Here is a 52429-nt window from a genome sequence, read left to right as displayed (position 1 = left end):
GCCAAGGAATTCGAGGCGTTCGTAGGTGGTTCGGCTGGCGCTGCCGTGAGTCAGCGCTTGCTCGTAGAGCGCGATATTGACCGGTGCATGGCCGAGTGCTTTGGTCAGGAAGGGTCGAAGATCACTCATGGCTGGTAGCTGGTCCCGATCCGGTCGAAGCGCAAGGCGCTGATCCATGTCCACGGCTGCCAATAGGATGCGCTGCCATCGGTCGACCAGAAGGCGAAGGCGGCGCGACCGACCAGTCGATCGACCGGAACCAGCCCGATTCCGCCTTCATCGAGCGTGAAGCGGCTGTCGAGGCTGTCGTCGCGATTGTCGCCCATCAGGAACAACTGACCTTTGGGGACGATGATTGTTGCGCGATCGTCGCCGGGGCCGCCGCTGACCTGGTCGAAAGTGAGATAGGAGCGGCCACCGGGCAGTGTCTCGCGAACAGCGGGATAGTCGCAGGTGCCGCGCGATTGCTGCAGATAGGCGCCGGGGGCGGATCGGCACGGACTGTTGGGGCTGATGCGCAACGCCACCTTGCCAAGCGACTGGCGGGCAAGCGCCTTACCGTTAAGGAAGACCTTGCCGCCACTGACTGAGACGCTGTCGCCGGGCAAGCCGATGACCCGCTTGACCCAATCGGCCCCGACCGCGTCGGGGCGCTTGAAGATCACCACATCGCCACGATCGGGCAGGCGGCCCAGCACGCGGCCGTCGAACGCCGGGATTTGCAGCGGGAAGCTGTAACGCGAAAAGCCGTAGGGCCATTTGGAAACGAACAGATAGTCGCCGATCGCCATCGACGGCAGCATCGACCCCGAGGGAATGCTGAACGGCGCGACGACGAAGCTGCGCAACGCCCAGGCGAGGATGGCAAGCATCAGCAGTGCGCGAATCGGTCCGCCACGGCGCGCGCGGGGAAGCATTTCGGGGTCGGAAAGGGGGGTATCGGGCATCGGCGGCCTTCTTTCGGGCCATGCGCGCAAGGTCAAGAAGGGATAGTATTTGCGCCGCGCCGTTCTAAGAGGGCGGCGATGACCTCCGCACCTTCAAGTAGCGACCCGTGGGCCGCGATCGACGGCCATGACGTGGCCCGGCTCAATGATTTGTTCGACGGCGATTCCGAGCGGCTGAAACGCCTGTCGTTCGACGTCGGCGGAATTCATTTCGACTGGTCGAAGACGCATCTCGACCCCGATCTGATCGCCAAATTCGACGCGCTGGCGGAGGCGAAGGGGTTCGCCGCCAAACGCGATGCCTTATTCTCGGGCGCCATCGTCAATGTCAGCGAGGGCCGGCCCGCAACGCATGTCGCCGAGCGCGGGCAGGGCTCGCCGGAGGACGTCGCCAAGGCCGCCGCGCTCCACCAGCGGATGCGATCGATGGTCGATGCGATCGAGGCCGGGGCGTTCGGTGACGTGCATGGCCTGATCCACATCGGCATCGGCGGATCGGCGCTCGGACCGGAATTATTGCTCGATGCCTTGGGCCGCGACGTCGGCAATTACGGGGTCAGCGTGCTGAGCAACATCGACGGCCAGGCGGTCGATGACGCGACCGACCCGCACGATCCAGAATCGACGATCATCGTCGCGGTGTCGAAGACCTTCACCACTGCCGAGACTTTGATGAACACCCGCGCGGCAATTGCGTGGATGCAGGAAGCGGGGGTCGAGGATCCCTATGGCCGGGTGATTGCGGTCACCGCCAATCCCGAGGAAGCGATCAAGTTCGGGATCGACGAAACCCGCATCCTGCCGTTCAGCGAGGGCGTCGGCGGGCGCTATTCGATGTGGTCATCGGTCGGATTTTCGGTCGCGCTGGCATTGGGCTGGGAGGCGTTCGAGCAATTGCTCGAAGGTGCGGGCGAGATGGACCGCCACTTCCGCCTGACCGAACCCGCCGCCAACGTGCCGATGATCGCGGCGTTTGCCGACCTGACCTACAGCCAGCGGCTCAAGTGCAAGACGCGCGCCGTGTTCGCTTATGACGAGCGGCTGCGGTTGCTGCCGTCGTACTTGCAGCAGCTGGAGATGGAATCGAACGGCAAGTCGGTTACCGCCGAAGGCGAGCCGCTCGACCGGCCGAGCGCGATGATCGCGTGGGGCGGAACGGGGACCGACGCGCAGCATGCGGTGTTCCAGTTGCTCCACCAGGGGACGCATTTGCTGCCGGTCGAATTTGTCGGTGTGATCGAGGCGGAGGATAGCCAGGACCCGGCGCATCACCGCGCGCTGCTGCTCAATGCGTTCGCGCAGGGTGCGGCACTGATGGCAGGCGACAAATCCGAAGATCCATACAAGAATTTCCCCGGCAACCGGCCGTCGTCAACGATCCTGCTGGAGTGGCTCGACCCGCGAACATTAGGGGCACTAATCGCATTTTACGAGCATCGGACATTCGTTCAGGGAATTTTGCTGGGCATCAATTCGTTCGACCAGTTCGGGGTCGAGCTGGGCAAGAGGCTGGCGCGAGAGCTGGATGATCCCGAGCATCGCGAGAAATTCGATGTCTCGACCCGCGCCTTGATCGAGAAAGCTGGATTATGAAGCACGACTTTGACTTGATCGTGATCGGCGCCGGATCGGGCGGGGTGCGCGCGGCGCGGGTGGCGGCCGCGCATGGCGCGAAAGTGGCAATCATCGAGGAATATAAGGTCGGCGGGACCTGCGTGATCCGTGGCTGCGTGCCCAAGAAATTGCTGATCTATGGCGCGCATTTCGCCGAGGACCTCAACGACGCGGCGATGTTCGGGTGGGACATTCCGGGATGCACCTTCAACTGGCCGGTGCTGCGCGACAATGTGCTGGCCGAGGTTGGTCGGTTGGAGGCGATTTATACCCAGACTTTGGCCAATCATGAAGTGACGATCTTCCACGAGCGCGGGGAATTGGCGGGGCCGAACGAGGTGCGGTTGGCGTCGGGCGAAGTGCGCAGCGCGCGGATCATCCTCGTCGCGACGGGCGCGCGGCCGATGTTGCCGCCTGTATCCGGAGTGGAGCATGCGATCACCTCGAACGAAGTGTTCCACCTCGAGCGGCTGCCCAAGCGGATCGTGATTGCCGGCGGCGGTTATATCGCCAATGAGTTCGCTGGCATTTTCCACCAGTTCGGAAGCCATGTGACGGTCGTCAATCGTAGCGACACCATCCTGCGCGGTTATGACGAGCAATTGCGCGACCGCTTGCTGCAGATCAGCCTGGCAAAGGGGATCGACTTCAAGTTCAATTCGACCTTCAATTCGATTGAAAAAGCCGAGGACGGAACGCTCAAGATCGACATGGGGGGATGCGACGACCTGGAGGCGGACGAAGTTTTGTTCGCGATCGGGCGCAAGCCGAATGTCGACGGGCTCGGGCTCGACGCGGCCGGCGTTGCACTGGGCGACAAGGGCCAGATCAAGGTCGACGACGACAATCGCACCAACGTGCCGTCAATCTATGCGGTGGGCGATGTCACCGACCGAATCCAGCTGACCCCGGTTGCGATCCGCGAGGGGCAGGCATTTGCCGACAGCGTGTTCGGGGACAAGCCGACGCGGGTCGATTATGCCAATGTGCCGCACGCGGTATTCAGCCACCCGCCGATCGCCAGCGTCGGCCTGACCGAGGGTCAAGCAAAGAATAAATTGGGGTCGGTACGGACGTTTACCTCGGACTTCCGGCCGATGAAGAATGTTCTCGCCGGGCGCAACGAAAGGTCGCTCTACAAGATCATCGTCGACGAGACGACCGATGTTATCGTCGGGTTGCACATGATCGGCCCCGATGCGCCCGAAATTCTCCAGGCGGCGGCGATTGCGGTCAAGGCCAAGCTGACCAAGGCGGACTTTGACGCAACCTTCGCGCTGCACCCGACGATGGCCGAAGAACTGGTGTTGATGAAATGACCGACGCGATCATCATCGGCGGCGGTCATAATGGGCTGACCTGCGCTTATTACCTCGCCAAGCGCGGCCTGAAGGTCACCATCCTCGAGGCAGCCGACAAGGTCGGCGGGGCGGCGGTGACCGACGAATTCCACCCGGGATTCCGCAATTCGGCAGCGAGCTACACCGTGTCGCTGCTCCAGCCCAAGGTGATCCGCGAGATGGAACTTGAGCGGCACGGCCTGAAGGTGGTGCTGCGCAAGAAGGACAATTTCCTGCCCGGGCCGAACGGGACCTATTTGCTGACCGGGCGCGATGGGCGGACCCGGGCTGACATTGCGCGGCATGTCGCGGCCGATGGCGCGGGCTATGATCGTTACAATGCCGAGCTTGAGACGGTCGTCCGGCTGGTCAAGAAATGGATTTTGAAGGCACCTCCCGGCGCAGGCGCTGGAGTCCGCGGGCTTCCGGCGCTGGCAGCGCTGGGCAAGGATCTGATCGGGCTCAAGACGTCCGAAGTGCGCACGTTGCACGAGTTTGCGACCAAGAGCGAAGGCGATATCCTCGACCGCTTTTTCGAAGGCGACATGGCCAAGGCCTTGTTCGCGTTCGACGGCATCGTCGGTAATTTCGCCAGTCCGTACACGCCGGGCACGGCCTACGTCCTGCTCCACCATTTGTTCGGCGAGGCGGCGGGGGTGGCCGGCGCGTGGGGCCATGCCATCGGCGGGATGGGGGCGATCACGCAGGCGATGGCCAAAGCCTGCCGCGAGGCCGGGGTGGACATTGTCCTCAATTCCCCAGTGACCGAAGTGATCGTCGAGAAAGGCCGCGCGGTCGGGGTGGCGGCGGCGGGCAAGACGTGGCGCGCGCCGCAGATCGTCGCCAACGTCAACCCGAAATTGTTGTTCGACAAGCTGGTGCCGGCAGGTGCCGTGACCCGCGACATCGAGCAGCATTTCGCCCATTGGGGCTGCGAAAGCGCGACCTTCCGGATGAACGTGGCGCTCGACGCCTTGCCCAATTTCACGGCGCGGCCAGGGCGCGGCGAGCATCTGACTGCGGGGATCATCTTTGCTCCGTCGATGGATTATATGCACCGGGCCTATGCCGATGCGGCGCTCAACGGCTGGTCGGAAAAGCCGGTGGTCGAGATGCTGATCCCATCGACGCTCGACCCGACGCTGGCGCCCAAAGGCAAGCATGTCGCGAGCCTGTTCTGCCAGCATTTCCGCTTCAAATTGCCCGATGGCCGCCAGTGGGATGACGAGCGCGAAGCGGCAGCGGATGCGATTATCGCGACGGTCGACGCGCAGGCACCGGGGTTCGCCAAGTCGATCATTGCGCGACAGATTCACTCGCCGCTCGATCTCGAACGGCGGTTCGGGCTGATCGGCGGCGACATTTTCCACGGCAAGATGGGTAATGACCAATTGTTCAGTGCGCGGCCGATGATCGGCCATGCCGATTATCGAATGCCGCTGCCCGGACTGTATCTGTGCGGATCAGGTGCGCATCCGGGCGGCGGGGTGACCGGCGCGCCGGGGCATAATGCTGCGGCAGCGATCTTGGCGGATGCCAAGGGCTGGGCGCCGTGGCGGAAACGGGCGTGAAGCCACTCGCCGGGATCCGGGTGCTCGATCTTTCGCGCGTCCTTGCCGGGCCGTGGGCGACGCAGACGCTGGCCGATCTTGGCGCCGAAGTGATCAAGGTCGAACAGCCGGGATCGGGCGATGACACGCGGCATTGGGGGCCGCCGTGGCATGAGGCTGGCGATGAGCGCGTGGCGGCATATTATGTGGCGGCCAATCGCGGGAAGCGGTCGGTCGCGGTTGATTTTTCGACGCCCGAGGGCGCGGCTCTGGTGCGCAAGATGGCGGGCGATGCCGATGTGCTGGTCGAGAATTTTCGCGTCGGGGGGCTAAAGAAGTTCGGGCTCGATTCGGTGACGCTTCGTGCTGCCAATCCGCGGCTGATCTACGCGTCGATCACCGGGTTCGGGCAGGACGGGCCATATGCGGCGCGCGCGGGATACGATTACATCATCCAGGCGATGGGTGGGCTGATGAGCCTGACCGGCTTGCCCGATGGCGAACCCGGCGGCGGACCAATGCGGGTCGGGGTGGCGGTCGCTGACCTGTTCACGGGGATGTACACCGCCAACGCGATCCTCGCAGCGCTTCACCGGCGGGCGACGACCGGCGAGGGAGCAACGATCGACATGGCGTTGTTCGACACGCAATTGGCGATGCTCGCGAACCAGGCGTCGAACGCGATCGTCAGCGGCAAGGACCCCGGCCGGCAAGGTGCGGGGCATCCCAATATCGTGCCGTACCAGCCGTTCGAAGCGGCGGATCAGCCGATCATCATCGCGGTCGGCAACGACCGCCAGTTTGCCAAGCTGGCGGCGCTGCTAGGGCGCGGGCAATGGGCCGAAGATGCGGACTATGCGACCAATGCGGCGCGGGTGGCGAACCGCGAGCTGCTGGTGCCGATGATCGCCGCAATCATCGTCGCGCGGCCCGCCGCCGACTGGCTGGCGATGCTCGACGAAGCGGGGATTCCGGCGGGGCCGATCAATGGGGTGACAAAGGCGCTGGCCGACCCGCAGGCGGTGCATCGCGGAGTGCGGATTCGTGCGGGCGGCGGACAGTTGGGCAATGTCGAGATGGTCGGGTCGCCTATCCGGATCGACGGCGAGCGGCAGGATGCTGCCTTACCGCCGCCGGGGCTGGGCGAGCATCGCGAGGCGTTGCTCGAATGGGTGAGCGCCGACGAACTGGCGCGACTGCGCGGGACCGGGGTGATCGGTTGAGTTAATTTCTTGTTCCTCGCATTGCTTTGTCGCATACCGCCCGGGCTTCGGGGGGAACCGGTTGGCCAAAATATTCCTCAGTTACGCGCGTGAAGATGCCGCCGCGGCCAAGCAACTGGCCGAAGCGATCACGCACGCCGGGCACCAGGTGTGGTGGGACCGACAGATCGAAGGCGGATCGCGCTTCTCGACTGAGATTGACCGCGAGCTCAAGGCCAGTGACGCGGTGGTCGTGATCTGGTCGAAGGCGTCGATCGAATCGCCTTGGGTGCAGGATGAGGCAGCGGAAGGGCGCGACAGCGGTCGGCTGGTGCCGGTGATCTATGGCGCGGACAAGCCGCCGCTCGGCTTTCGCCAGTTCCAGTCGATCGACTTCAACGGCTGGGACGGGGAGAGCACGCCGCCAGCGCTGGGCGCCTTGATGCGCGCCATTGCCCAGAAGGGCGGGGAACCGGAAGCGGCGGCGGAAGACAAGACCGAGGAGCCAGCAGCGGCCAAGCGCCAGTCAATCTGCGTCCTGCCGTTCCAAAACATGAGCGGCGATCCCGAGCAGGAATATTTCAGCGACGGCATCACCGAGGATATTATCACCGATTTGTCCAAGGTTTCGGCGCTGTCGGTGGTGGCGCGCAACACCGCTTTTACCTTCAAGGGCCAGTCGATCGACGTAAAGGAGGTCGCGCAACGGCTCGGCGTCGACCATGTCCTCGAAGGCAGCGTGCGCAAGGCCGGTAACCGGGTGCGGATCACGGCGCAGCTGATCGACGGCAAGGCGGGGGACCATCATTGGGCGGATCGATATGATCGCGACCTGACTGACATTTTCGCCATCCAGGACGAAATTTCGAAGGCAATCGTCGCGGCGCTGCGGGTCAAGCTGCTCCCGGCCGAGAAAAAGGCGATCGAACATCGCGGGACGTCGAGCGTCGAGGCCTATAACCTTTATCTGCTGGCGCGGCAGCAACTGGTCGGCGGGTCGTTCGGTAATCCGCGGCGCGAGGAGACGATCGTCCGCATCTGCCAGCAGGCGACGGTGATCGATCCCGAATATGCCGAGGCATGGGCGCTGATGGCGTTCGCGCAGTCGGAGCTGCGCTTCTGGCACGGCAAGGACGCTGACCCGCTGCTGGCGATCGAGAAGGCGTCGGCGCTCCGCCCCGATATGCCCGAAGTACGCTGCGTTCGGGCGCGCTATCTAGAGAATGAGGGCAAGCAGGAGGAAGCCGACCGCGAGATCGGGCTGGCGCTGAAGGCCAATCCCGAATCATGGGAGGTCAACCGCGAGGCAGCGCGGATGAATTTCCGGGCAGGGCGGATCGCGGAGGCGGTGCCCTATTTCGAAAAAGCCGGCTCGCTGATGGAAAGCGACTGGCACAATCCATCGATGCTGACGACTTGCTACTCCGCGCTTGGTGACGAGACGCGGCTGCGCGAGGTGTCGCAACTGGTGCTGGATCGGGTGCAATTGGCGTTGGCGCATGATCCGACCAACGGCGCGGCGATTTCGGTCGGGGTCGGGGCACTTGCGGTCCTTGGCGAACCCGAGCGGGCGAAGGAGTGGATAGAGCGCGGTTTGTTGCTCGATCCGGACAATTTGTCGATGCGCTACAATCTGGCGTGTGCGCTGATCACGGGGTTCGGCGAACCGGATAAGGCGCTGGATATCCTCGAACCGTTTTTCCAACGGGTCACCAGCAGCACGCACGTCCGCCATCTTGGGGCCGATCCCGATCTAAACCAGCTGAGGGAGATGCCGCGCTTTCTGGAAATGCTGGCGCAGACCAAGCAAAGGCTCGGCATCGCCGACGCCTAGAGCGCGTCGTCCTTGTAGCGGCTCTGGATGAAGCGGCCCTGCGTCTCGAACGCGGCGACATCGCCGCGCGCCAGCGATTGCGAGATGTCGCCGAGCGCTTCGCGGCCGGCGGCAAGCGCTTCGGTCAGTCGTTGGTCGACGGTCTTGCCCTCGCCATCGGCCTCTGTCCGGTATGCGGTGGGAACGTGGAGGTAGCGGTCGATCAGGCCGGGTAAATGGATGCTGAGCAAGCGCCGCGCATCCTGCGCCTCGGGCATCGTATCGCCGAGCCGGACGAGCGATTCGCGCAGCGGCGGGAGCGCCTGGCCGATGCGGTCGATTTCGGCCTGCGCGGGGGCGGGCAGGCCGCGGCGGGCGCGGAACATATAGCTGTCGAACTTGTCGACCATCTCGCCATTGGACGCATCGGTCGGGATCTTGGGTGCGGTCGCGGTTCCGACCACGCCGCCGAAGAAGATCAATCCGAATGCGGCGATCGCGATGCCGACCGCAACGACGAAGCCGATAATCCCGATCGGACTGATCAGGCCGAGCGCGAGTGCGCCGATGATGATTGCCAGCGCGACAATGGTGGCCCTGGTGAAGGCCCGGCCATAACCGCCGAGACGCCGCTCGCGCTCACGCTTGCGGGCATCGCCGCTCGCACCCTGACGTTCGTCGACCCGGGCCATCACCCGATCGGCGCGCGCCATGGTCGCATCGAACTTGTCGAGGTTCATTTGCTGTCGAGCGCCTCGAACGGCGACGAAGTATTCTCGAGCCGGCCCTGGGCGACACCCTCGGCGCGCGCGATATAGCCCTTTGACTTGGCGACTTCGCTGCCGAGCGTTTCGACCGTCTGCTTCATATTGGCCAATGCGGTGAGCTTGAACGCGTCAATCGAATCCATCGTGTCATAGATATTCTGGAACGCGCGCTGGAGGGTTTCGAGCGGGATGGTCGAGCTTGACGCCTGCTCGTGGATCGCGCCCGACTGGGTCTTCAATAGCTCGCCGGTGGTGTCGATCATGTTGGCGGTCGTCGTGTTGAGCGCGCCAATCTGTTCGAGCACGAGCCGCTGGTTGGACATGGCCGAGGCGACGGTGACGGCAGTGCGCAGCGCCGAGACGGTGGTGGTCGAGGCGCGGTCGACGCCCTTCACCAGCTCGACATTATTCTTTTTGACCAGGTCGAGCGCGAGATAGCCCTGCACGGTGACCGCCATCTGGGTGAGCAGATCGGTGGTCCGCTGGCGGGTGTAGAACAATGCCGTCTCGCGGATCGCCTTGGCCTTGGCCGGATCGGTCGCGTCGAGCTGGTTGGCCTTGTCCTCCAGCGTGCGGTCGAGCGTCTTCGAGATGTGGATCATCTGCTCGAGCTTGTGCATCGTCTTCCACAACCCGCCGCGCTCGGTATCGATCGCGGCATTGTCCATCAGCAATTCGTCCTTGCCGTTGGCCAGCCGCCCGAGGATCGCCGAGATATGCGTCTGCGAGCTGCGGTACTTGTCGAAGTAATTGTTCACCTTGTTGCCGAACGGGATGATGCCGAGGAACTTGCGGGTGGTCATGCCCTTGCCGGCTTCCTTGGGGTCGAGCCCCTCGACCGTGCGGCGCAGCTCGGTCAGGTCGGCGCCGATCCCGGTATCGCTGTCGATCGCCTTCACCGGACGGTCGAGGAAGCGGTTTGATGCGCCGGCGGCCTCGGCGATTTCCTTGCGACCCATCGCGGTCAGTTGATCGACCTTCTTGCCGAAGTCGGGGCTGTTGCTGTCGAGCGCGGCGAGTTCGTCGACGAACTTGGCGACCTTGTCGTCGAGCTGGCTGGTCTCGTCGGCCTTCAGCGGCACCAGCCCGGATGCTTCGTGGACCGGGATGGCCTGCAACGCGTCGGGCGCTTCAAGCTTGATCTTGGTCGCGGTCGGGATGTCGACCGTTGTTTCAGTGGTGGGCTCAAGTGCCATGATAGTGCCTTTCGTGACCTTGTGATTTGCGCCCAGCCTGAACGTGGCTGGACCTGCACGCAAGATGTTCCGCTGTATTATAGTAGCAATACGCAGTGGCATCAAGATGGGACGATCGCGTGGTTAACCCGCCGTCCACCATTTCAACGAACGCTTTGCTCACCCTGTATTGGCTAGATGGCCGCCTGGTTCGCTCCACAGAACGAGGAATTCATGCGCAATTCGCTGACGAAAATCTGGCAAGACAAGCGCGGCAACGCGATGATCATTGCGGCTGCGGCACTGCCGCTGCTGATCGGATCGGCCGGATTGGCGACCGACACCATCCAATGGGCATTGTGGAAGCGCCAGTTGCAGCGCGCGGCGGATTCGGCAGCGATTGCCGGGGTTTACGAGCGCGCCGCAGCGGAAAGCGCAACCAGCGGTGTGCCTGATGCAGTAACCAAGGATCTGGGCTTTAACCAGCATACCGGGATGACCCTGCAATCCGGTTATCCGGCAATCACCTATCCGGCTGATTCGGGGAGCAGCAAAAATCAGGTCAGGGTCGTGCTCGCGGTCAAGCGGCCACTGGCGTTCAGCGCGATGTTCATGGCCAACGCACCGCTGATCAGGACCACCGCGCAGGCCGCGACGGTCGGATCGGTTGGCGAATTCTGCGTGCTCAGCCTGCAGAACAATAGCAAGACGGGGATCCAGGCGACGGGCAATGCCTCGATCACCATGGATTGCGGGATGATGACCAATTCGACCTCGACCAACGCGGCCGCAGGTCAGGGTAGCTCAAGCGTCACCGCCACGACACTGGCTGCTGCGGGCGGGATCCAGCAATCGTCGAACTGGCGCGTTGACAGCTACCAGCCTTATTCGCCCAAGCTGGAGGATCCGTACGCGAGTCTGGCCCCCGATTCGAGCGACTTCGCAAGCTGTGCGAGTTCACCACCGTCGTTGTCGATCAACGGCGGCAATAGCGGTCTCGTGGTGGCCGGCGGCGCTTGTTATTCCTCGCTCAGCATCGGGTCTAACCGGACGCTGACGCTCAAAGACGGGACGTACATCATCAGCGGCGGCAGCGTGAATATCCAAGGTACGCTCAACCTCACCAATGCGGTGCTTTTGCTGACCAACAAGGATAGCGGGACGACCCAGACGATCGGCTCACTTGACATGAATGCGAGCGGGCAGATCAACGCGACGGCGCCGACCACGGGCAAATGGAAGGGGATGGCGATTTATCAGGATCGCCGTGCGGTCGACAATGCGCCGACCGGCAACATCACTTCGAGCAGCCCCAACAAGATCAACGGCAATTCGACCAACAAGATCACCGGCGTGATCTACTTTCCCAACCAGCAGCTGACCTATGACGGCAATGGTACCGGCTCTGCCACCTGCACCCAGTTCGTCGCCAAGCGGATTTACTGGTCGGGCAATAGCGGCCTGAACAATTTCACCGCCAATTGCGATCTGGCCGGGATCACCGCCATCACCACGACGCTCCGCGTTCGGCTGGTGTCGTAATGAAGCGCCTTATTACCCTCATCCGCGACCAACGTGGCGCGGCGATGATCGAACTGGCGTTCGTAGCGCCGGTGATCGCGCTGATGACGGTCGGCGTGGTCGATCTGTCGAACGGCTTCGGCACCAAATTGCGGGTCGAACAAGCCGCCCAGCGATCGATCGAGAAGGTCATGCAGACCACCGGCGTGCTGACCGTCGAGAACACCATCGCGGCCGAAGCGGTTTGCCAGTATAATGGCACCAATGCCGATGGCAGCTGCAAGACATCACCGCTGACCACCGCCAACGTCACCGTGACCCACCGGCTGGAATGTGACAATGTCGTCAGCGCAGCTGCCGATTGCACGGGAACGCAGAAAGAATCGCGCTGGATACAGGTGGTCGTCGCGACCACCTACACACCGATGTTTCCGCTGCATTTTTCCGGGATCGATGCCAACGGCAAATATAATATTCAGTCGACCGCCGGGATGAGGACTCAATGATGCGCCTGCTTGCCAATCTTCGGCGCGACAAACGCGGTGCCGCCGTCATCGAAATGGCGTTCGCCTTGCCGGCGCTGATCATCATGATGTGGGTGATCATCCAGCTCGGCCTGGTATTTCGCGCAATGTCGGGCATTCAGCATGGGCTGGGCGAAGGCGCTCGCTATGCGACGCTGTTCCCCAAGCCGAGCGATGCATCGATCAAGACCAAGATTTCGGACACGGTATACGGCATCGGACCAGGCAGCTTCACCATTCCAACTCCGACCTCGGGCGTTGCCGATGGCGCCAATTACCTCGATTTGAAGGTCACCTACACGCAGCAGACCGACTTGCTGCTGCTGCGCGGACCGAGGATCACGGTGAGTCGTTCCAAGCGCGTGTGGGTCGCCACCAGCTAGACTGGTTCAGGCGGTAGCTTGCGCCTTGGCGGCGAAGAATGCGGCAATCGCCTGCTTGACCTCGTCGGAGGCCAGCCGCTCGCCAAAGTGGCCATTTTCAAGCTCCATCTGGTCGAGGATTTCGCTTGTGTCTTCGCGGCGCAGCAGCGCCTGAGTCTGGCGTAGCGCTTCGGCGGGCTTGGCGAGCAGATTGGCGACGATTTTGTCGAACGTGGCGGTAAGCTGGCCGGTTGGCGCAATGTGGCTGACCAGCCCGAATTCGGCGGCGTCCTCGGCCGAAAACGGCTCTCCCAGCAGGATATAGCGCGCGGCGCGGCGGCGACCGGCCATCCGCGGCAGGATCAGCGAGCTCGCCGCCTCCGGCACCAATCCGAGATCGACGAATGGCATTTTGAAACGCGAGCCCTGCTCGGCGATCACCAAGTCGCAGTGGAACAGCATCGTCGTGCCAATCCCGACCGCATTGCCATGCACTGCAGCGACGATCGGTACCCGGTTATTGGCCAAGGCGCGAAGGAAGCGCCAGACGGGGATGTCGGTTGTTCCCGGCGCAGGCATTTCCTTGAGGAAGTCATAGAGATCGTTGCCGGCGGTAAAGTCCTCGCCTTCGCCCTCGATCGTGATGACGCGGATGGCGGGATCATTCGCCGCGCCCTCAACCGCATCGGCCAGCGCGGCATACATGGCGACGGTGATCGCGTTGCGCTGTTTGGGGCGGGACAGGGTGATCGCCAGCTGGCCAGTGGCGCGACGGTCGACAGTCACGGTCATTATTCGCGTTCCTTTGGCCCGAATCGGATGACCTTATTGGGCGCAACCGCTATCAAGTGGCAAATCCCCCAAAAACCGTAAGGACGCGCCCGATGAAATTCTTCGCCGACACTGCCGAGATCGCCGATATCCGCGAACTGGCCGACGCGGGCCTGCTCGACGGGGTTACTACCAATCCGTCGCTGATCAAGAAATCGGGCCGCGATTTCATCGAGGTAGTGACCGAGATTGCCGGCGTGGTGTCGGGCCCGGTGTCGGCCGAGGTCGTCGCCACCGAGCATAAGGCGATGATGAAGGAAGCCGAAAAGCTGCGGAAAATCGCCACCAATATCGTCATCAAGGTGCCGCTGACTCCCGACGGCCTCAAGACCTGCAAGGCGCTGACCGGCGAGGGGACGATGGTCAACGTGACGCTGTGCTTTTCCGCCAACCAGGCGTTGCTCGCGGGCAAGGCGGGGGCGAGCTTCATTTCGCCATTCGTTGGCCGGCTCGATGACATCGGGCAGAGCGGGATGGAGCTGATTTCCGACATTCGCCAAATCTATGACAATTATGATTTCCCGACCGAAATCCTGGTCGCCAGCGTGCGCAACCCGATCCACGTGCTCGACGCGGCGAAATTGGGCGCCGATGTGATGACCGCGCCGCCGGCAGTGATCTGGTCGTTGTTCAAGCATCCGCTGACCGACGCCGGGCTGGAAAGCTTCCTCAAGGATTGGGCGGCGACCGGGCAAAAGATCGCGTAGGACGGAATCTTAACCCTGTTGGCCTAGGCAATGACCGATGGGCAGGGTGATTTCGTTCGAGGATCGCGCGGTTGCAAAGCTCCGCGACCGGCTGGGGGAGGCCGAGAGCGCGCGCGCTGACCTGCTCGCCTTTGCGCGCGGCCATTCGGGGGCGGTGGCGTCGATCCATCGCGCCGTGATGGCTGGACTTGAAGCAGGCAGCCTCGACGATTTGCTGACCGTAGTGACTGACGACTGGCCGGCGATGCTTGGGCTCGACTCGGTGGTGCTTGCGCTGGTGGTGGGCAACCAGGCGTTTCGCGCCGACCGCAATGGCGTGCAGGTGCTGGCACGGCCAATCGTCAATCGCGCGCTTGCCCCGCTGGGGGCGGTCGAAATGCGCAATGTCGCGCGGGGCCATCAGTTATTCGGGAACGACGCGGACGCGGTCCGTTCCGAGGCGCTGGTGCGGATCGATTCGCCCGCGCCTCTGCCGTATGGGCTGCTCATTCTGGGCCAGCATGGCGCGCAGTCGCTCGATACACCGCACGGTGGCGATCTATTGCTGTTCCTTGGCCAGAGCCTCGCCGCTATGATCCGGCGATGGACGATGGCGGACTAGCAGAACATCCCGCGCGTGGCCTTGCCGCGCGGTGGGATTCATACCTCGCGCACGACCGCCGCCGATCGCCGCACACGGTGCGCGCCTATGTCGCCACCGCGCATCGCTTCATCGATTTCCTTGGGACCTATCGCGGCGAAGAGATTGGCCGGTTCGGGCTGCTCAATATCGCTGCGGCGGATTTGCGCGCGTTTCTCGCGGATCGGCGCGGCAGTGGTTTAGGGCCGAGCAGTGCGGCACGCGAAATGTCGGCGGTGCGCGCGTTTTTGACCTTTGCGGCCGAGGACCAGGGCAATATCCCGCAACTCCCCCGCACCCGCGCCCCCAAGCGCCCGCGAACACTGCCGCGCCCGGCCAGCCCGGACGATGCAGTCGCGTTGGCCGAGGATGCCGGGGCGGCGAGCGACGATTGGGTCGGCAAACGCGATCTTGCGATCCTGCTGTTGCTCTACGGATCCGGGCTGCGGATTGCCGAGGCGATGGCGCTGACCGCCAACGTGCTGCCGATCGGGCGGACGCTCAGGGTGCTCGGCAAGCGCGGCAAGACCCGTGTCGTCCCGGTGGTCGAGGCGGTGCGCGAGGCGATTGCCGTTTATGCGCTGGAGTGCCCGTGGCCGTTGGTCGGGGTGGCGCCATTGTTCGTCGGGGTACGCGGCGGGCCGCTCAATCCCGACCTGGTGCGGCGCGCGGTAAGGAATGCGCGGCATCGGCTCGGGCTGCCCGACACGCTTACCCCGCACGCTTTGCGCCACAGCTTTGCGACTCATTTGCTCGCTGGCGGGGCGGATCTGCGCTCGCTCCAGGAATTGCTCGGACACGCAAGCTTGTCGTCGACCCAAATCTACACCCAAGTCGATGCCGCGCAATTGCTCGACATTTACCGCAACGCGCATCCCAGGGCTTGAGAGCAGGGCCTGATCAGTCGCGTTCGACGGTGCCGGTGGCGGGATCGATGTTGCGGTGGGTCCACAGCCGGTGGACATAGCCAATGGCGAGCACAGCGAGGATTGCATTCGAAGCCGGGCCGATGACCTGATCGATATCGCGATAGCTTTCGCCGAGCTTATAGCCCGCGCCGGCGAGGAGTGCGGTCCAGCCCGCAGTGCCCAGTGTCGAGGCCAGGACGAAGGTGGCGAAGCGCATCTTGAGCAGCCCGGCGGGCACCGAGACGAGACTTCGAACGGTTGGCAGCAGCCGGCCGAGGAAGACAAAGAAGGTACCATTCTTGCGGAACCAAAGCTCGGCGCGCATCAATTCGGGCCAGGTGATCGTCAGCCAGCGGCCCCAACGGCACACGATCGGTCGTAACCGATCGACACCAAGCGCGCGGGCGGCCAGATACCAGACAATATTGCCGAGCATTGCCCCGGCGGTGCCGCTGGCGACAACTAGCCCATAACTGAGCTTGCCCTGGCCCGCGGCGACCCCCGCGACGGGCATGATCACTTCGGACGGGATTGGCGGAAAGATGGTCTCGAGGAACATCAGGAAGCCGACGCCCAAATAGCCCGATTGTTCGATCAGGCGGATGACCCAGTCGCTCATTGCTTAGCCTTGGCGCGCATGGAGGCGGGCTTCGATGGCATCCCAGATCAGCGCAGCAGTATCGCTGCCGTTGAAACGGTCGAGCGCGACTATCCCGGTGGGGGAGGTGACGTTGATCTCGGTCAGCATGCCGCCGATCACGTCGATCCCGACGAAGATCAAGCCGCGCTTGGCGAGTTCAGGCCCGAGGGCGGCACAAATCTCAGCCTCGCGCGGACTCAGCACGGTCGCTTCAGCGGTTCCACCAGCAGCGAGGTTGGATCGGATTTCGCCCTTGCCTGGGCGGCGATTGATCGCGCCCGCAACCTTGCCGTCAACCAGGATGATGCGCTTGTCGCCCTCGGCGACCGCGGGAAGGAAGGCCTGCGCGATATAAGGCTCGCGCCACACGTCGCCGAACAATTCGGCCAGCGCGGCAAGGTTCGATCCGTCGCGGCCGATGCGGAACACGGCGGCACCGGCATTGCCGTGGAGCGGCTTCATCACGATTTCGCCGTGGCAGACATGGAACGTCTTTAATTCGTCAAGCGAGCGGGTGATCAAGGTCGGCGGCATGAACCGCGCGAAGTCGAGCACGAACAATTTCTCGGGCGCATCGCGGACCGAGCGCGGGTCGTTGACGATGAGTGTCTCGCCCGCGATCCGTTCGAGCAAATAAGTAGCGGTGATGTAGCCGATGTCGAACGGCGGATCCTGGCGCATCAGGATGACGTCGATGTCGCCCGCGAGATCGAGCGTCACCGGATCGCCAGCAGTGAAGTGATTGCCCTGTTCGCCGCGAACGGTGACTTCGTGGGCCAGCGCGCGGACCTTGCCGTCTTCGTAGGAAAGCGCCTCAGGGGGATAGTGAAACAAGCGGTGCCCGCGCGCCTGCGCCGACAGCATCAGCGCGAAGCTCGAATCGCCGGCGATCGCGATCGATTCCATGGGATCCATTTGCACGGCGACGGTCAGGGTCATGGGCGCAGCGCCTATCACCCCAACCACACATTGGCGAGATGCTGCGGCAGGCGGCGCGGGACGATGAAGATCGCGTCGATGCGGATGTCGTCGCCGGGGCGGGCATAGCGCGGTTCGAGCTGGCGGGCGGCAACCGCGACCCGGCGCAGGCGATGCTCGTCGAGCGACTGGGCGGCGGCGTCAGCGGTGGCGCGCTGCTTAACCTCGATGAAGGCCAGTATCTTGCCGCGCCGCGCCACAAGATCGACTTCACCGCCGCGCATTTTTACGCGGGTGGCGAGGATCCGCCAGCCGTGAAGCCGGAGCCACCACGCCGCGATCGTCTCGGCACGGCGGCCGCGCTGCTCGGCGTGACGGCGGTTCAGTCGGACGATCCGAGCGCCAGCGCGCGGGCGTAGGCGCGCTTGCGGGGGATGTTGAGCGCGGCGGCAACTTCGGCGGCTGCGCGCGACGGGGTTAGCGTTTCAAGCGCCTCGCGCAATGCCGCGTCGAGTGCGTCATCGCTCGCTGCATCGGCCTCGCCCGGTGGGCCGATGACGATCACGATCTCGCCTCTGGGTGGCGCGTCGGCATAGCGCTCGGCAAGCTCGGCCAGCGTCCCGGTCACGGTTTCTTCATGCAGCTTGCTGATCTCGCGGATCACCGCGCCGTCGCGTTTCCCCAATCCACTCGCCAATGCGGCCAACGCCTCGCCGAGCCGCGGGCCGCTCTCGTAAAACACCAGGCTCGCCCGGATCGCGCCCACCTCGGCAATCGTATCCGCCCGCGCCTTGGCCTTGCTCGGCAGGAAGCCCGTGAACAGGAAGCGGTCGGTCGGCAATCCCGCCAGGGTCAGCGCCGCAATCGCCGCGCAGGCGCCGGGGATCGTATGCACCGCATGCCCCGCAACCCGCGCCGCGCGCACCAGCTTGTATCCGGGGTCGCTGATCAACGGCGTCCCCGCGTCGCTCACCAAAGCGACCACCTCGCTCCCCAGCCGCGTCAAAATCCGCTCGCGCTCGGCCTCGCTACTATGATCGTGATAGACCGCCATCGGCGCGGTCGCTTCGACATGCGCGAGCAGTTTCGCGGTCACGCGCTTGTCCTCGGCGAGGATCAGGCTCGCCTCGCGCAGGGTCGCCGCCGCGCGCGCGCTCAAATCGGAAAGATTGCCGATCGGGGTCGCAACGATATACAGACCGGGGGATAGGGCATCGGACATCATCAGGAACAGTCATGGCACTTTCCCCCAAAACTCGGCAAGCGCGGCGCGCGATACTAGCGATCATCGGCTCTGGCGTGTTGCTGCTCGCGGGCTGCCAGACCAATGCGCCAATGCGTCCGGCCGGCCCGAATCCGGTTGGTCCCAACGACGGTCCTGACGCTCCGCGCCACCGGGTCGCAATAATCATTCCGTTGAGCGGACAGGATGCCGGGGTCGGTACGTCGATCGCCAATGCCGCCAGCCTGGCGTTGATGGACAGCGGCGACCGAACTATCCGGCTACTGACCTATGACAGTGCAAGCGGCGCAGCGGCGGCCGCGGAGCGCGCGATCGGCGAAGGTGCAGAGCTGATTCTCGGGCCGTTGCTCGCCGAGGATGTGCGCGCGGTGACCCCCGTTGCCCGACGCTCAAATGTGCCGGTGGTTGCGTTCTCCAACGACGCGAGCGTTGCCGGCGGTGGCATTTACATCATGGGCGCGACCCCCGGACAGGCGATCGACCGCGTGATACGTTATTCGCGCAGCAAGGGCGCAACGCGATTTGGGGCGCTGGTCCCGACCGGCCTTTATGGCCAGCGCGCGGCGCAGGCGATGCTCGGGTCGGTGCGATCGTCGGGTGGGAGCATCACCGGGCTTCAGACCTTCAATCGCTCGGTCGCCGCGGTGCGGTCGGCAGCGCAGATCCTGTCCAATAAAGGCGAGATGGACGCGGTGCTGATCGCCGACAGCGGCAAGATGGCGGCGATTGCAGGATCGGCGCTTCGTCCAGGGGCGCGATTAATGGGGACCGAATTATGGGCCGGGGACCGGACGCTTGGTCAGACCGCGCGGCTTCGCGGAGCCTTGTTTGCAGCGGCACCCGATGCGCGCTTCACCCAGCTGGTTGGCCGCTACAAGGCGCGGTACGGCAAGACCCCGTATCGCCTGGGCAGCCTGGGTTATGACGCGATGTTGCTGACCGTGCGGTCGGCGCGAAGCTGGCCGGTGGGGCGCCCGTTCCCGATGCGCAGCCTGGCCGACCGCGATGGATTTGCCGGAGTCGACGGGATTTTCCGCTTTGGTCGCGATGGCGTTGCCGAACGATCGCTCGAGGTGCGGCAGGTCACCGCCACCGGCGCAATCACCGTCTCCCCGGCGGCGACTTCCTTCGCCAAGTAAGCCGCTTGTAACAAAGCTGAAATGGAGTCATTCTCCCGCCACAGAGTGGATCGGAGGAGAGGTTCGATGATTTCATTCCTGATTGGCTCGGCGCTCGGCCTGACCGTAATGCAAGCCGGGATCGACATGCCGCGCAAGAATTTCGTGGCCTGCCTGCGCACAGCATTCGATACCGCGCTGACCCAACGCGTGGCGACCGGCGATTATGGTGCGTTTGCGCTCAAGGCCTGCGACAGTGAGGCCAATAGCTTGCGATCGGGCCTGATCGGGTTCGACGTCAAAAATGGTATCCGGCGGACCCAGGCATCGGCCGATGCCGCCGCCCAGATCGACGATTATGTCGCCATGTCGACCGAAAAATATGAAACCAAGGTCGGACCATCGAAGGGCAATGTCGCGGCGAGTGCGGCGCCAATAACGACGCCGACCCCTACGCCAGTGGCGGCTCCCAAACCTTAAGCCGCGATTTCGGCGAGGATCGAATCGAGTAATAAGCGGCCAGCCTCGGTCGTGGCGAGATGCGCGCCATCGCGGTGGAGCAAGCCGTGGCCGATGAGGCGGCCGACGGCGGCCTGATCGACGATCGCTCGGTCGAAGCGGGCTTCGAGCGCGGCAAGGTCGATGCCTTCGGCAAGGCGCAGTCCCATGACCAGCGCTTCCTTGGCGGCATCGACGGCGGGCAGGATGTCCTCCTCGACCAAGCCGTGGCCGTTACGGGCGACGGCGGCGAGGAAATTCTCGGGCTTCTTGTGGCGGACGGTGCGCATCCCCGTGCGCCGACCGTGCGCGCCAGGTCCGACCCCGGCATAATCGCCGTAGCGCCAATAGGTCAGATTGTGGCGGCTCTCGGCGCCGGGGCGGGCGTGGTTGGAGATTTCGTAGGCGGGAAGGCCGGCGGTGGCGGTGCGCGCTTGGGTATGCTCGAACAGCCGCGCCGCCATTTCGGAGTCGAGCGGCTCGAAATCGTGACGGGCGACCATCGATGCGAAGCGGGTGCCGGGCTCGATCGTGAGTTCATAGAGTGAGAGATGATCGGTGCCGAGCGATAGAGCGCGATCAAGGCTTGCTGCCCAGCTGTGCTCGGTGTCGCCGGGCAAAGCATAGATCAGGTCGAAGCTGACCCGATCCACCGCTGATTGAGCTGCAGCCAGCGCACGCTGGCCCTCGTCGGCGCTGTGCGCGCGACCAAGGAAGGCGAGGGACGCATCGTCGAAGCTCTGCAGCCCGAGGCTGATGCGGTTGACCCCGGCGCGGGCAAGGTCGGCGAAGCGCGCGGCCTCGGCGCTGTTGGGATTGGCTTCCAGCGTGATTTCGACATCGTCGGCGGCGGGCCAATGCGTCGTTGCGGCTGCAATCACCGCTTCGACCGTTGCAGGGTCCATCAGCGATGGCGTGCCGCCACCGAAGAAGATCGAGCTTAGCCGTCGATCGGGGAGTAAAGCGGCTTCATGCGCGAGATCCGCGAGCAGAGCAGCGCGCCACCGGTCCTGATCGACAGACTCGCGGACATGGCTGTTGAAGTCGCAATAGGGGCATTTGGAAACGCAGAACGGCCAGTGGACGTAGAGGGCTAGGGCGTTCACTTGGTCAGCGCGGCGACCAGCAGTTTGAACGCTTCCGCCCGATGGCTGATGGCATGTTTCTCGGCCGGGTCGATTTCCCCGAAGGTGCGGTCCATGCCAGTGGCGACGAACATGGCGTCATAGCCGAAGCCGTTTCCCCCACGCGGCGGCCAGACAAGCATGCCGTGGACCTTGCCTTCGAAACTCTCGATCGCGCCGTCGGGCCAGGCGAGCGACAAGGCGCAAACGAAATGCGCGTCGTGGCCGGCGTCGGGGCCAGCGGCCTCGACCGCGGTCCACACCTTGTCCATTGCCCGGCCGAAGTCGCGATTGCCCGATTCGTCTTCCGCCCAACGCGCGGAAAATATTCCCGGCTCACCATGGAGTGCATCGACGCTCAGCCCGCTATCGTCGGCGAGCGCGGGCAGGCCGCTAAGATCAGCGGCTTCACGCGCTTTCAGTTCGGCATTGTCGACGAAGGTATTGCCGATCTCCTCTGGCTCGGGAAGGTCGAGCTCCGCCGCGCCGACGCACTCGATCCCGAACGGCTCCATCAACGCCCGAATTTCGCGCAATTTGCCCGCATTATGCGTGGCGATGACCAGCTTGGGACCAATCGCCTTCATCGGCCAGTCGCCGCGAGTTGCGCTTTGAAGATTTCGGTGCAGCCGATCTTGGCGAGGCGGAGCAAGCGGAGCAGGGCTTCCTCGTCGAAGGTCGCGCCCTCGGCGGAGATTTGCGCCTCGACGATCGCGCCGTCGCCGGTCAGCACGAAATTGCCATCGGACCCGGCCGAGCTATCCTCAACATAGTCGAGGTCGAGCACCGGATTGCCATCGTGAATGCCGCACGACACGGCGGCGACCTGAGTGGTGATCGGGTCAACCGCGAGGTTCAATTTATCGACCGCAATCCGCAGCGCGACCCACGCGCCCGAGATGGATGCGGTGCGGGTACCGCCATCGGCCTGGATGACATCGCAATCGATCACGATCTGGCGTTCGCCCAGTGCCTTCAAGTCGACCACCGCGCGAAGCGAGCGCCCGATCAGGCGCTGGATTTCCTGGGTGCGGCCCGACTGCTTGCCCTTGGCTGCCTCGCGATTGCCGCGCGTGTGGGTGGCGCGGGGCAGCATTCCATATTCGGCGGTGACCCAGCCCTGGCCCTTGCCGCGCAGGAATGGCGGGACCTTCTCCTCGATGCTGGCGGTGACCAGCACGCGAGTGTCACCGAAGCTGACCAGGCACGAGCCTTCGGCATGCTTGGTGAAGCCCGGCTCGAAGGTAAGCGTTCGCATCTGGTCGGGGGCGCGGCCGCTGGGACGCATGGATAATCTCCTGATAAGTGGTTGGCGGCTCCCTAGACCGAGCGGCGCCGTAATCCTAGACGGGGCGCACCATGACCACCCCGCTTCCCGAACTCACCGACCGCATGCGCCAAATCTTCGGACTGGTGGTCGATGCGTATATCGAGCGCGGGGTGCCGGTCGGGTCGAAGATGCTGGTGGGCAATGTCAGCCTGTCCCCGGCCTCGATCCGCGGGGTGATGCAGGAGCTGGAGGAGCGCGGGCTGCTGACCCATCCGCATACCAGCGCCGGGCGCGTGCCGACCGAGACCGGGCTGCGCCTGTTCGTCGATGGAATCATGCAGGCGACGCTCCCTGCCGCCGCCGAGCGCGCGGCGATCGAGGCGCAGATGGAGGGGCGAGGATCGATCGAGGATGCCTTGTCCGGGGCGACTTCTGCGCTGTCGGGCCTGTCCGCCTGCGCCGGCGTCGTGCTGACCCCGAAGCGCGAGATGCGGCTCAAGCAATTGAGCTTCGTGCCCTTGAGTGCAACCCGCGCTTTGGCGGTGATTGTCGGGATGGACGGCACGGTCGAGAATCGGATGGTCGAGCTGGTGCCGGGGACGAGCGCGGTGTCGCTGGCCGAGGTCGCCAATTATGTCAGCGCGCGATTGTCGGGGCTGACCCTGAGCGAAGCCGAGGTGCGGCTGCGGATCGAGATTAAGGAGCGGCGCGACGCGATCGACGGGGCGGCGGCGGAGCTGGTTGCGCTGGGGCTCGCCAGCTGGAGCAAGGATGCGACCCAGCGCCCGGTGCTGATCGTGCGGGGCCAGGCCAATCTCATCGACCAATCGACGGCTGAGGATCTGGAGCGGGTGCGGCGGTTGCTCGACGAGCTCGAGGATCGGCAGGAGATAGCCCGTTTGCTCGAGGGTGCGCGCGATGGCGACGGGTGCCGGATTTTCATCGGCGCCGAGAATCGCATGTTCGCACTGTCGGGTTCCAGCGTGATCGCCGCGCCCTATCGCGACAGCGACGACAAGGTGGTCGGGGTGGTCGGCGTAATCGGCCCGACGCGGTTGAACTATGCCCGGGTGGTCCCCATGGTAGATTTTACAGCGCAAGCACTGACGAGATGGATGGCATGAACGACAACGAACACGATTATCACGACGAAGCCGAGGAGATTCGCGCCGAGACTGCGGCGGGCGCCCCCGAGCTGGCCGAGCATGACCGCGTGGGTGAGCTGGAAAAGGCGCTGGAGGAGGCCAATTCCAAGGCGCTCTATGCCGCCGCCGAGCAACAGAACACGCGCCGCCGCCTCGAAAAGGAAATGGCCGATGCCAAGACCTACGCGTCGGCCGGGTTCGCGCGCGATATGCTGGCGATCAAGGACAATATCGAGCGCGCGCTGGCGGCGGTGACCGACGAACTGCGTGCCGATCAGACCGCAGCCAATTTCCTCGCCGGGATCGAGGCGACGGCGCGCGAACTCGAGTCGGTGTTTGCTCGCAACGGGGTGGAGCGGGTCGCGTCGAAGGGCCTGCCGCTCGATCCGCACCGGCACCAGGCGATGATCGAAATTCCGAGCGACGAGGAACCGGGGACGATCATCGAGGAAATGCAGGCGGGCTATGTGTTGAAGGATCGTCTGCTTCGCCCGGCGTTGGTCGGAGTGGCGAAGAAGCCCTAGTGAACTTCGCGTGCTTGCTTCGTCGCCTTGGTGGCGAGGGTGAAGCGGGGTTCGGTCTGCGGGCCGCTTGATAGGACGATCGCGGCGGCAAGGCGGCCGACTTCGGGGCCATGTTTGAAGCCGTGGCCTGATCCGCCGCCGACCAGGATGACGTTGGACATGGTTGGATGGCGGTCGATCAGGAAGTCGCCGTTCGAGCTATTTTCATATTGGCAGACTTCGCTGCCGATCAGCGGCGCGCCGCGAAGTCCGGGGAAGCGGCGGTCGCGAAACGCCACGACATTGGCCAGCGCGGCGGCGCTATATTGGCGCGAGTGGGTGTCGGGATCGACCTCGATACCATGCGTGTCATGGGCGAATTTGACGCCTTTGCCCTCCAGGTCGGGGAAGCCGTAATAGACGTCGCCGCCGTTGAAATCGGCCCAGCCGGGCATCATTCCCGGCTGGAACATTAGGTCGCCAGCCGGGGTGCCGAAGTAGAACACCTCCTGCCGGGTGGCGACGATCCGACCGCCTAGTAGCTCAGGAAACAGTTTCGGCAACCATGGGCCAAGCGCGAATACAAACAGGTCGGCCTGAATGGTCTCGCCAAGCTTGCTGATCACGGCGTCGGCCGTACGCCCATTCGTGCGGATCGAGGCGGCGGCCATCGTTCGCCGGATAACGCCCTTGTCTGTCAATTGTCTGGCCAGCGTCTGCACCGCGCGCCGTGCCATAAGCGCGCCGAAGCCCGGCTCGAGGAAGCCGGTCTCAACCCCCGCAAAGTCGATCATCTGGAATCGCTGCGCCATGGTCGCGCGGGTCATTTCGACAATCGGAAGGCCGATCTTGCGGCTCACCGCAACCGAGTCGGCGAAATAGGAATCGGGCTTCGAGGTGAAGAACAGCACCCCATGCTCGACGAAAATGGGCAGGCCGGAGCGGGACGATAGCGCCTTCCATTCGACCAGGCTGTCACGGGCCATGCGCGAATAGATTTCGTCTTTGCCATAGCCGGCGCGGGTCATCCGGCTCTCGCCGCCCGATGAGGCGCGGCTGTGGGCCGGCGAAAATGCGTCGATCAGGGTCACGGCATGTCCGGCGCGGCGAAGATGCTCGGCGGTCCAGGTGCCAAACACGCCAGCGCCGATCACGGCGACGCGGCGCTTCGACAATCCTTGCGCTCGGACGATCGCCGGGGCCGCAACGACGACGCCGCCCGCTCCGGTGAGGAGCGAGCGGCGCGTCAGGGCGGAGAGCGGCGGGCCAGAAGCTGCACCGCTACTCCCTTTCATGGTTACCCGCGCTCCGGTTCCGGCGGGGGCGGGGGCGGCGGTGGTGGTGGTGGGCAGGTGTCCGTCGCCAGGATCACCGATCCATCACCGCAGGTCTGCGTCGCAGGCGGTGGTGGAGGCGGCGGCGGTGGTGGCGGCGGCGGCGGTGGCGGAGGTGCCGCAACCGCTTGGCCAAACGACTTGCGGAGCGTCAAACCGACGATTCGCGGTTGCCCGACGATGTAGCCGAAGCGAGCGCGCAGGCCGCGTTCGCGATCGATCGCCAGTTTCGGGCTGCTGTCGAACAGATTCTTCACATAAAGCGAGATGTCGAGGCCGTTGGCGAAGTGCAGTCCGGCGTCGGCATTGAACAAGGTGTAAGCCGGGAGGTTAAGCGATCCGATGTTGTTGACGCCCGAGCCATAAGCGCCGGTCGCCGGATCGTAGAACAGGGCGTTGGTAATGTTGCCCGCACCAGCTTCCTGGTCGCCCGGCTCGCCGAAGCGATTGCCAATCCGCTGAACGCTCGCGCCAATCCTCCAGTCGATGCTGTCGCTGAGCGCATGCTCATAATTGGCAGCAGCCGCGAACTGGAACTTAGGTACGGTCGCAAGGCGGTTGCCGTCACGAATGCCGCCAAGCACGGCGCCGGTCCCATCGACGATCGTCGAATCGAATTTGGCGCTCTGAATATTGCCCGACAGCGACAGTTCGAGCCCCCGGATCGGACGCGCCGAAAATTCGGCTTCGATGCCGGTCGAATGCGCCTTGGGCACGTTATAGACCAGCCGCGATGAGCAGCTGCCCGCCGTCAGCGTGACCTGCAAGTCGCGGATTTCATTATGGAACACCGCCGAGTTGAACGTGATTCCGTTCCTCGAATATTTCACGCCGGCTTCGTAATTCCACAACGTCTCGTCTTGGTAGGTCGTCGCGCCGCCGAACGTGATCAAATCTTGCGGCGTGCACAGCGGCCGGTTGATCGGATCGTTGATGCCGCCCAGGCGGAAGCCCTTGGCCGCTTGCACATTAAAGCTCAACGACCGGCTCGGCTCGAAGCTGATGATGAAGCGCGGCGAGATACCGTTGGACTTGGTCTTGTCACCGAGGTTGGTGTTAACATCGGAGAAGACGCCGCCGGAGACGAAATCACGTTTCTCCCGGAAATTATAATAACGCGCGCCGGCGGTCAGTTTGAACTGGCCAATCTTGTAGCTTCCCTCGCCAAACAACGCGGCCTGCTTGATCTTGTAATTGATGTCGGCGTTGTACGGGCTGTCCGTCGGGAAACCATTGCGGAGTTGAGCAATCAGTACCCCCGGGGCAGCGACATTGAGGAAAATTTGGCCGAACGGATCAGAGCCCGGGGTGGGAAGTCGCTGGGCATAGTCACGAGCGACATCACTATAAAAGCCGCCAAATACCCATTGGAAAGGGCCAGATCCAGTCGATGCGAGACGCAGTTCCTGGGTCCATTGCTTCACCTTGGTGGTGTCGACCAAATTGGAGTTTAGCGCCGCGCCGCCAACCGCACCGGGGGTCAGTCCAGCAAACGACACATACACCGACCCAGTTAGCGCTGACGCATCGCGACTGACAAGGATGTCGCGATCAACATAGGACGTGACCGAGGTGAGTTCCGCCCCACCAAAATCATAGCTTGCGACGAGATCGGCAAGCAACGTCTTGTCGCGAAATTCCTCGCGCAGGCGCAGATATTGCTCTCGTCGCTCGAGGGTGTTGCCGCCGGTCGTAAACTGGTTGTTGAACAGAATGTAACGATCTTCGCGGTTGAAGCCGCCCGCCTTGACGTCCTGGTAAACGACGCGCGGCGTGATCTTCAGTTCGGGCGTGGGCTGGAACAGCACCGACAAGCGGCCGCCGACGCGGCTGCCGTCGTTGACGTTCTTCTTTGAGTAAGGCCCGACCGCGTCGATGAAGCCACCAAAGTGCGTCCCATAGCCAACGGCACGGATTGCAATGGTGTCGGACACCGGGAGATTGATCGCGCCCTTCATCGAATAACCGATGTCGCCACCCTTGAGGATGTTGATCCCGCCTTCGATCGAGCCTTCAAGGCGATCAACGTTGGGCTGATTGGTGATATAGCGAATGGTGCCGCCAACGCTGCCCGATCCGAACAGGGTCCCCTGCGGTCCGCGCAAGGTTTCAACACGGTTGAGATCGTACAGGTCGAAGTCGGGGGTGAACAAAGAAACCGAGGTCACGCTTTCGTCGAGATAAGCGCCGACCTGTTCCTTCACACCCGGTTGATCTCGGGCAATCTGCCCGGCGGACACGCCGCGCACCGAAACCTGGCTCTGGCCCGGCCCGAGGTTCTGGACGGTAAGCCCGGCAATATTGCGGCTGAGGTCTTCAAGCGACTGCGCGTGCGCGCGCTCAATATCCTTTTGCGTCTGCGCGTTGATCGAGAATGGCACTTCCTGAATGCGGCTCGACCGTTTGGTTGCGGTGACGATAATTTCCTGCTCGTCCGCCGGATCAGCCTGGGCCTGAGCCTCGGCCGCTGTCTGTGCGTGAGATGGCGAGATAATGCCAAGAGAGGCGACGCCAACCAACAAGTGACTCATTGCGATCGATCGAGTGCGCATTCGAACCTCCCCTTTAAGGTCGTTTATTGTGGAGAGTGTATGCAGTTGTGCGTTGCAGCGAAACCGGGTGGGCCATTAATCGGATCAATGTTGCGATTATGTAACAATAGCTTCGAATGGCAGTAACCTGCGGTCGGCGAGTTGGGGAACGGCGAACCCGCGATCGGCCAGGAAGCGGTGGCGCACGATCTCGGCCTGTTGTTCGAGGCCATAACGATCGAAGCGCTGACCGTCGCGGAGCTGGTAGCTGTAGCGGCAGAACGGATGGCGCATCAGTGGTAAATAGAAACGCCCGCGTTTTTGCGACTGCCAGACGTGGGTCATTTCGTGGATGAACAGCCCCTGGAGCGATAGCGCGGCGGTCGCGAAATCGTCCGACCAATTGGGGTCGGCGGGATGGAAGTGGATGTTGCCGGTCGGGGCCATGACGATTCCGCGCGGCTGAAACGGCCACCAGCGGCCGCGGATGATCCTGACCCGGTCATAATCGATTGCCGCGCCAAAGATCGATCGGGCAAGGGCAACTTCGCCGGCGGTTAGTGGTCGGACATGGCGCATCGGAACCGGCGATAAGCCCGCGGGGTTGAGCCGTCGAGCGTGACTTGTCCCACTTGCGGGGCGGGCGCGGCGCGGCTAGGGCTTCGTCAAAGCTAAACAGGAAGGAAAGTCCACATGAGCGAGACCGCTGATCGGGTGAAGAAAATCGTCGTCGAGCATCTTGGAGTCGACGCCGAAAAGGTCACCGAAGAAGCGAGCTTCATCGACGATCTTGGCGCAGACAGCCTCGACATTGTCGAGCTGGTGATGGCGTTCGAGGAAGAATTTGGGGTCGAAATCCCCGATGACGCCGCGGAGAAGATCGCGACCGTCAAGGATGCGATCGATTTCATCGACCAGAACAAGGGCTGATCGGGACCGATCGGCTGCCGGCTCGCCGATGAGGCGGCACGAACGGCTTCCCGCGTCACAACGGGAGGCCGTTTGCATGTCGGTCAGGAAGCAGGGGGATTAAGATGCGGCGTGTGGTGGTGACGGGACTGGGGCTGGTGACTCCGCTCGGCGGAGACGTCGAGACGACGTGGGCCAATATCCTGGCCGGCAAGTCTGGCGCTGGGCCAATCACGCGCTTCGATGCAAGCGACCAGAAATGCACCATCGCCTGCGAGGTAAAGCCGGCCGATCATGAATATGGCTTCGATCCGGGCAAGCGGGTCGATCACAAGGTCCAGCGCCAGGTCGATCCGTTCATCATCTATGGCATCGACGCCGCAGGCCAGGCACTCGAGGACGCCGGGCTGACCGAGATGGACGAGGAAACCAAGCTTCGGACCGGCTGCTCGATCGGCTCGGGGATCGGCGGGCTTCCGGGGATTGAAAGCGAATCGCTGGTGCTCGCGGAGAAAGGCCCGGGACGGGTCAGCCCGCATTTCGTCCATGGTCGCCTGATCAATCTGATCAGCGGTCAGGTGAGCATCAAATATGGCCTGATGGGCCCCAATCATTCGGTCGTTACGGCCTGCTCGACCGGGGCGCATTCGATCGGTGATGCGGCGCGGATGATCAAGGATGATGATGCCGATATCATGCTCGCCGGTGGGGCCGAGGGCACGATCAATCCGCTCGGCGTGGCCGGATTTGCTGCGGCACGAGCGCTCAACTCGAGCTTTAACGACCGCCCGCAGCAGGCCAGCCGCCCCTACGACAAGGGCCGCGACGGCTTTGTCATGGGCGAAGGCGCGGGCGTCGTGGTGCTCGAGGAATATGAACATGCCAAGGCGCGCGGCGCGAAAATCTATGCCGAAGTCGTCGGTTATGGCCTGTCGGGCGATGCCTATCACGTGACCGCGCCGCATCCCGAAGGACGGGGCGCCGAGATCGCGATGCGGATGGCGCTGAAAAAGGCCGGGATGGAGCCGTGCGACATCGACTATATCAATGCCCACGGCACCTCGACGATGGCCGACACGATCGAGCTGGCCGCCGCCAAACGCGTGTTCGGCGACGATCTGTGCGGCGCATCGATGAGCAGCACCAAGTCGGCGATCGGGCATTTGCTGGGTGGCGCGGGCGCAGTCGAGAGCATCTTCTGCATTCTCGCAATCCGCGACCAGATCGTCCCGCCGACGCTCAACCTTGATGATCCCGATGACGGCACCGAGGGGGTCGATCTGGTTCCGCACATTGCCAAAAAGCGGGAAGTAAAAGCGGTGCTCAACAACAGCTTCGGGTTTGGCGGGACCAACGCCAGCCTGGTGATGAAGGCAGTGTGAAGACGCTGATTGGCAGGATCGGCTTTGGCCTCGCCTTCCTGGCGATGGCGGTCGTCGCTTATTCGTGGTGGGGACCTGGTCCGGCCAAACAGGGGACGGTGGTCATCATTCCGCCGGGTGCCCGGTTGCAGAGCGCGACCGATTATCTGCACTATGCCGGAGCGATCGATGGGTCGCGCAATAAATTTTATTATCTGGCCAGGCTGCTGGGTGAAGGTGATCCTATCCAGGCCGGGGAATTTGAAATTCCCGAACATGCCAGTCCGGCAACGATCCTGTATCTGCTCCAGCATGGCCGTCCGCGGCAGCGATTGCTGACCGTGCCGGAAGGGATGCCGTCGATCAGTGTCCAGGAACGGCTTGAGGCGTTGCCGTCGGCAACCGGGGCGACGCCGGTGCTGGGCGAGGGGACGGTGCTGCCCGATAGCTACACGTACGAGACGGGTGAAGCGCGATCGGCGATTGCGGCGCGGATGGTCCAGGCGATGGACAAGGAGCTTGCCGCGCTGTGGGCCAAGCGCAAGCCAGGTTGCCCGGTCAATTCGCCGCAGCAGGCGCTGACGCTAGCGTCGATCGTCGAGAAGGAAACCGGCAAAGCGTCCGAACGGCGGACGGTCGCCGGGGTCTATTGCAACCGCCTGCGGATCGGGATGAAGCTCGATGCCGACCCGACGGTGATTTACCCGATCACCAAGGGCAAGCCGCTCGGGCGGCGGATCAAGCGGTCGGAACTTGATGCTATCACCGGTTATAACACCTACCGCGAAGTCGGCCTGCCGATGGGGCCGATCGCCAATCCGGGCAAGCTGAGCATCGCCGCCGTGCTCGATCCGCAGCCGACCAAGGCGCTCTACTTCGTCGCCGATGGCACTGGCGGGCACGTCTTTGCCGAGACGCTGGACGAGCATAATGCCAATGTGGCCAAATGGTTCGCCATCCGCCGCAAGCGCGGTGAGATGTGATCAGGCGGTGAGTGCCGCGGAGCGAACGTAGCCGACCCGGCCATCGGGGCCATAACCCCAGGCCCAGCCCCGGCTATTGTCGAGCATTCGCAATTCGTCACCGGGATTGAGCGTTCCGAACATTTCCGCCTGATCGTCGGCGGCGGCGAGGAATGGCGCGGCGGACAGGATCTTGCGGATCAGCGGCTCGGCATAATGCGAGGCGACCACCCGCCCGGCGAGCGCGACGTCGGCCAGATCCTGGCGATAGGCGTGGGTCCCGGGGTCGGGATGCTCAGACGTTCCGGCGAGCGGAAAACCGCCCTCAGCGATCGGCGAAGGCGGGTTCGCGCGACTGCCCGCTGCGGTTGCCGCCAATTGCCGACCGGCTGGAGGGACCATCGCTTGCCCGGAGGTAGCGCGTGAAGTTTTCAAGAAACTGGGTCCCATCCTTGGTGCGGACGACAAAGATGTTTCGCCGGTCGTCCTGATCGCGTTCGCGCCGCAGATAGCCGAGGCTGCCAAGCGTGTTCAAGGCGCGAGTGACAACGGGCTTCGAAACCCCGAGCGTGGAGGCGATCCCGCGCACCGTATGCGGCCCGGGCGTGAGGTAAATAAGCATCAGAAGCGCCATCTGACGATTCGTCAGATCGGGTTCCCCAGACCGGACGTAATTGATCAAAGTGCGCATCCAGCCGGACAATTGCCCGTCGGTCATTAATCACTCCTCACCGCCGCGTAGACTTAGATAACGGCAAGCGGGCGCTTTTGTTGCGTCGCTGCGACGCGCTATGTGCTGGAGACAAGTTGGTCAGGCTGGCCGAAAACGCCGGTGGAGCATTTCGAAGACGGCGCGAAGGCCGAGCGCAGCTCCGCCCTTGGGTCGGCCGGGCTTGGCCGAGGGTTGCCAGGCAAAGGTGTCAAAGTGCGCCCAAGGGGTCTCCGCCGAGACGAAGCGACGGAGGAACAAGGCGGCCGTGATCGACCCGGCCATCGGCGAATCCGCGCTATTGGCGAGATCGGCGAGATCGCTTTTGAGCATGTCGTCATATTCGTCCCACAGCGGCATCCGCCACAGCGGATCATGCGCAGCGCCCGATGCGGCGATCAGATCGGCGGCGAGATCCTCGTCATTGGCGAACATCGCCGGCAAGTCGGGGCCGAGCGCGATCCGCGCCGCGCCGGTGAGCGTTGCAAAGTCGATCATCAACTCTGGATCGCTCTCAACCGCCTTGGTCAGCGCATCGCCGAGTACCAGCCGCCCTTCGGCATCGGTATTGTCAATCTCGACATTGAGGCCCTTGCGGCTGGCGATGATATCGCCAGGGCGGAACGCGGTCGCCGAAATGCTGTTCTCGACCGCCGGGATGAGCAGATGTAGCCGCACCGGCAGCCGTGCGCCGATGATCAGCTTGGCAAGCGCAATAGCGTGGGCCGCGCCGCCCATGTCCTTTTTCATCAGCCGCATCCCGCTCGATGGCTTGATGTCGAGCCCGCCGCTGTCGAAGCACACCCCCTTGCCGATTATCGCAATGCGCGGGGCATTCTCCTTGCCCCAGCGAAGCTCGATCAATCGCGGCGCGCGATCACGCGACGCGCCATTGCCAACTGCGGCGATCATCGGAAAGCCGGTGTTCAGCGCGTCGCCGTGGGTGACCTCGATTGTGGCATTGGCGGCTTTCGCAAGATAGCGGACGACGCCTTCGAGATTGGCCGGCCCCATGTCGGAAGCTGGCGTGTCGACCATGTCGCGGACCATGGCTGTGGCCTCCGCCAGCCGGATCATTGGGTCGATGTCGGCCACATCGCCCGTCAGCAGGACGCGCGCGCCGATTGGCTGGGGCGGATCGGATTTGTACCGGTCGAAGCGGTGTTGCGACAACATCCAGCCCAGCGCCGCCAGGCCGGGCTCGCCGTCGTCGATGCGGTATTTGCCGGCCGGGAGGGACTGTCCGAGGCGCGCCATGCACCAGGGCCCAAGATCACCAGCCTGGTCGACGCAGGTGACAACATCGAATTCGCCATCCTTCTTGCCTTGCAGGATGGCGAACTGAAACGCGCTCTTGGCGTCAAACTGGATCGCTTCGAGCATCGACTGGCGGGCGGGCGACTGCTTCTTGGCCCAGACTGAGAAATTATCCTTGTCGACGACGTGGATCAGGCGTGCAGGCTCGCCGCGGTCTGGCTGAAGCAAAGTGGTGAAATCGGTCATTGCGGGGCTGTAGCGCAAGGCTCGGGTGGGGGACAGGTCGGGGAGGGGCTAAGCGCCGCCGTCGTCAAATTCGCTGCCGCCTCCTCCAACAAGCGAGGGCGGGGCAGGACTGCGCAGCGGGTCGCCCCTGCGTCGAACGCTATTGCCCGCTTGCCGGAATCAGCTTCGAATACGTGTTTGTGATGTTGCGCGCGGCGAGCTGATTATCGTCAAACATTTGTTGCCATTCGCGCTGCGTCAGACAGACTCTCGACGATTGGACGCGAGATCCGGTCAAGGACACCATGCGGCAAACGATCCGCTTGTCCTCATTCTGAAGTAACGCCGCATATTTGAGTCGCATCGCCGCTTTTTCGGCCGGGGTGCAATATCGAGTGGCACCCTGGCAGGAATCCCAGTCGGCCCATGCCGCCTTGGTCTTGCAGACGCTGATGTCGCTCGACCGCGATACGCCGATGACCATGTTGCGGCAGTACAGAGTCGGCAGCCCTTTGCGGGAGACTGCCTGGATCGGTGTGGCGCCAATCGCAGCTTGGGCAAGGACGGCTAACAGGACGGACATGGCTTACTCCCCCGAATTGAGAATCAGGCAATTATCACATTGTGGACGTGAAAACGATATTTTGCGCGGGGGCGGCCTGAAGGCAGCCTAGAGCGCGACCCCGAACAAATCATGTTCATCGCTATCCTCGATCGTGACCGGGACGATGTCGCCCGGGGTAAGGTGGGCGGCGTCGCGCAGGTGGACCTGACCGTCAATCTCCGGCGCGTCGGCCTTCGAGCGGCCACTCGCACCGCCGTCAGCATCGACCGCGTCGATGATCACGTCGAGCGTGCGGCCGACCTTGGCGGCTAGTTTTTCGGCCGAAATGCGCGCGGTGAGGTCCATCAGGCGGGCGTAGCGCTCCTCCTTGAGTTCCTCGGGCACCTGGTCGGGGAGGGCGTTGGCGGCGGCGCCTTCGACCGGCTCGAAGCGGAACGCGCCGACGCGATCGAGTTGGGCTTCCTCGAGCCACCGCATCAGATAGGCGAAATCTTCCTCGGTCTCGCCGGGGAAACCGACGACGAAGGTCGAGCGGATGGCGATGTCGGGGCAAATGTCGCGCCAGCCCTTGAGGCGCTCAAGCACGCGGGCCTCATTGGCCGGGCGCTTCATCGAGCGGAGAATCTTGGGGCTGGCGTGCTGGAACGGGATGTCGAGATAGGGGAGCACCAGCCCTTCGGCCATCAGCGGGATAACGCGATCGACGTGAGGGTAGGGATAGACGTAGTGGAGGCGGACCCAAGCACCCAATTTGCCCATTTCGCGCGCGAGGTCGGTCATGTGGGCGCGGACCGGCTCACCCTTCCACGGCCATTCCGCATGTTTCAGATCGAGCCCGTAGGCACTGGTGTCCTGCGAAATTACTAGCAATTCCTTGGTCCCTGCGGCGACCAATTTCTCGGCTTCGCGCAGGATCGCGTCGGGGCGGCGGCTGACGAGGTCGCCGCGGATCGACGGGATGATGCAAAAGGCGCAGCGGTGATTGCAGCCCTCGGAGATCTTCACATAGCTGTAGTGGCGCGGGGTCAGCTTGAGGTCGGCACCGAGCTCCGCCTGCGGGACGAGGTCGAGGTAAGCGTTGGGGATCGGCGGGGCGGCCTGATGCACCGCGGCGACGACTTCCTCATATTGCTGCGGCCCGGTGATCGCGAGCACCTTGGGGAAGCGGGCGCGGATGACGTCGGCCTCACGCCCCATGCAGCCGGTGACGATGACGCGGCCATTCTCCGCAATCGCTTCGCCGATCGCCTCAAGGCTTTCCTCCTTGGCCGAATCGAGGAAGCCGCAGGTGTTGACCAGCACGACGTCGGCGCCGGCATAATCGGGCGACATCTGATAGCCGTCGGCGCGGAGCCGCGTGAGGATGCGCTCGCTGTCGACCAATGCCTTGGGACAGCCGAGCGAGACCATGCCGACGCGCGGCGGGGTGGGGAGGATAGTAGCCATGGGAAGCGGCGCCTTTAACCGAGATTCGCGGCAAAAGCGAGGCGGGTGGTGGGAGTCGGCTTTCATTGCTTTGTGGACGATGTTCCCCGGCGAAGGCCGGGATCCAGGCCGGCGAATGCCGGAGTGCAGGGGTGTGTAGCCAAGCCCTTGCGGGCTCTTGGGTCCCGGCCTTCGCCGGGGAACGAGGGAGGCGTTTAGACCCGCCTTCACCCTTGGCGGACATTCCACTTTCGACCCATTGCGGCCATTAGACATTAGAGCGTGGCGACGAACGTTACCCTTAGCGACCGCGATTCGATCGGGTGGAAATGAATGTCCTCCTGTCCGTCGGGGCCTTCATCGGGCAATCGGGACTGATAATAATAGTCGATCGCCGAGCTCTTCGAGTTCAACAGGTTGAAGGCTTCGAGTTCAACACTCAGGGTCGGCTTGAAACGATAGCCGACGCGGCCGTTAAGCGTCGTGGTCGCTTTCGATCGTACTGAATTGTCCTCGATCAGCGGGCGCGGGCCGAAGTAGCGAAATTGCAAGGCACCGAAATAAGGGCCGAGATTGTCGACCGCCAACGCAAGCGAGGCGACACCTTCGATCGCCCCCGGGATGCGTTGCCCCTCGGGCTCCGAGCCGCGGAAGCGGGCCCGTGCGAAGGCAATGTCGGCATCGATCGTCAACCAGTCGGTCGGCTTGTAATAATTGCTCAATTCGAACCCGACACGGCGACTTGGGCGTCCGGCGCTGGTGGTCCCGGCATCGCCGGCAAAGGTCAATTCGGAATCGAAGTCGAGACCGTAAACTGAGAGCGTGGTTTGCAAACGCGGGACGATTTCGGTGCGGACGCCGAGTTCGGCGCCCTTGGCCCGGACGAGACCCGGCACCCGGTCGGCGGGATCGCCGCTCTTGGGGTCGATCCTGATCGTGGTGCCGCGCGCATCGTTGCTGTGGAAACCGGTCCCCAGATTGAGATAAAATTCGGTCTTGCTCCAAGGGCCAAAGATCAGGCTCAGCTTGGGGCTGGCAATGAAGTCGTTGCTGGTGCCAGAGTTTACATCGAGCGAGCTGCGGACGTCGAAGTCGTAATAGTCCCCCCTCAGGCCAAGAACGGTTCGAAACTTGTCCGTCCAGCGGGTGAGGTTCTCGATGTACCCGCCGACGCTCGTCTCCTTGATCCGGTCGCGGCGCGTCACCGACAAGGTTTGCCTCGCCTTGGTATTGAGCAGGCCATTGCGAATGGAGTCACGCTGGAGTTGCAAGCCGATGCTGGTTTCACTCGGGCGTCCGAATAAGGAACCCTTCCACAACTGGCTGGCGTTGAGCGCCATGCTCGTGCGGTCATCGGGTTGCGCGAACTGATCGCCGTTGATCGGATCGTCGAGGAAGTAGGTGAAGTTCGAATAAATCCGCAGCCGGTTGTCGATGATGTAGGCATTGATCCTGGTCGCGCTGCTCTCGGTAGTGCGGTGCCATGCTGCGGACAGACTGTACCGATGCACCTTGCCGCCGTCGGTCGGATCGATCGAGCTGAAGCGGTCGAGTGTGCCAGCATCGACCGCGCGCTTCGGGATTTGATCGGTCGCATTGTATGACGCTTTGTAGGCCATGGCGGTGACATTGAAGCCCGATCGATCATCGCCTTGCGAATAGCGCAGGACGGCATTGAACTTGCGAAAATCGTCGCCCTTGTTGAACGGGCCATCGTTATGGAACAGCTCGAGCGCATAGAGCAGATTGCCGGCCCCGACCGCTGGCGATCCGGCGATCAGGCCGCGACGATAGCCATTCTCGCCCACGCCCAGACTAACCAAGGTCCTGGGTAGCTTGTTGACGTAGCTGACGCCGACCGATCCGGCGGCGGCAAAGTCGCCATCCTCCGCAGAATAGGTGCCCTTGCGATAAGTCAGGCGGTCGGCGAGTTCGGGGATCAGGAAGTTGACGTCGGTCCAGCCCTGGCCGTGGCCGTGGCTGCGCTGATTGACCAGCATGCCATCGATCGTCGTCCGCAAATCCGTGCCATGATCGAGGTTGAAGCCGCGCAGGTAGAATTGGTTGGCCTTGCCCTCGCCGCTGTGCTGGCTGACGATCAGACCCGGCGTTGCCTCGAGCAATTCGCCCGGACGATACACCGTTCGCGCGTTGAGTTGCTCGCCGGTGACGATTCCCTCATTGGCAGAATCTGCCACGCCGAGCTGGCTGATCCGCGACGCAGTGATGTAAATCGTGTCCGAACTGGCCGATTCCTGCTCGTTCCTGACGGGCTTGGTCGAGTTGCCCACATCAGTCGCAGGCGCAGCCGCCGCTTCGGGTCCGGGCGCAGCCGATTGCGCGATTGCAGTCCCCGACACGCCCAACGCAATTGTGATTGCAGGAGCGAGCTGGCGGAATATCAGTCGCATCGAATAGTGCATTTGCTTGGCTTCCCTCACGGTTCGGGGAAAGCCCTAAGCAGGACCGTGCGCGGCCAAATCACCTATGTTAGTTTCTGAAGCCTCGATTGCTGCTTGAGCTTTGGCGGAATGTCCGCTTTCCACCCAAAGCAGACATTCAAACTACCTCGGCGTGATCGCCGCTTGAGCCGGAACCCCGTGGGCGGCTAAGGGGCTGACTTCACCCAAGCCAGAGGCAGCTTCCATGCGTATTGCGATGATCGGAACCGGCTATGTCGGGCTAGTCTCGGGTGCTTGCTTTGCCGATTTCGGGCATCATGTGACCTGCATCGACAAGGATCCGGCGAAGATCGCGATGATCCGGGGCGGCAAGATGCCGATCTGGGAGCCGGGGCTGGATGCGTTGGTCAAGGCCAATGTCGATCATGGGCGCCTGACGTTCACGACCGACCTTGCTGAGGGGATCGATGGCGCGGATGCGGTGTTCATCGCGGTCGGCACGCCATCGCGACGTGGCGACGGGCATGCCGATTTGACCTTCGTGTTCGAGGCGGTGCGCGAACTTGCGCGGGCGCTGACCGGCCCAGTGGTGGTAGTGACCAAATCGACGGTGCCGGTCGGCACAGGCGATGAAATTGCGCGAATTTTGGCGGTAGAGAAAGCGCCGGTCGGCACCAGCGTCGCGTCCAACCCCGAATTCCTGCGCGAGGGCGCGGCGATCCGCGATTTCAAGATTCCCGACCGCATCGTGGTCGGCACCGACGACGAGTCGGCACGCGAAACGCTGCGGGAGATTTATCGCCCGTTATTCCTCAACCAGTCGCCGATCGTGTTCACATCACGGCGAACGGCAGAGCTGACCAAATATGCCGCCAATGCCTTTCTGGCGATGAAGATCAGCTTCATCAACGAGATGGCCGATCTGTGCGAGGCGGTCGGCGCGGATGTGCAGGAAGTGGCGCGTGGGATCGGTCTCGACAATCGCATCGGCGCGAAATTCCTCCATGCCGGGCCGGGCTATGGCGGGAGCTGCTTTCCCAAGGACACGTTGGCGCTGTTGCGGACGGCGGAGGAAGCCGGGGTCGAGCAACGCATCATCTCGACCGTGGTCAAGGTCAATGACGACCGCAAGGCGGCGATGGCGGACCGCGTGCGTGAAGCGGTCGGCGGGGACCTGGCGGGCAAGAAGATTGGCGTACTCGGGCTGACGTTCAAGCCGAACACCGACGACATGCGCGATGCGCCGTCGCTGGCGCTGATCGCGGGACTGCTTGATGGCGGGGCGACCGTAGTGGCGTTCGACCCGGTCGGGCGCGAGCATGCCGAACCTTTGCTGCCCGGAATCGCGTTTGCCGAAGATGCCTATGCGGTGGCCGATGGCGCCGATGCATTGGTGGTGGTGACCGAGTGGGACGAATTTCGCGGCATCGACCTGGCCGACATTGCCAAAAGGATGCGCGGCGATGCTCTGATCGACTTGCGCAACATTTTCGATGGGGCCGAAGTGGTCCGGGCGGGGTTAAGTTATCGCGGGATTGGCCGCCCCGCCTGAGCGTGACGGAGTTGCGGTGATTATTGACGGCAAGATGAAAATCGCAGTGATCGGGCTCGGCTATGTCGGGCTGCCGCTGGCGGTTGCGTTGGCGCGCAAGTTCGACGTGGTCGGGATCGATATCGACCAGCGCAGGATCGACGAATTGCGTGACGGGCATGACCGCACCGGCGAGATCGAGCGCGATCAGCTTGCGGAGTCGCGGCTGGCGGTGTCGGCCGATCCGGAAGCGGCGCGTGCGGCGGCGATGTATATCGTCACCGTGCCGACCCCGGTCGATGCCGATAATCAGCCCGATTTGAGCGCGGTCGAGGCGGCGACGCGGACCGTGGCGGCGCTGGTCGATCCCGCCATATGCTCAATCATCGTCTACGAAAGCACCGTCTATCCGGGAGTCACTGAGGATCTTTGCGGCGGGCTGCTCGAGGCGGCGGGGCTCCGGCGGGGTCGCGATTTCAAGCTTGGCTACAGCCCCGAGCGGATCAACCCGGGCGACAAGGTCCACAGTGTCGACAAGATCATCAAGGTCATCGCCGGTGAGGATGAGGAAGTCGTCGAGACATTGGCGCAGGTGTATGGCGCGATCACCTCCGCCGGGGTGTTCCGCGCCGCCTCGATCCGCGCGGCGGAAGCGGCCAAGGTCATCGAAAATGCCCAGCGCGACATCAACGTCGCCTTCATGAACGAAGTCACCCAGATCATGGCCGGGATCGGCGTGTCGGCGTGGGACGTGCTCGACGCGGCCAAGACCAAGTGGAATTTCCTCGGCTTCGAGCCGGGGCTGGTCGGCGGCCACTGCATCGGGGTCGATCCGTTTTACCTCAGCCACCTGGCGCAAAGCCTGGGCCATCATCCGCAGGTAATTTTGGCGGGGCGCGAGACCAATGATGCGATGGGCGAGTGGATCGCGGATCAGCTGCATGCGCACCGCGGCGGGAAGCCGGGCAGGGCGCTGCTGATGGGGCTGACGTTCAAGGAGAATGTCCCCGACATGCGCAACAGCCGGTCGATCGACCTGTTCCGGCGACTGACCGAGCTTGGCCACCAGGTCGACATTGCCGATCCGCACGTCGGCAAGGCGGAAGCGCAGGCGACTTACGGCCGCGGCCTGAGCGCACCGGGCGAGGCGCGATATGATCTGGTGGTCGGGGCGGTGCGGCACGAGGATTATCGCGCGATGGATGGCGCGGCGCTTGGTGAAATGCTCACGCCGGGTGGAACATTGGCCGATATCAAGGGCATGTGGCGCAGCAACGCGCTTGCAACATCGCTCGATTACTGGACACTCTGAATGATGCTCCAGAACGTCCCCTTGAAGTCGACCGGCCAATTACCGTTCGTGCTTCGGCGACGGTTCGAGTTCGCCGGGGCGTTGGCGCTCGCCGCACTGGTGCCGTGGGCCGGAAGCCGCTGGCTGATCAGCGACACCAGCTTCGACCCGTCGGTGTTCCACAATGCGTTGATCGCTAATGTGCTGGCGATCTGCCTGGCGCTGTGGATCCGGATTTCGGTCAGCACCTATCCCGGCATTCGCGCCGGCCAGGTAGTGATCCCCGCCGTGTTCGTCGCCCATGCCACGATGCTGGCGCTGCTCGTGCTGTCGCGCGTGCCCTATCACCGGCCGTCGCTGGCGCTGGGCTTCGGGCTGCACCTGGTATGGGCGTTTGCGATCTATTTTTTCGTCTCGCGGCGGCTCAGACCGAGGATCGCGATCGTGCCGGTCGGCGCGGTCGACCTGCTCAAGCCGATCGATACGGTCGACTGGCGAGTGCTTCGCGCGCCCGAGCTTCACCGGGTGCGCGATTGCCATGCGATCGTCGCCGACTTCGCCGATCTGCCCGACGAATGGGAAGCCTTCCTGGCCGACGCCGCGATCGAGGGGCGGATGGTCTACCAGGTCCAGCAATTGTTCGAATCGCTGACCGGGCGAGTGCAGGTCCGCCACATTTCGGAGAATAGCTTCGGCAGCCTGGTCCCGGCGCGGGCCTATTCGGCGATCAAGCATTTGGTCGACTGGCTGGCGGTGGTCGCGCTGCTGCCGGTGCTGGTGCCGCTGCTTGGCGCAACCGCGCTGGCGATCAAGCTGTTCGATGGCGGCCCCGTGCTGTTCCGCCAGCGCCGCACCGGACGCGGGGGAAAGCAATTCTGGGTGACGAAGTTTCGTACCATGAAGGTCGCGGGCGAGATTGAGGACCATCGACTGGCGGCGATGACCGATGCGGATGATGTGCGGATCACCCGGCTTGGCGCGCTGCTCCGCCGATCGCGGATCGATGAACTGCCGCAGGTGTGGAACATCTTGCGCGGCGAAATGAGCTGGATCGGCCCGCGTCCCGAGGCGCAAGTGCTGTCGACGTGGTACACCGGGGATATCCCGTTCTACCGTTATCGCCACGTCGTTCGGCCGGGGATTTCGGGCTGGGCGCAGGTCAACCAGGGTCATGTGGCGGAGGTCGACGATATCCACCTCAAGCTGCAATATGACTTCTTCTACATCAAATATTTCTCGCCCTGGCTCGACATCTTGATCGTGTTCCGCACGGTGCGGACGATGCTGACCGGGTTCGGGTCGAAGTAGCCATAAAGCCGCAAAGGTCGCAAAAGACCCATGGTCAGCGACCATTTGTCCTATTTTTCCCAGAAATCTTTCGATGTCGTGTAGGATATGCTGCAATTTCGCCTAAAAACTGCTCCGAAAAGCGCGTGAATTGCACCAAATTGCGGTTTCGCGATACATTCGGTGCTTGAACCAACAATATGAAAGCATGTCCTGAGCCTGTCGAAGGGAGCCGGCGCATCTGAGCCGTGCGCGCACCACGCTGGCAGACGAAATCCTACATTGGAAGCGGCTTTCCGGGAGTGGCGCTGCGCGCGTCTGGGCCCCTGCCTGCGCAGGGGTGCTGGAGAGCAAGATAATGGGGTGTTGAACTGCGCCACCATCCCCCTAGTCACCGGGCAATTGGCGGATTGAAAATCTTGTGGTCGATCGGACCGCAGTTAAACGAGTTGAGTGCTCCACGATCGGCGATCTTTCCATCTGACCCGCGCACGATCAAACTATAGGCGATGGTCAACCCGTCAACACGTCGGTAATTGCTGGCTTCAACAGTGACCGGCGGCTGACCATTGCGGTCGACGACCCGCGCGATCAGCCGAGAGCGGCGATCGAACCAGACCTCGATAGAACGGCTTCCCTCAGGAGTGATTTCGAGCACGTCGAATTTGCGGCCCGCCTTCGTCGCTTCGCGCAAATATTTGAACGTGGCGGGAAAGCGTGTTGGGAAATAAAAGCCGTTGATGCTGAGATAGTTCGTGAGAATGGCTTCCTGAAGCGAGCCCGCGTCGGTGCGCACATCGGTCTTGCCTCCAGATGCCCGCCAGCGCGCTTTCCCGTCGAAGCCCATGGAAAGTATATTGCCGCCTTGATCGCTATCGACCCGCATTCCGTACCTCAAGAGGCTGAATCGCGTCGTGTAGGCCCTATCACCGTGGGTGCCTGTTTCATGGCAACCTTGCGCTGCGTCCCACAGTTTCCCGCCCGTCGCGACCTTCGATGCAGCGATAATATTTTCGGCTTTTGACCTCGGGCCGTGAGCAGCAGTGGGGGAAATACAGCCGATGATCGCGGATATCGCGAATGCCTTCAGTGCAATGATTTTCATCCCAATGCCTCCATTCGACGGTGTCGGCCATTGGACCAAACCAACAGCGCCGAGATGGCAGACGAAATCCTACATTGAAAGCGGTTTGAGAAGGCACAGCGTTGTCGTGCCAATGTCCGCTTTCGACCCAAAGCGGACGTTAGGGCTGCCGCGACACATTCCGAGCCAGGGTCTTAAACCTGACCCCGTCTGCCTGCTCGACTGTAATTGTGATATGCCCAGTCGCGCTGGTGTGATGATCTCGCACCGCCCCCGACTTACCTGCGTGCGTGCCGTTCACGACGATGCAATGATCTCCATCGACAACGTTCGTAGAAGGGTTCGTTACACCATTCATATGTCGCCTCGCTTCTGGGCCCGGCATATCATGCCTTAGCGTCCGCTTTCCACCCTTTGCGGACATCGGCGACTAATGCGCGCCTAAGCAGCTTGCTGCTCCAGTTGCTCACTCACCTCGAGACAATGCGCCTCCGCCAGTTCGAGCTTGGCCGCCACGTCCGCGCGGCGGCGTTTCCGGCGGCGGCACTTCCGGTCGGAAAGTCAACGTGGCTTGCAGTGCCGCACGCTCCAGCGCACAGCTAGTCGCCTGGAGGTGCAGCAGTGGCCAGCGTCTTTCTGAGCTATTCGCGTGAGGACGGAGAGACAGCGGCGGCCGTCGCCGCTGCACTCGAGCAGCGTGGTCATTCGGTATGGTGGGATCAGCAGGTGCAGGGAGGCTCCCGCTTCTCCCAAGAGATCGACCGGGCGCTAAAGCGTTCCGACGCAGTCCTCGTCTTGTGGTCGGATTCGTCGGTGGAATCAGCCTGGGTCCAGGACGAGGCAGCGGAGGGGCGCGACAGTGCCCGACTTGTGCCAGCCATCATCGACGGAAGCAAACCACCACTCGGTTTCCGCCAATATCAGGCGATCGACCTGAGCGGTTGGACGGGGCGGGGAAAAGGAGGTGCGATTGAGTCGCTCCATCAGGCCATCATCGCCAAAACCAGTGCCTCCTGCGCAACCGTCGAGGTACCAAGGCCTTTCCGCGCGGCGGGTGGCCACCACCAGCTGGCAAAAGCAGGCTTCGGTGTCCTTACGCTTGTTGTCGCGGGGTTGATCACCTGGTTCGCATGGCCATCGACGCCAAGCAACGAGGGCGCCCTCCGGCTTCAGCTCGGGGAGTTCAAGGCCCTATCCCGGGATGTGCCGGAGACAATTCCGGATACGCTGCGTGAGGAAATCCTGGCAGCGTTGGCGACCGATGCGGTGATCGTGACATCCAGCGAAAAACCGAAGGCGGGTGCACCATCAGGATACGCACTTAGTGCATCCGTCCGCACCACGGAGGCGATGATCCGGTTCACGCTCCACGTCGTCGACGAACGTACCGGCGGGTCAGTCTGGACCGGCACCTTCGATCGTCCCGCCGGGCAAACGGACGTTGCCCCGAGGCAGGTCGCGGTGGCAGCCAGCCAGGTGCTGCGCTGCGGCCTTGGCGGGGCGGCGCGCTACCGCAAACCGCTGGCCGACAAAACACTTTCCATATTCTTCAACTATTGCGAGGAATATTGGGCGGACACCGCCGGCAAAAAGATGAATCCGACCCGCGCGCTCGATCTCGCGCGGCGCGTTGTCGCGGCAGCACCGGACTTCTCCGGCGGCTGGTCGGCGCTCGCTGAAGTGGCGACCTTGATCCAGAAGGGCGATCAAATCAGGAAGGGCGCGGGATTGCGCGACGAGGCCAAGAAGGCCGCCGAGCGAGCGCTCAAGCTCGATAAGCAGAACAGCGAAGCGTATCAGGCGCTCGCCAGCCTGCAACCGCCATTCGCTTATGCCCAGCGCGAGAAACTGCACCTCAAGTCGATCGCGGTGCGGCCGAGTGACTGCGGATGCGAATATATGGGGTATGGTGCCTTCCTGAATCGCGTCGGCCGGAATGCCGAAGCCGTGGACGCCTTCAAGCGCGCCCATGACATGATCCCCCTCAGTGCCGACGTGATTGCCAACGTTGCCGAGTCACTGTTTGTCGGCGGGCGCGCTGACGAGGCAAGGCAGAACGCGACCGAGGCGCTGAAGGCGTGGCCAAACTATTCCTTCATGCGGAAAGTCCTGGTCAGAAGCGCCTTTTGGACCGGCCGCTACGATGAGGCACTCAAGCTACTCGCCGACCCCAGTACGGAATTGTCGCAGAAACAACGCAGCGCGCTGGCGGCCGCATTGCGGGCACTTCAAAGCAGCAATGCGGCGGCGAAAACGAATGCGAGAGAATCGCTCATGCAGCTTGCGGGCGATGGATCGGCCGACGGTGCACTATTGATCACCGCGCTCGCTGCTCTGGGTGCCAATGACGAGGCGCTGGCGGTGGCCGCAGGAAGGGTCGAGCGCGATGGCCCGCGTGCCTTACCGGTATTGTTCGAGCCTGCGCTGGCCACGGCCCGGCGGTCACCGAAGTTCGCCCAGATCGCACAGCGGTTTGGGCTTGCCAATTACTGGCGCGAGAGCCGGCACCTGCCGGATTTCTGCAAGGAAGCTTCACCCCCAGCCCTCTGCACGAACTTGTAAATCCTCACCGACGCCTAAATTTGCGGCGTGCGGACATTCGGCAAGTGCTTAGGCGGCCTGTTGCTCGAGTTGCTCGCTGACTTCGAGCCAATGGGCTTCGGCTAGTTCGAGCTTTGCCGCCACTTCGGCCCGACGATGGCTGAGGTTGGTGATCTCTTTTGCATCTTCCGCGGCGGCCAATTCGCGGTCGAGGGCTTCGCATTCGGCGGCGAGCTTGGCGCTGGCAGCTTCGGCATCGGCGGCGGCCTTGGCCAGCGCCTTGGACTTGTCCTTGGCCTTGGGATCCCATTTCTTGGGCTTGGCCTTGGTGCCTGCGTCCTTGGCACCCTTGGGCTGATTCCGGCCGAGGATGAAGTCGATATAATCGTCGATGCTGCCGGGATAATCGACCGCTTCGCCATGATCGACCAGCACCAGCCGGTCGGCGGTAAGCTCGACCATGTGGCGGTCATGACTGATCAGGATCACCGCGCCGTCATAGCCGTTCAGCGCCTGGACGAGGGCTTCGCGGGCATCCACGTCGAGATGGTTGGTCGGCTCGTCGAGGATCAGCAGATGCGGGGCGTCGCGGGTGATCAGCGCCAGTGCAAGGCGGGCGCGCTCGCCGCCCGACAGCTTGCCGACGAGGGTGGTCGCTTTCTCGCCCGAGAAGCCGAACCGGCCGAGCTGGGCACGAACCGCGCCGGGGGTTTTGCCCTTCATCGCGCGGGTCATATGTTCGAGCGGGCTGTCGTCGCCCGACAATTCCTCGACCTGATATTGGGTGAAGTAACCGACCTTCATCTTGCCGCTGGCGTGAATTTCGCCGGCCATGGCGGGAAGCTGGGCTGCAAGCAGGCGGGCGAGGGTCGTCTTGCCGTTGCCGTTGCGGCCAAGCAACGCGACGCGGTCATCGGGGTCGATCCGCAGATTGAGGCGGCTAAGGATCGGGGTGTCGGCGGTGTAGCCGACCGCGGCCATGTCGAGCGTAATCAGTGGCGGGCGAAGCTCGGTCGGCGAGGGAAAGTCGAAGGCGAGGCTGGGATCGTCGGCGAGCGACGCGATCGGCTGCATCTTGGCGAGCATCTTGGCGCGGGACTGGGCCTGCTTGGCGGTCGAAGCGCGGGCCGAATTGCGGGCGACATATTCCTGCAGCCGGGCGCGCTGCGACGCTTGCGAGGCTTGCGCGGCCGCGATCTGGGCAACGCGTTCGGCGCGCTGTTTCTCAAACCCGTCGTAATTGCCCGAATAGAGGCTGATCTTGCCGCCGGAGAGGTGGAGGATGACGTCGACAACATTGTTGAGCAGGTCGCGCTCGTGGCTGATGACGACCAACGTGCCGGAGTAATTCTTGAGGAAATTCTCAAGCCACAGCGTCGCTTCGAGATCGAGATGGTTCGATGGCTCGTCGAGCAGCAGCACGTCGGGCTCGGAGAACAGCAAGGCGGCGAGCGCGACGCGCATTTTCCACCCGCCCGAATAAGAGTCGAGCGGCTGGGCCTGCATGTCCTCGTCGAAGCCCAGCCCGAGCAGGATCTGCGCGGCGCGGGCGTCGGCGGTGTAGGCGTCGATCGCCAGCAGTCGCTCGTAAACGTCGCCGAGCCGGTCGTGATCCTGGCAGGTGTCCGCTTCAAGCAAGAGCGCGGCGCGCTCGGTATCGGCGGCGAGCACGGTCTCGAACGGGGTCGCAGTACCCGACGGCGCGTCCTGCGCGATATAACCGAGCTTGGTCCGGCGCGGCATCTCGATCTCGCCCTCGTCTGGCTCCAGCTGGCCGATCATCACCTTCATCAGGGTCGATTTGCCGGCGCCATTGCGGCCGATCAGCCCGACGCGCGCGCCGGGGGGTATCGCGGCGGTCGCGCGGTCGAGGATCATGCGCCCGCCAAGGCGCACCGTGATTCCGTTGATATTGAGCATGGCCGCGCCCTTAGCAGCATATCGTGACGAGATGAAGGCGGGGGTTCGACCGGGGCCGAAACCTCAGCCGCCGCCGAGAATGTCGACCAGGCCCGGGTCCGACACGCCGAGCAGGACCAGCGAGCCACCGCCATTGCCGAACGACAGCACAAGATCGTCGATTCCGTCGCCATTGCGGTCGACCACCGTCGTGCGCGCCAAGCGCACCGAATCGTCGAGCCGGATCGAGTCGAACGAGGTATCGAAATCGGTCACCACATCGTCGCCATTGCCGCGCCCGACGATGACGATATCCGCGCCTAAGCCCGTGATCAGCAGGTCATTGCCGCGCCCGCCGGCCAGCACGTCATTGCCCGCGCCGCCGTCAAGCCGGTCGTCGCCATTGCCGCCCTGCAAATTGTCATTGCCGAAATTGGCATAGAGGAAGTCATTGCCATTGCCGCCGCGCATGACGTCGCCAAGGATGGTGCCGAACAATTGATCGGCGCCATTGCCGCCTTCGGTCTGGGGAATGCGAAGTTCGTAGACGGTCAGCGTGAACGACACTTCGTTCGACACGAGGAACAGCGCCTGGCCATTGGGGCTGTCCTCGGCGGCAATGAAGATGCCCGATTCGGGCCGGACATCGCCGGCGTTGGCGAGCAGGGTGGTGATTGTCGGCGCGGCCGGATCGGTGATGTCGTAGACGATCGTGCTGTTGTACCGCTCGAGCGCGACGAAGGCATAGGTGCGGCCGGCGAAGGTGGCGATGGTGACGCCTTCGGGTTCCGAGCCTTTGTCGTCGCTGCGCCCGTCGGCGTACAGCTCGGGGAAATATTGCGCGACGAAGCGGTCGATCTGGTCGCCGCTGTCGAAGATGATCGCGCCGCTCGAATCGCGGATCGAGAAGGACCGCGCGCCGTAGCTCAGGATCCGATCGGCATCGCCGTCGCGATCCGTATCGCCGCTGACGCCGGGAAGTTGCGGCACGGCGAGGCGGCCAAGGACGCCGTTGCCGCGCAGGAACGTCTCGCTGCTGCCGAAGGTGGCATTATCGAGATCGATGCTGCCGAGCCGCCGGGTTTCGGGCGCGCTCGATGGCGAGCTGGGCAAGTAGTCGTTGCGGTCGTCGCCTTCGTTGGCCAGCACATAATAGGTCTGGCCGCCGACCGCATAGCTGTCAATCGCGTCGGGCATGTACATGCCAAAGACGGGCAGGCCGGTACGGAAATTTGCGGCACCATCCTGGTCATTGCCGTCGAAACCGAGGCCGCCCAAGCTCCAGTCCTTGAGGCCGAGCGGAATGATCTGGGTAACCTGCGGCACCGCGCCGCTGAGGTCGACCACCGCCACCGCATTGGCTTCCTGAAGCGTGACCCAGGCGGTCAACCCGTCGGGCGCGATGGCGATATATTCGGGCTCCAGATCCTGCGCCACGGTCAGGCCGGTGAAGCCCGGGGAATTGACAAACAGGCGCACACCGGCTGCGATCAGGGCAGCGGCATCGTCGTTGAAGGATTCGAAGCCGACCGTCTGGACGGTGGCCGCTGCGACCCCGCCGGACAGATCGATGATGCTGATCGACCCGACCGGATTGACCGACGGATTGGTTGCCGAAACCGCCGCGAACAACGTCGCTTCGCCCTCGTTGGCAACCAGGATTTTCAACCCGTCGGGGCTGAAGGTCACCATATCGGGAAGCGACCCGACGGTGATCGACCGCAGGATCGTGCCGTTGGAATCAAGAAGGTAAACCGTACCGAGATCGGTCCGATTGGCGGCGGGCACGGCGACCGCGATCAGCCCGTTGTGCACCGCGACGCTGGTCACGTCGCTGGCGAACGGAAAGCTGATCGTCGTGATTAACTGCGGCGCGCTCGGGTTCGACAGATCGATGATCTGCAGCCCGCCATTGGAGGTGGTGAAGACCCGCTGCGACGCGGAATCATAGGCCGAGATTTCCGCCCCGGCGAGCGTGATGCTGCCAAGCGTCTGATAGGTCAGGCTGTTGGTCGGGGCGGGTGCAATCGGCATGTCTCATCTCCGCATTTCGGCCGAAATTCGGCGGCTTTCCTCGAATGGCTGTGGCGCAGGAATCTTACAGGTAAATGACTCGCCCAAGACATGAGCGTGGACCAAAACAGCAGCTGGTACCGGCTGGACTTCGCTCGGGCAGCGGGTAAGCTTGGGGCGAGGGCAGTGGGGGCACTGGCGATGTTCAGGTTGATGAAGGTGAACCCGCCGCACGGATGGAGCGCGGTGGTATGGGAATTGCTGATCGTGACGCTCGGCGTGCTGATCGCGCTGGGGGCGCAGCAAGTGATCGAGAATATCAGCGATCGGCAGCGCGCCGACGATGCAATGGACGCGATCCGCAGCGAAGTCGCCGACCATGAGTTCTCGGCGGCCGAAATCGAGATTGCCGCGCCGTGCATTGCCGCCCAGATCGACGCTATCCAGAAGCGACTGGTGGACGGCGACCCCAAACCGCTTCAACGCTACAGTGACAGCACGAACAAGTTCGGCTTCGTTGTCCGCATGCCCAACCGAGTCTGGGGTGATACGTCTTGGCAATCGATCGGCAACACCGACGTGTTGCGCCAGCTCGAGCCCGCATTCTACAATCGGGTTGCAGCTCACTACGCGCAGGTTTCCAACCAACGCGATGTGACTGGATTGGCCAAGAACGAGCTTGCCGACCTCAGTGCGTTGTCGAAGATGATGCCGCGCGGCGAGAGCGACCGCCTGCGTCTGCTTCAGACCGCCGAGCAGGTGCGCATCAAAGCCGCCAACCTCGATCTCGTGGCCGGCCAAATCCGTGACCGGCTTGCGATTGTCAGGCTGTTACCGCATGCGGCCGATCTGAATCGCCAGCTTGCCGATAGCGGAACGATCAAATTCTGTCGCGCGCACGGCTATCCGCTAGCGCCGCTCAGACCCGCTGACCCGCTGTCGAAGGACATATGACCGCTCGCCGTGCTTTTATGTTGCTCGCCCTCGGGCTTGCGATTGGGGTCATCATCTTCTTCGGGGGAGGGCATTAGAATGCGCTTTACAGCACCCAAACCGATCCACGGCTGGCGGATACTTGCTGGCGAGGTCGGGATCATCGTCATCGGCGTATTGATCGCGCTTGGGGCGCAGCAGGTGGTCGAGGCGGTTCGCGATCGGCAGGTGGCGGACCAGACGCGGGCTGCGGTGACCGAGGAGATCGAGCAGAATTTGCTTAGCTTGAGCCTGCGCGGAACCGCCGAGCCGTGCATCGCGCGGCGGCTGGGCGAGCTTAAGGCAATGGTCAATCAATGGGGGCAAAGCGGGACGTTCGTGACGCCCTTGTGGGTGGCGCAGGCGCCGAGCCTGGACGTCGTTTTTCCGCGCTACGATGCGGCGATTAACGCTGGCAACGTCGCTTTGCTCGGCCGCGAGGAGCAATATCGGTGGGGCACGATCGTCGCCAGCCTGCGGCAATTCCAGGAAATCCAGAACGCCGAGACGCTGGAATGGCCGATCTTGCGGATGCTGCAGGATGGCGCCGGGTCGCTGTCGCCGACCGACCGCACCGCGGTTCGTCATGCGCTGCAACGCGCCGCATACCTCGACTATAATGCGCGGCTGTTGATCCGGCAGGTGCTGCCGCGCGCGGCGGGGTTTGGATTCCATCCCGATCAGCGGCGGTTCGCGGAATATGCCAAAACGATCTGGAAAAGCGGCCGCTACACGCCGTCGATCTGCGCCCCGATCGACACCCCGCCCGCCAAGGCCAATCAAATGACCGGTCAACAGGTACCGCTGGCGTTCTAGGCGGATCAAATCCGGTCGCGGAACCAGCCGGTGAGGGCGTAGCGGGTGGCGGGGGCGAACGCGGCGACGCTGGTGACGTGATGGTGTTGCGGGACGGCGAACAGGTTGAGCGCGTTAAAGCGGGGGAGGAGCGTCTCGTCGGGATCGCCGGCATCAGTGAGGAATTGCAGCATGCCGCCATATTCGGGCCGCCACGGCGCGCCATCCAGGTCGCCACACAGGTTGAGGACATAAGCGACGCGGCGGCCCCTGGCGGGCTCGCTATCGTTGTGGCGGGCGAGGAAATGGCCGGGTCGATAGAGCGTCGCCTGGCCGTCGGCCTTGACCAGTTCAGGGATCGCGGTGAGCCGACGAATGCGGTCGAGCAAGGCGGGCTGGTTTAGGTCGGTGAGGAGCTGCTCGTGCGGGCCGCCCGGCGCCCAGCGCTCGAGCAACGCCTGGACCAGAGGATAGGTCGAATAGCAAAAGGCGTAGTCGCCGCTCGCCATTGCGGTGGCGAGCGCAGCCTGGATGGCGCGGGCGCGATCGGGGGTGAGGGCGACCAAGGCCTCGGGGCGAATCACTTCGGGCGGACCCTGGCCGGCGGTCCACACCAGGCTCCATGCGGTGCCGCGCTCGAGCATGTCGCGGATTCGCCGCGCCGAGGAATCGGTCAGGAAATTGACGATCTGCGCGCGGCCGGTGCGGGCGAAGCTGTCGGTCGCAGCGGTGAAATCAAGGTCCGGCGACAGCTCGATCAGCGATGCTTGCAGGTCCATCGAATCGCATCCTCCCCGGTGGCTTATGCGCCCCCCGTTACAGGATGAACGGTTCGGGCTGGACGTGCCAGTTGGTTGGGGCGGCGTTGGTCAATGCGTTGGCGTCGTTGGTCACGAACCCGCCGGTCGCGGTGCCGAGCCAGTCGGACAGCTGGCCGTTGGTGTTGCGCCACAATATGTCGTCGCGCCCGTCGCCGTTATAATCGCCGACCGCCACC

The 52429-nt window shown here is 63.4% G+C and carries 50 protein-coding genes; 25 read left to right on the top strand and 25 right to left on the bottom strand.

What is annotated here, in order from left to right:
• Positions 1 to 125: 125 nt before the first annotated feature.
• On the bottom strand, positions 126 to 917 hold the full coding sequence (lepB, locus tag RMN73_RS05780) for a signal peptidase I (RefSeq protein ID WP_405051538.1): 792 nt from the start codon (positions 915 to 917) through the stop codon (positions 126 to 128).
• A gap of 108 nt (positions 918 to 1025) precedes the next feature.
• Here lepB and pgi point away from each other — a divergent pair, with 108 nt between their 5' ends.
• The 5 genes from pgi (at position 1026) to RMN73_RS05755 (ending at position 8487) form a co-directional block, all read left to right on the top strand.
• A complete protein-coding gene (gene pgi, locus RMN73_RS05775; RefSeq protein ID WP_309602366.1) occupies positions 1026 to 2540 on the top strand; it encodes a glucose-6-phosphate isomerase in 1515 nt (504 codons plus the stop codon).
• Complete coding sequence (gene gorA, locus RMN73_RS05770) at positions 2534 to 3880, top strand: glutathione-disulfide reductase (protein ID WP_309602371.1); 1347 nt, start codon at positions 2534 to 2536, stop codon at positions 3878 to 3880. The genes pgi and gorA overlap by 7 nt, the downstream gene beginning before the upstream one ends.
• Positions 3877 to 5472 carry an NAD(P)/FAD-dependent oxidoreductase gene (locus RMN73_RS05765; RefSeq protein WP_309602365.1) on the top strand — a complete coding sequence of 532 codons (1596 nt, stop codon included), beginning with the start codon at positions 3877 to 3879 and terminating at the stop codon, positions 5470 to 5472. The genes gorA and RMN73_RS05765 overlap by 4 nt, the downstream gene beginning before the upstream one ends.
• Positions 5469 to 6674 (top strand): CoA transferase, encoded by a 1206-nt coding sequence (locus tag RMN73_RS05760; protein ID WP_309602364.1) that lies wholly within the window; start codon positions 5469 to 5471, stop codon positions 6672 to 6674. Before RMN73_RS05765 ends, RMN73_RS05760 begins: the two co-directional genes overlap by 4 nt.
• Positions 6675 to 6735: 61 nt before the next feature.
• Entirely contained in the window at positions 6736 to 8487 is a 1752-nt protein-coding gene (locus RMN73_RS05755; RefSeq protein WP_309602363.1) for a TIR domain-containing protein, read from the top strand.
• On the opposite strand, the gene RMN73_RS05750 is transcribed toward RMN73_RS05755, so the two are convergent.
• Complete coding sequence (locus tag RMN73_RS05750) at positions 8484 to 9206, bottom strand: hypothetical protein (protein ID WP_309602362.1); 723 nt, start codon at positions 9204 to 9206, stop codon at positions 8484 to 8486. The two genes, RMN73_RS05755 and RMN73_RS05750, sit on opposite strands and share 4 nt — an antisense overlap.
• Positions 9203 to 10429: a toxic anion resistance protein gene (locus RMN73_RS05745; protein ID WP_309602361.1), complete on the bottom strand. Its 1227-nt coding sequence runs from the start codon at positions 10427 to 10429 to the stop codon at positions 9203 to 9205. Before RMN73_RS05745 ends, RMN73_RS05750 begins: the two co-directional genes overlap by 4 nt.
• A 177-nt stretch (positions 10430 to 10606) precedes the next feature.
• Between RMN73_RS05745 and RMN73_RS05740 the strand changes: the two genes are divergently transcribed.
• Genes RMN73_RS05740 through RMN73_RS05730 form a run of 3 tightly spaced genes read left to right on the top strand, consistent with a single transcriptional unit; the run spans position 10607 to position 12836 of the window.
• Positions 10607 to 11950, top strand: coding sequence for a pilus assembly protein TadG-related protein (locus RMN73_RS05740; RefSeq protein ID WP_309602360.1), 1344 nt, complete (start codon positions 10607 to 10609; stop codon positions 11948 to 11950).
• Entirely contained in the window at positions 11950 to 12435 is a 486-nt protein-coding gene (locus RMN73_RS05735; protein WP_309602359.1) for a pilus assembly protein, read from the top strand. The genes RMN73_RS05740 and RMN73_RS05735 overlap by 1 nt, the downstream gene beginning before the upstream one ends.
• Complete coding sequence (locus tag RMN73_RS05730; RefSeq protein WP_309602358.1) at positions 12432 to 12836, top strand: pilus assembly protein; 405 nt, start codon at positions 12432 to 12434, stop codon at positions 12834 to 12836. Before RMN73_RS05735 ends, RMN73_RS05730 begins: the two co-directional genes overlap by 4 nt.
• A 6-nt stretch (positions 12837 to 12842) precedes the next feature.
• On the opposite strand, the gene RMN73_RS05725 is transcribed toward RMN73_RS05730, so the two are convergent.
• Entirely contained in the window at positions 12843 to 13607 is a 765-nt protein-coding gene (locus RMN73_RS05725) for an enoyl-CoA hydratase-related protein (RefSeq protein ID WP_309602357.1), read from the bottom strand.
• A 92-nt stretch (positions 13608 to 13699) separates the two neighbouring features.
• Here RMN73_RS05725 and fsa point away from each other — a divergent pair, with 92 nt between their 5' ends.
• The 3 genes from fsa to RMN73_RS05710 are packed head-to-tail and all read left to right on the top strand — an operon-like array spanning position 13700 to position 15859.
• A complete protein-coding gene (gene fsa / locus RMN73_RS05720) occupies positions 13700 to 14353 on the top strand; it encodes a fructose-6-phosphate aldolase (protein ID WP_309602356.1) in 654 nt (217 codons plus the stop codon).
• Between the two features lie 37 nt (positions 14354 to 14390).
• Complete coding sequence (locus RMN73_RS05715; protein WP_309602355.1) at positions 14391 to 14954, top strand: DUF484 family protein; 564 nt, start codon at positions 14391 to 14393, stop codon at positions 14952 to 14954.
• Positions 14936 to 15859 (top strand): tyrosine recombinase XerC, encoded by a 924-nt coding sequence (locus RMN73_RS05710; protein WP_309602354.1) that lies wholly within the window; start codon positions 14936 to 14938, stop codon positions 15857 to 15859. Before RMN73_RS05715 ends, RMN73_RS05710 begins: the two co-directional genes overlap by 19 nt.
• Positions 15860 to 15872: 13 nt before the next feature.
• Here the strand turns inward: RMN73_RS05710 and RMN73_RS05705 are convergent, their stop codons facing one another.
• The 4 genes from RMN73_RS05705 to rsmI are packed head-to-tail and all read right to left on the bottom strand — an operon-like array spanning position 15873 to position 18660.
• On the bottom strand, positions 15873 to 16499 hold the full coding sequence (locus RMN73_RS05705) for a DedA family protein (protein WP_309602353.1): 627 nt from the start codon (positions 16497 to 16499) through the stop codon (positions 15873 to 15875).
• Positions 16500 to 16502: 3 nt separating this feature from the next.
• Positions 16503 to 17459 carry a glutathione synthase gene (gene gshB, locus RMN73_RS05700; RefSeq protein WP_309602352.1) on the bottom strand — a complete coding sequence of 319 codons (957 nt, stop codon included), beginning with the start codon at positions 17457 to 17459 and terminating at the stop codon, positions 16503 to 16505.
• Between the two features lie 14 nt (positions 17460 to 17473).
• Positions 17474 to 17779, bottom strand: a complete 306-nt coding sequence (locus tag RMN73_RS05695; protein ID WP_309602370.1) for a YraN family protein — start codon at positions 17777 to 17779, stop codon at positions 17474 to 17476.
• A gap of 41 nt (positions 17780 to 17820) precedes the next feature.
• On the bottom strand, positions 17821 to 18660 hold the full coding sequence (gene rsmI / locus RMN73_RS05690) for a 16S rRNA (cytidine(1402)-2'-O)-methyltransferase (protein ID WP_309602369.1): 840 nt from the start codon (positions 18658 to 18660) through the stop codon (positions 17821 to 17823).
• Positions 18661 to 18674: 14 nt separating this feature from the next.
• Between rsmI and RMN73_RS05685 the strand changes: the two genes are divergently transcribed.
• Both RMN73_RS05685 and RMN73_RS05680 read left to right on the top strand, forming a co-directional pair.
• Entirely contained in the window at positions 18675 to 19820 is a 1146-nt protein-coding gene (locus RMN73_RS05685) for a penicillin-binding protein activator (RefSeq protein ID WP_309602351.1), read from the top strand.
• Between the two features lie 66 nt (positions 19821 to 19886).
• A complete protein-coding gene (locus tag RMN73_RS05680; protein ID WP_309602350.1) occupies positions 19887 to 20279 on the top strand; it encodes a hypothetical protein in 393 nt (130 codons plus the stop codon).
• Here RMN73_RS05680 and hemW read toward each other — a convergent pair.
• From hemW to rph, 3 genes are read right to left on the bottom strand one after another with little or no spacing between them, the layout of a single operon-like run.
• A complete protein-coding gene (gene hemW / locus RMN73_RS05675) occupies positions 20276 to 21403 on the bottom strand; it encodes a radical SAM family heme chaperone HemW (protein WP_309602349.1) in 1128 nt (375 codons plus the stop codon). The two genes, RMN73_RS05680 and hemW, sit on opposite strands and share 4 nt — an antisense overlap.
• Positions 21400 to 22008, bottom strand: a complete 609-nt coding sequence (gene rdgB, locus RMN73_RS05670; RefSeq protein ID WP_309602348.1) for an RdgB/HAM1 family non-canonical purine NTP pyrophosphatase — start codon at positions 22006 to 22008, stop codon at positions 21400 to 21402. The genes hemW and rdgB overlap by 4 nt, the downstream gene beginning before the upstream one ends.
• Positions 22005 to 22709: a ribonuclease PH gene (gene rph, locus RMN73_RS05665; protein ID WP_309602347.1), complete on the bottom strand. Its 705-nt coding sequence runs from the start codon at positions 22707 to 22709 to the stop codon at positions 22005 to 22007. The genes rdgB and rph overlap by 4 nt, the downstream gene beginning before the upstream one ends.
• 71 nt (positions 22710 to 22780) lie before the next feature.
• Between rph and hrcA the strand changes: the two genes are divergently transcribed.
• Both hrcA and grpE read left to right on the top strand, forming a co-directional pair.
• Positions 22781 to 23815 carry a heat-inducible transcriptional repressor HrcA gene (gene hrcA, locus RMN73_RS05660; protein ID WP_309602346.1) on the top strand — a complete coding sequence of 345 codons (1035 nt, stop codon included), beginning with the start codon at positions 22781 to 22783 and terminating at the stop codon, positions 23813 to 23815.
• Positions 23812 to 24360, top strand: a complete 549-nt coding sequence (gene grpE, locus RMN73_RS05655) for a nucleotide exchange factor GrpE (RefSeq protein WP_309602345.1) — start codon at positions 23812 to 23814, stop codon at positions 24358 to 24360. The genes hrcA and grpE overlap by 4 nt, the downstream gene beginning before the upstream one ends.
• Here grpE and RMN73_RS05650 read toward each other — a convergent pair.
• The 3 genes from RMN73_RS05650 to RMN73_RS05640 form a co-directional block, all read right to left on the bottom strand.
• A complete protein-coding gene (locus RMN73_RS05650; protein WP_309602344.1) occupies positions 24357 to 25634 on the bottom strand; it encodes an FAD-dependent oxidoreductase in 1278 nt (425 codons plus the stop codon). The two genes, grpE and RMN73_RS05650, sit on opposite strands and share 4 nt — an antisense overlap.
• A gap of 2 nt (positions 25635 to 25636) precedes the next feature.
• A complete protein-coding gene (locus tag RMN73_RS05645) occupies positions 25637 to 28225 on the bottom strand; it encodes a TonB-dependent receptor (RefSeq protein WP_309602343.1) in 2589 nt (862 codons plus the stop codon).
• A 96-nt stretch (positions 28226 to 28321) separates the two neighbouring features.
• Positions 28322 to 28783: a vgr related protein gene (locus RMN73_RS05640; protein WP_309602342.1), complete on the bottom strand. Its 462-nt coding sequence runs from the start codon at positions 28781 to 28783 to the stop codon at positions 28322 to 28324.
• A gap of 114 nt (positions 28784 to 28897) precedes the next feature.
• On the opposite strand from RMN73_RS05640, the gene RMN73_RS05635 reads away from it, so the two are divergent.
• The 3 genes from RMN73_RS05635 (at position 28898) to mltG (ending at position 31457) form a co-directional block, all read left to right on the top strand.
• Entirely contained in the window at positions 28898 to 29134 is a 237-nt protein-coding gene (locus RMN73_RS05635) for an acyl carrier protein (protein ID WP_309602341.1), read from the top strand.
• Positions 29135 to 29238: 104 nt separating this feature from the next.
• Positions 29239 to 30495: a beta-ketoacyl-ACP synthase II gene (gene fabF / locus RMN73_RS05630; RefSeq protein WP_309602340.1), complete on the top strand. Its 1257-nt coding sequence runs from the start codon at positions 29239 to 29241 to the stop codon at positions 30493 to 30495.
• 44 nt (positions 30496 to 30539) lie between these two features.
• On the top strand, positions 30540 to 31457 hold the full coding sequence (gene mltG / locus RMN73_RS05625) for an endolytic transglycosylase MltG (protein ID WP_309602368.1): 918 nt from the start codon (positions 30540 to 30542) through the stop codon (positions 31455 to 31457).
• Here the strand turns inward: mltG and RMN73_RS05620 are convergent, their stop codons facing one another.
• From RMN73_RS05620 to RMN73_RS05595, 6 genes are all read right to left on the bottom strand, one after another.
• Positions 31458 to 31814, bottom strand: a complete 357-nt coding sequence (locus RMN73_RS05620; RefSeq protein WP_309602339.1) for a hypothetical protein — start codon at positions 31812 to 31814, stop codon at positions 31458 to 31460.
• Positions 31762 to 32154, bottom strand: coding sequence for a MarR family winged helix-turn-helix transcriptional regulator (locus RMN73_RS05615; RefSeq protein ID WP_309602338.1), 393 nt, complete (start codon positions 32152 to 32154; stop codon positions 31762 to 31764). The genes RMN73_RS05620 and RMN73_RS05615 overlap by 53 nt, the downstream gene beginning before the upstream one ends.
• Positions 32155 to 32247: 93 nt before the next feature.
• Entirely contained in the window at positions 32248 to 33648 is a 1401-nt protein-coding gene (locus tag RMN73_RS05610) for a leucyl aminopeptidase family protein (protein WP_309602337.1), read from the bottom strand.
• Positions 33649 to 33787: 139 nt separating this feature from the next.
• Positions 33788 to 34210, bottom strand: a complete 423-nt coding sequence (locus RMN73_RS05605; protein ID WP_309602336.1) for a hypothetical protein — start codon at positions 34208 to 34210, stop codon at positions 33788 to 33790.
• A gap of 87 nt (positions 34211 to 34297) precedes the next feature.
• Entirely contained in the window at positions 34298 to 35638 is a 1341-nt protein-coding gene (rimO, locus tag RMN73_RS05600; RefSeq protein ID WP_309602335.1) for a 30S ribosomal protein S12 methylthiotransferase RimO, read from the bottom strand.
• Between the two features lie 254 nt (positions 35639 to 35892).
• Positions 35893 to 38028, bottom strand: coding sequence for a TonB-dependent receptor domain-containing protein (locus RMN73_RS05595; protein ID WP_309602334.1), 2136 nt, complete (start codon positions 38026 to 38028; stop codon positions 35893 to 35895).
• A gap of 235 nt (positions 38029 to 38263) precedes the next feature.
• On the opposite strand from RMN73_RS05595, the gene RMN73_RS05590 reads away from it, so the two are divergent.
• From RMN73_RS05590 to RMN73_RS05580, 3 genes are read left to right on the top strand one after another with little or no spacing between them, the layout of a single operon-like run.
• Complete coding sequence (locus RMN73_RS05590) at positions 38264 to 39571, top strand: UDP-glucose/GDP-mannose dehydrogenase family protein (protein WP_309602333.1); 1308 nt, start codon at positions 38264 to 38266, stop codon at positions 39569 to 39571.
• A 16-nt stretch (positions 39572 to 39587) separates the two neighbouring features.
• Positions 39588 to 40862 carry a nucleotide sugar dehydrogenase gene (locus RMN73_RS05585; protein ID WP_309602332.1) on the top strand — a complete coding sequence of 425 codons (1275 nt, stop codon included), beginning with the start codon at positions 39588 to 39590 and terminating at the stop codon, positions 40860 to 40862.
• A 3-nt stretch (positions 40863 to 40865) separates the two neighbouring features.
• On the top strand, positions 40866 to 42149 hold the full coding sequence (locus RMN73_RS05580; protein WP_309602331.1) for a sugar transferase: 1284 nt from the start codon (positions 40866 to 40868) through the stop codon (positions 42147 to 42149).
• A 370-nt stretch (positions 42150 to 42519) separates the two neighbouring features.
• Here RMN73_RS05580 and RMN73_RS05575 read toward each other — a convergent pair whose 3' ends face one another.
• Positions 42520 to 43233, bottom strand: coding sequence for a hypothetical protein (locus RMN73_RS05575; RefSeq protein WP_309602330.1), 714 nt, complete (start codon positions 43231 to 43233; stop codon positions 42520 to 42522).
• A gap of 429 nt (positions 43234 to 43662) precedes the next feature.
• Here RMN73_RS05575 and RMN73_RS05570 point away from each other — a divergent pair, with 429 nt between their 5' ends.
• Positions 43663 to 43815, top strand: coding sequence for a hypothetical protein (locus tag RMN73_RS05570; protein ID WP_309602329.1), 153 nt, complete (start codon positions 43663 to 43665; stop codon positions 43813 to 43815).
• 18 nt (positions 43816 to 43833) lie between these two features.
• Entirely contained in the window at positions 43834 to 45774 is a 1941-nt protein-coding gene (locus RMN73_RS05565) for a TIR domain-containing protein (protein WP_309602328.1), read from the top strand.
• Positions 45775 to 45822: 48 nt separating this feature from the next.
• Here RMN73_RS05565 and RMN73_RS05560 read toward each other — a convergent pair whose 3' ends face one another.
• Together RMN73_RS05560 and RMN73_RS05555 are read right to left on the bottom strand one after the other, a co-directional pair.
• Positions 45823 to 47673, bottom strand: coding sequence for an ABC-F family ATP-binding cassette domain-containing protein (locus tag RMN73_RS05560; RefSeq protein ID WP_309602327.1), 1851 nt, complete (start codon positions 47671 to 47673; stop codon positions 45823 to 45825).
• Between the two features lie 63 nt (positions 47674 to 47736).
• A complete protein-coding gene (locus RMN73_RS05555; RefSeq protein ID WP_309602326.1) occupies positions 47737 to 49686 on the bottom strand; it encodes a choice-of-anchor I family protein in 1950 nt (649 codons plus the stop codon).
• A gap of 90 nt (positions 49687 to 49776) precedes the next feature.
• On the opposite strand from RMN73_RS05555, the gene RMN73_RS05550 reads away from it, so the two are divergent.
• The gene (locus RMN73_RS05550) at positions 49777 to 50619 is read left to right on the top strand and encodes a hypothetical protein (RefSeq protein ID WP_309602325.1); all 843 of its coding nucleotides are present in this window, start codon (positions 49777 to 49779) and stop codon (positions 50617 to 50619) included.
• A gap of 78 nt (positions 50620 to 50697) precedes the next feature.
• Entirely contained in the window at positions 50698 to 51453 is a 756-nt protein-coding gene (locus RMN73_RS05545; RefSeq protein WP_309602324.1) for a hypothetical protein, read from the top strand.
• A 5-nt stretch (positions 51454 to 51458) separates the two neighbouring features.
• On the opposite strand, the gene RMN73_RS05540 is transcribed toward RMN73_RS05545, so the two are convergent.
• On the bottom strand, positions 51459 to 52211 hold the full coding sequence (locus RMN73_RS05540) for a 2OG-Fe(II) oxygenase family protein (RefSeq protein ID WP_309602323.1): 753 nt from the start codon (positions 52209 to 52211) through the stop codon (positions 51459 to 51461).
• A 37-nt stretch (positions 52212 to 52248) separates the two neighbouring features.
• Positions 52249 to 52429 (bottom strand): FG-GAP repeat protein (locus RMN73_RS05535; RefSeq protein ID WP_309602322.1); only part of this gene is annotated, 181 nt, incomplete at its 5' end.

The organism is Sphingomonas sp. (assembly GCF_031372575.1).
GTDB lineage: Bacteria > Pseudomonadota > Alphaproteobacteria > Sphingomonadales > Sphingomonadaceae > Sphingomicrobium.
The sequence above is the reverse complement of the archived record's forward strand: the minus strand, read 5'-3'. Positions and strand labels throughout refer to the sequence as shown.

Excerpts from the sequence above, each read along its gene's own strand:
- lepB (WP_405051538.1), bottom strand. The coding sequence starts at position 917 with ATGCTTCCCCGCGCGCGCCGTGGCGGACCGATTCGCGCACTGCTGATG.
- pgi (WP_309602366.1), top strand. The coding sequence starts at position 1,026 with ATGACCTCCGCACCTTCAAGTAGCGACCCGTGGGCCGCGATCGACGGC.
- RMN73_RS05765 (WP_309602365.1), top strand. The coding sequence starts at position 3,877 with ATGACCGACGCGATCATCATCGGCGGCGGTCATAATGGGCTGACCTGC.
- RMN73_RS05750 (WP_309602362.1), bottom strand. The coding sequence starts at position 9,206 with ATGAACCTCGACAAGTTCGATGCGACCATGGCGCGCGCCGATCGGGTG.
- RMN73_RS05745 (WP_309602361.1), bottom strand. The coding sequence starts at position 10,429 with ATGGCACTTGAGCCCACCACTGAAACAACGGTCGACATCCCGACCGCG.
- RMN73_RS05740 (WP_309602360.1), top strand. The coding sequence starts at position 10,607 with ATGGCCGCCTGGTTCGCTCCACAGAACGAGGAATTCATGCGCAATTCG.
- RMN73_RS05735 (WP_309602359.1), top strand. The coding sequence starts at position 11,950 with ATGAAGCGCCTTATTACCCTCATCCGCGACCAACGTGGCGCGGCGATG.
- RMN73_RS05730 (WP_309602358.1), top strand. The coding sequence starts at position 12,432 with ATGATGCGCCTGCTTGCCAATCTTCGGCGCGACAAACGCGGTGCCGCC.
- RMN73_RS05725 (WP_309602357.1), bottom strand. The coding sequence starts at position 13,607 with ATGACCGTGACTGTCGACCGTCGCGCCACTGGCCAGCTGGCGATCACC.
- fsa (WP_309602356.1), top strand. The coding sequence starts at position 13,700 with ATGAAATTCTTCGCCGACACTGCCGAGATCGCCGATATCCGCGAACTG.
- RMN73_RS05715 (WP_309602355.1), top strand. The coding sequence starts at position 14,391 with ATGGGCAGGGTGATTTCGTTCGAGGATCGCGCGGTTGCAAAGCTCCGC.
- RMN73_RS05710 (WP_309602354.1), top strand. The coding sequence starts at position 14,936 with ATGGACGATGGCGGACTAGCAGAACATCCCGCGCGTGGCCTTGCCGCG.
- RMN73_RS05705 (WP_309602353.1), bottom strand. The coding sequence starts at position 16,499 with ATGAGCGACTGGGTCATCCGCCTGATCGAACAATCGGGCTATTTGGGC.
- gshB (WP_309602352.1), bottom strand. The coding sequence starts at position 17,459 with ATGACCCTGACCGTCGCCGTGCAAATGGATCCCATGGAATCGATCGCG.
- rsmI (WP_309602369.1), bottom strand. The coding sequence starts at position 18,660 with ATGTCCGATGCCCTATCCCCCGGTCTGTATATCGTTGCGACCCCGATC.
- RMN73_RS05685 (WP_309602351.1), top strand. The coding sequence starts at position 18,675 with ATGGCACTTTCCCCCAAAACTCGGCAAGCGCGGCGCGCGATACTAGCG.
- RMN73_RS05680 (WP_309602350.1), top strand. The coding sequence starts at position 19,887 with ATGATTTCATTCCTGATTGGCTCGGCGCTCGGCCTGACCGTAATGCAA.
- rdgB (WP_309602348.1), bottom strand. The coding sequence starts at position 22,008 with ATGAAGGCGATTGGTCCCAAGCTGGTCATCGCCACGCATAATGCGGGC.
- rph (WP_309602347.1), bottom strand. The coding sequence starts at position 22,709 with ATGCGTCCCAGCGGCCGCGCCCCCGACCAGATGCGAACGCTTACCTTC.
- hrcA (WP_309602346.1), top strand. The coding sequence starts at position 22,781 with ATGACCACCCCGCTTCCCGAACTCACCGACCGCATGCGCCAAATCTTC.
- grpE (WP_309602345.1), top strand. The coding sequence starts at position 23,812 with ATGAACGACAACGAACACGATTATCACGACGAAGCCGAGGAGATTCGC.
- RMN73_RS05650 (WP_309602344.1), bottom strand. The coding sequence starts at position 25,634 with ATGAAAGGGAGTAGCGGTGCAGCTTCTGGCCCGCCGCTCTCCGCCCTG.
- RMN73_RS05645 (WP_309602343.1), bottom strand. The coding sequence starts at position 28,225 with ATGCGCACTCGATCGATCGCAATGAGTCACTTGTTGGTTGGCGTCGCC.
- RMN73_RS05640 (WP_309602342.1), bottom strand. The coding sequence starts at position 28,783 with ATGCGCCATGTCCGACCACTAACCGCCGGCGAAGTTGCCCTTGCCCGA.
- RMN73_RS05635 (WP_309602341.1), top strand. The coding sequence starts at position 28,898 with ATGAGCGAGACCGCTGATCGGGTGAAGAAAATCGTCGTCGAGCATCTT.
- fabF (WP_309602340.1), top strand. The coding sequence starts at position 29,239 with ATGCGGCGTGTGGTGGTGACGGGACTGGGGCTGGTGACTCCGCTCGGC.
- mltG (WP_309602368.1), top strand. The coding sequence starts at position 30,540 with ATGGCGGTCGTCGCTTATTCGTGGTGGGGACCTGGTCCGGCCAAACAG.
- RMN73_RS05615 (WP_309602338.1), bottom strand. The coding sequence starts at position 32,154 with ATGACCGACGGGCAATTGTCCGGCTGGATGCGCACTTTGATCAATTAC.
- RMN73_RS05610 (WP_309602337.1), bottom strand. The coding sequence starts at position 33,648 with ATGACCGATTTCACCACTTTGCTTCAGCCAGACCGCGGCGAGCCTGCA.
- RMN73_RS05605 (WP_309602336.1), bottom strand. The coding sequence starts at position 34,210 with ATGTCCGTCCTGTTAGCCGTCCTTGCCCAAGCTGCGATTGGCGCCACA.
- rimO (WP_309602335.1), bottom strand. The coding sequence starts at position 35,638 with ATGGCTACTATCCTCCCCACCCCGCCGCGCGTCGGCATGGTCTCGCTC.
- RMN73_RS05595 (WP_309602334.1), bottom strand. The coding sequence starts at position 38,028 with ATGCGACTGATATTCCGCCAGCTCGCTCCTGCAATCACAATTGCGTTG.
- RMN73_RS05590 (WP_309602333.1), top strand. The coding sequence starts at position 38,264 with ATGCGTATTGCGATGATCGGAACCGGCTATGTCGGGCTAGTCTCGGGT.
- RMN73_RS05580 (WP_309602331.1), top strand. The coding sequence starts at position 40,866 with ATGCTCCAGAACGTCCCCTTGAAGTCGACCGGCCAATTACCGTTCGTG.
- RMN73_RS05575 (WP_309602330.1), bottom strand. The coding sequence starts at position 43,233 with ATGAAAATCATTGCACTGAAGGCATTCGCGATATCCGCGATCATCGGC.
- RMN73_RS05560 (WP_309602327.1), bottom strand. The coding sequence starts at position 47,673 with ATGCTCAATATCAACGGAATCACGGTGCGCCTTGGCGGGCGCATGATC.
- RMN73_RS05555 (WP_309602326.1), bottom strand. The coding sequence starts at position 49,686 with ATGCCGATTGCACCCGCCCCGACCAACAGCCTGACCTATCAGACGCTT.
- RMN73_RS05550 (WP_309602325.1), top strand. The coding sequence starts at position 49,777 with ATGAGCGTGGACCAAAACAGCAGCTGGTACCGGCTGGACTTCGCTCGG.
- RMN73_RS05545 (WP_309602324.1), top strand. The coding sequence starts at position 50,698 with ATGCGCTTTACAGCACCCAAACCGATCCACGGCTGGCGGATACTTGCT.
- RMN73_RS05540 (WP_309602323.1), bottom strand. The coding sequence starts at position 52,211 with ATGGACCTGCAAGCATCGCTGATCGAGCTGTCGCCGGACCTTGATTTC.